General features: G+C 72.5%; 53 protein-coding genes (1 of these 53 only partly in view). 31 read left to right on the top strand and 22 right to left on the bottom strand.

The features are described 5' to 3' along the window. Positions 1-195: 195 nt before the first annotated feature. Positions 196-963 (bottom strand): molybdate ABC transporter substrate-binding protein, encoded by a 768-nt coding sequence (gene modA, locus AB0H71_RS20970; RefSeq protein ID WP_357023236.1) that lies wholly within the window; start codon positions 961-963, stop codon positions 196-198. A 141-nt stretch (positions 964-1,104) separates the two neighbouring features. Here modA and AB0H71_RS20965 point away from each other — a divergent pair, with 141 nt between their 5' ends. Then, positions 1,105-2,301 (top strand): GNAT family N-acetyltransferase, encoded by a 1,197-nt coding sequence (locus AB0H71_RS20965; RefSeq protein ID WP_357023233.1) that lies wholly within the window; start codon positions 1,105-1,107, stop codon positions 2,299-2,301. A 64-nt stretch (positions 2,302-2,365) separates the two neighbouring features. Here the strand turns inward: AB0H71_RS20965 and AB0H71_RS20960 are convergent, their stop codons facing one another. Then, the gene (locus AB0H71_RS20960) at positions 2,366-3,013 is read right to left on the bottom strand and encodes a hypothetical protein (protein ID WP_357023230.1); all 648 of its coding nucleotides are present in this window, start codon (positions 3,011-3,013) and stop codon (positions 2,366-2,368) included. Between the two features lie 18 nt (positions 3,014-3,031). On the opposite strand from AB0H71_RS20960, the gene AB0H71_RS20955 reads away from it, so the two are divergent. Beyond that, positions 3,032-3,262, top strand: a complete 231-nt coding sequence (locus AB0H71_RS20955; RefSeq protein WP_357023227.1) for a hypothetical protein — start codon at positions 3,032-3,034, stop codon at positions 3,260-3,262. Here AB0H71_RS20955 and AB0H71_RS20950 read toward each other — a convergent pair. After that, complete coding sequence (locus AB0H71_RS20950; RefSeq protein ID WP_357023224.1) at positions 3,259-4,941, bottom strand: hypothetical protein; 1,683 nt, start codon at positions 4,939-4,941, stop codon at positions 3,259-3,261. The two genes, AB0H71_RS20955 and AB0H71_RS20950, sit on opposite strands and share 4 nt — an antisense overlap. 175 nt (positions 4,942-5,116) lie before the next feature. On the opposite strand from AB0H71_RS20950, the gene AB0H71_RS20945 reads away from it, so the two are divergent. From AB0H71_RS20945 to AB0H71_RS20935, 3 genes are all read left to right on the top strand, one after another. Continuing rightward, entirely contained in the window at positions 5,117-5,887 is a 771-nt protein-coding gene (locus AB0H71_RS20945) for a CPBP family intramembrane glutamic endopeptidase (RefSeq protein ID WP_357023221.1), read from the top strand. Positions 5,888-5,949: 62 nt separating this feature from the next. Next, positions 5,950-6,801, top strand: a complete 852-nt coding sequence (locus tag AB0H71_RS20940; protein WP_357023218.1) for an alpha/beta hydrolase — start codon at positions 5,950-5,952, stop codon at positions 6,799-6,801. Positions 6,802-6,904: 103 nt separating this feature from the next. After that, on the top strand, positions 6,905-7,828 hold the full coding sequence (locus AB0H71_RS20935; RefSeq protein WP_357023215.1) for an aldo/keto reductase: 924 nt from the start codon (positions 6,905-6,907) through the stop codon (positions 7,826-7,828). Between the two features lie 6 nt (positions 7,829-7,834). On the opposite strand, the gene AB0H71_RS20930 is transcribed toward AB0H71_RS20935, so the two are convergent. Both AB0H71_RS20930 and AB0H71_RS20925 read right to left on the bottom strand, forming a co-directional pair. Beyond that, positions 7,835-8,188, bottom strand: a complete 354-nt coding sequence (locus AB0H71_RS20930) for a metalloregulator ArsR/SmtB family transcription factor (protein WP_357023213.1) — start codon at positions 8,186-8,188, stop codon at positions 7,835-7,837. Positions 8,189-8,193: 5 nt separating this feature from the next. Next, the gene (locus AB0H71_RS20925; RefSeq protein ID WP_357023210.1) at positions 8,194-9,429 is read right to left on the bottom strand and encodes an MFS transporter; all 1,236 of its coding nucleotides are present in this window, start codon (positions 9,427-9,429) and stop codon (positions 8,194-8,196) included. A 63-nt stretch (positions 9,430-9,492) separates the two neighbouring features. Here AB0H71_RS20925 and AB0H71_RS20920 point away from each other — a divergent pair, with 63 nt between their 5' ends. Further along, a complete protein-coding gene (locus tag AB0H71_RS20920; RefSeq protein WP_357023207.1) occupies positions 9,493-10,113 on the top strand; it encodes a class I SAM-dependent methyltransferase in 621 nt (206 codons plus the stop codon). Here AB0H71_RS20920 and AB0H71_RS20915 read toward each other — a convergent pair. The 4 genes from AB0H71_RS20915 to AB0H71_RS20900 are packed head-to-tail and all read right to left on the bottom strand — an operon-like array spanning position 10,100 to position 15,154. Continuing rightward, positions 10,100-11,359 carry a cytochrome P450 gene (locus AB0H71_RS20915; RefSeq protein WP_357023204.1) on the bottom strand — a complete coding sequence of 420 codons (1,260 nt, stop codon included), beginning with the start codon at positions 11,357-11,359 and terminating at the stop codon, positions 10,100-10,102. The genes AB0H71_RS20920 and AB0H71_RS20915 overlap by 14 nt on opposite strands. Before the next feature lie 53 nt (positions 11,360-11,412). Further along, a complete protein-coding gene (locus tag AB0H71_RS20910; protein WP_357023201.1) occupies positions 11,413-12,747 on the bottom strand; it encodes an FAD-dependent monooxygenase in 1,335 nt (444 codons plus the stop codon). Then, the gene (locus AB0H71_RS20905) at positions 12,744-13,958 is read right to left on the bottom strand and encodes a cytochrome P450 (RefSeq protein ID WP_357023198.1); all 1,215 of its coding nucleotides are present in this window, start codon (positions 13,956-13,958) and stop codon (positions 12,744-12,746) included. The genes AB0H71_RS20910 and AB0H71_RS20905 overlap by 4 nt, the downstream gene beginning before the upstream one ends. Then, positions 13,955-15,154: a cytochrome P450 gene (locus AB0H71_RS20900; protein ID WP_357023195.1), complete on the bottom strand. Its 1,200-nt coding sequence runs from the start codon at positions 15,152-15,154 to the stop codon at positions 13,955-13,957. The genes AB0H71_RS20905 and AB0H71_RS20900 overlap by 4 nt, the downstream gene beginning before the upstream one ends. 319 nt (positions 15,155-15,473) lie before the next feature. Here AB0H71_RS20900 and AB0H71_RS20895 point away from each other — a divergent pair, with 319 nt between their 5' ends. The 6 genes from AB0H71_RS20895 to AB0H71_RS20870 are packed head-to-tail and all read left to right on the top strand — an operon-like array spanning position 15,474 to position 20,352. Then, entirely contained in the window at positions 15,474-17,120 is a 1,647-nt protein-coding gene (locus AB0H71_RS20895; RefSeq protein ID WP_357023193.1) for a fatty acyl-AMP ligase, read from the top strand. 23 nt (positions 17,121-17,143) lie between these two features. After that, complete coding sequence (locus AB0H71_RS20890) at positions 17,144-17,932, top strand: ferritin-like domain-containing protein (protein WP_357023190.1); 789 nt, start codon at positions 17,144-17,146, stop codon at positions 17,930-17,932. A gap of 2 nt (positions 17,933-17,934) precedes the next feature. After that, on the top strand, positions 17,935-18,438 hold the full coding sequence (locus AB0H71_RS20885; protein ID WP_357023187.1) for a PaaI family thioesterase: 504 nt from the start codon (positions 17,935-17,937) through the stop codon (positions 18,436-18,438). Beyond that, positions 18,435-18,692: an acyl carrier protein gene (locus AB0H71_RS20880; protein ID WP_357023185.1), complete on the top strand. Its 258-nt coding sequence runs from the start codon at positions 18,435-18,437 to the stop codon at positions 18,690-18,692. Before AB0H71_RS20885 ends, AB0H71_RS20880 begins: the two co-directional genes overlap by 4 nt. Further along, positions 18,689-19,522 (top strand): class I SAM-dependent methyltransferase, encoded by an 834-nt coding sequence (locus AB0H71_RS20875; protein WP_357023182.1) that lies wholly within the window; start codon positions 18,689-18,691, stop codon positions 19,520-19,522. Before AB0H71_RS20880 ends, AB0H71_RS20875 begins: the two co-directional genes overlap by 4 nt. After that, entirely contained in the window at positions 19,519-20,352 is an 834-nt protein-coding gene (locus AB0H71_RS20870) for an acyl-ACP desaturase (RefSeq protein WP_357023179.1), read from the top strand. Before AB0H71_RS20875 ends, AB0H71_RS20870 begins: the two co-directional genes overlap by 4 nt. A gap of 40 nt (positions 20,353-20,392) precedes the next feature. Here the strand turns inward: AB0H71_RS20870 and AB0H71_RS20865 are convergent, their stop codons facing one another. Then, positions 20,393-20,854 (bottom strand): PaaI family thioesterase, encoded by a 462-nt coding sequence (locus tag AB0H71_RS20865; protein ID WP_357023176.1) that lies wholly within the window; start codon positions 20,852-20,854, stop codon positions 20,393-20,395. A 109-nt stretch (positions 20,855-20,963) separates the two neighbouring features. Beyond that, on the bottom strand, positions 20,964-21,491 hold the full coding sequence (locus tag AB0H71_RS20860; protein WP_357023173.1) for a helix-turn-helix domain-containing protein: 528 nt from the start codon (positions 21,489-21,491) through the stop codon (positions 20,964-20,966). Positions 21,492-21,559: 68 nt separating this feature from the next. Here AB0H71_RS20860 and AB0H71_RS20855 point away from each other — a divergent pair, with 68 nt between their 5' ends. The 4 genes from AB0H71_RS20855 (at position 21,560) to AB0H71_RS20840 (ending at position 26,451) form a co-directional block, all read left to right on the top strand. After that, a complete protein-coding gene (locus AB0H71_RS20855) occupies positions 21,560-22,780 on the top strand; it encodes a cytochrome P450 (RefSeq protein WP_357023170.1) in 1,221 nt (406 codons plus the stop codon). Between the two features lie 79 nt (positions 22,781-22,859). Then, positions 22,860-23,228, top strand: coding sequence for a hypothetical protein (locus AB0H71_RS20850; RefSeq protein WP_357023167.1), 369 nt, complete (start codon positions 22,860-22,862; stop codon positions 23,226-23,228). Between the two features lie 44 nt (positions 23,229-23,272). Next, on the top strand, positions 23,273-25,567 hold the full coding sequence (locus tag AB0H71_RS20845) for a molybdopterin-dependent oxidoreductase (RefSeq protein WP_357023164.1): 2,295 nt from the start codon (positions 23,273-23,275) through the stop codon (positions 25,565-25,567). Positions 25,568-25,635: 68 nt separating this feature from the next. Next, positions 25,636-26,451 (top strand): DUF1684 domain-containing protein, encoded by an 816-nt coding sequence (locus tag AB0H71_RS20840; RefSeq protein ID WP_357023162.1) that lies wholly within the window; start codon positions 25,636-25,638, stop codon positions 26,449-26,451. A gap of 3 nt (positions 26,452-26,454) precedes the next feature. On the opposite strand, the gene AB0H71_RS20835 is transcribed toward AB0H71_RS20840, so the two are convergent. Further along, positions 26,455-26,910 (bottom strand): sigma factor-like helix-turn-helix DNA-binding protein, encoded by a 456-nt coding sequence (locus tag AB0H71_RS20835; protein ID WP_357023160.1) that lies wholly within the window; start codon positions 26,908-26,910, stop codon positions 26,455-26,457. A gap of 179 nt (positions 26,911-27,089) precedes the next feature. On the opposite strand from AB0H71_RS20835, the gene AB0H71_RS20830 reads away from it, so the two are divergent. The 3 genes from AB0H71_RS20830 (at position 27,090) to AB0H71_RS20820 (ending at position 29,338) form a co-directional block, all read left to right on the top strand. After that, positions 27,090-28,103: an LLM class flavin-dependent oxidoreductase gene (locus AB0H71_RS20830; RefSeq protein ID WP_357023157.1), complete on the top strand. Its 1,014-nt coding sequence runs from the start codon at positions 27,090-27,092 to the stop codon at positions 28,101-28,103. A 450-nt stretch (positions 28,104-28,553) separates the two neighbouring features. Further along, the gene (locus AB0H71_RS20825) at positions 28,554-28,922 is read left to right on the top strand and encodes a hypothetical protein (protein ID WP_067657947.1); all 369 of its coding nucleotides are present in this window, start codon (positions 28,554-28,556) and stop codon (positions 28,920-28,922) included. Further along, positions 28,919-29,338: a hypothetical protein gene (locus AB0H71_RS20820; protein ID WP_357023153.1), complete on the top strand. Its 420-nt coding sequence runs from the start codon at positions 28,919-28,921 to the stop codon at positions 29,336-29,338. The genes AB0H71_RS20825 and AB0H71_RS20820 overlap by 4 nt, the downstream gene beginning before the upstream one ends. 22 nt (positions 29,339-29,360) lie before the next feature. On the opposite strand, the gene AB0H71_RS20815 is transcribed toward AB0H71_RS20820, so the two are convergent. After that, on the bottom strand, positions 29,361-30,017 hold the full coding sequence (locus AB0H71_RS20815) for a GntR family transcriptional regulator (protein WP_357023149.1): 657 nt from the start codon (positions 30,015-30,017) through the stop codon (positions 29,361-29,363). A gap of 68 nt (positions 30,018-30,085) precedes the next feature. On the opposite strand from AB0H71_RS20815, the gene AB0H71_RS20810 reads away from it, so the two are divergent. The 5 genes from AB0H71_RS20810 (at position 30,086) to AB0H71_RS20790 (ending at position 36,044) form a co-directional block, all read left to right on the top strand. Next, the gene (locus AB0H71_RS20810) at positions 30,086-31,453 is read left to right on the top strand and encodes an LLM class flavin-dependent oxidoreductase (protein ID WP_357023146.1); all 1,368 of its coding nucleotides are present in this window, start codon (positions 30,086-30,088) and stop codon (positions 31,451-31,453) included. Positions 31,454-31,474: 21 nt separating this feature from the next. Continuing rightward, positions 31,475-32,659: a CoA transferase gene (locus AB0H71_RS20805; protein WP_357023322.1), complete on the top strand. Its 1,185-nt coding sequence runs from the start codon at positions 31,475-31,477 to the stop codon at positions 32,657-32,659. 26 nt (positions 32,660-32,685) lie between these two features. Then, complete coding sequence (locus tag AB0H71_RS20800) at positions 32,686-33,606, top strand: CoA ester lyase (RefSeq protein ID WP_357023143.1); 921 nt, start codon at positions 32,686-32,688, stop codon at positions 33,604-33,606. A gap of 128 nt (positions 33,607-33,734) precedes the next feature. Beyond that, positions 33,735-34,769, top strand: a complete 1,035-nt coding sequence (locus AB0H71_RS20795) for an acyl-CoA desaturase (protein ID WP_357023140.1) — start codon at positions 33,735-33,737, stop codon at positions 34,767-34,769. 30 nt (positions 34,770-34,799) lie between these two features. Beyond that, positions 34,800-36,044: a cation:proton antiporter gene (locus tag AB0H71_RS20790; protein ID WP_357023137.1), complete on the top strand. Its 1,245-nt coding sequence runs from the start codon at positions 34,800-34,802 to the stop codon at positions 36,042-36,044. Positions 36,045-36,134: 90 nt separating this feature from the next. Here AB0H71_RS20790 and AB0H71_RS20785 read toward each other — a convergent pair whose 3' ends face one another. Next, positions 36,135-36,605: a hypothetical protein gene (locus tag AB0H71_RS20785; RefSeq protein WP_067657928.1), complete on the bottom strand. Its 471-nt coding sequence runs from the start codon at positions 36,603-36,605 to the stop codon at positions 36,135-36,137. A 185-nt stretch (positions 36,606-36,790) separates the two neighbouring features. Here AB0H71_RS20785 and AB0H71_RS20780 point away from each other — a divergent pair, with 185 nt between their 5' ends. From AB0H71_RS20780 to AB0H71_RS20770, 3 genes are all read left to right on the top strand, one after another. Then, positions 36,791-37,237, top strand: coding sequence for a helix-turn-helix transcriptional regulator (locus AB0H71_RS20780; RefSeq protein WP_357023133.1), 447 nt, complete (start codon positions 36,791-36,793; stop codon positions 37,235-37,237). Between the two features lie 5 nt (positions 37,238-37,242). Further along, positions 37,243-37,653 (top strand): VOC family protein, encoded by a 411-nt coding sequence (locus tag AB0H71_RS20775; protein ID WP_357023130.1) that lies wholly within the window; start codon positions 37,243-37,245, stop codon positions 37,651-37,653. 78 nt (positions 37,654-37,731) lie between these two features. Then, entirely contained in the window at positions 37,732-40,119 is a 2,388-nt protein-coding gene (locus AB0H71_RS20770; protein ID WP_357023128.1) for an excinuclease ABC subunit UvrA, read from the top strand. 49 nt (positions 40,120-40,168) lie between these two features. Here AB0H71_RS20770 and AB0H71_RS20765 read toward each other — a convergent pair whose 3' ends face one another. The 5 genes from AB0H71_RS20765 to AB0H71_RS20745 all read right to left on the bottom strand — a co-directional run bounded on the left by AB0H71_RS20765 (position 40,169) and on the right by AB0H71_RS20745 (position 45,330). Beyond that, positions 40,169-40,726, bottom strand: a complete 558-nt coding sequence (locus AB0H71_RS20765) for a hypothetical protein (RefSeq protein WP_357023125.1) — start codon at positions 40,724-40,726, stop codon at positions 40,169-40,171. Positions 40,727-40,857: 131 nt separating this feature from the next. Then, the gene (locus AB0H71_RS20760) at positions 40,858-42,471 is read right to left on the bottom strand and encodes an FAD-dependent oxidoreductase (protein WP_357023122.1); all 1,614 of its coding nucleotides are present in this window, start codon (positions 42,469-42,471) and stop codon (positions 40,858-40,860) included. Between the two features lie 83 nt (positions 42,472-42,554). Then, on the bottom strand, positions 42,555-43,340 hold the full coding sequence (locus AB0H71_RS20755; RefSeq protein ID WP_357023119.1) for a hypothetical protein: 786 nt from the start codon (positions 43,338-43,340) through the stop codon (positions 42,555-42,557). After that, positions 43,337-44,626 carry a hypothetical protein gene (locus tag AB0H71_RS20750; protein ID WP_357023116.1) on the bottom strand — a complete coding sequence of 430 codons (1,290 nt, stop codon included), beginning with the start codon at positions 44,624-44,626 and terminating at the stop codon, positions 43,337-43,339. Before AB0H71_RS20750 ends, AB0H71_RS20755 begins: the two co-directional genes overlap by 4 nt. Then, positions 44,623-45,330, bottom strand: coding sequence for a zinc-binding dehydrogenase (locus AB0H71_RS20745; RefSeq protein WP_357023114.1), 708 nt, complete (start codon positions 45,328-45,330; stop codon positions 44,623-44,625). Before AB0H71_RS20745 ends, AB0H71_RS20750 begins: the two co-directional genes overlap by 4 nt. 224 nt (positions 45,331-45,554) lie before the next feature. On the opposite strand from AB0H71_RS20745, the gene AB0H71_RS20740 reads away from it, so the two are divergent. Next, positions 45,555-46,010 (top strand): MarR family transcriptional regulator, encoded by a 456-nt coding sequence (locus tag AB0H71_RS20740; RefSeq protein WP_357023318.1) that lies wholly within the window; start codon positions 45,555-45,557, stop codon positions 46,008-46,010. Positions 46,011-46,014: 4 nt separating this feature from the next. Here AB0H71_RS20740 and AB0H71_RS20735 read toward each other — a convergent pair whose 3' ends face one another. Next, positions 46,015-46,728 (bottom strand): SDR family oxidoreductase, encoded by a 714-nt coding sequence (locus tag AB0H71_RS20735; protein ID WP_357023111.1) that lies wholly within the window; start codon positions 46,726-46,728, stop codon positions 46,015-46,017. A gap of 62 nt (positions 46,729-46,790) precedes the next feature. Here AB0H71_RS20735 and AB0H71_RS20730 point away from each other — a divergent pair, with 62 nt between their 5' ends. The 3 genes from AB0H71_RS20730 to AB0H71_RS20720 all read left to right on the top strand — a co-directional run bounded on the left by AB0H71_RS20730 (position 46,791) and on the right by AB0H71_RS20720 (position 48,745). Beyond that, positions 46,791-47,138: a MerR family transcriptional regulator gene (locus AB0H71_RS20730; RefSeq protein ID WP_357023108.1), complete on the top strand. Its 348-nt coding sequence runs from the start codon at positions 46,791-46,793 to the stop codon at positions 47,136-47,138. Between the two features lie 142 nt (positions 47,139-47,280). Next, positions 47,281-48,153, top strand: coding sequence for an alpha/beta hydrolase (locus tag AB0H71_RS20725; protein WP_357023105.1), 873 nt, complete (start codon positions 47,281-47,283; stop codon positions 48,151-48,153). Next, on the top strand, positions 48,140-48,745 hold the full coding sequence (locus AB0H71_RS20720; protein WP_357023102.1) for a TetR/AcrR family transcriptional regulator: 606 nt from the start codon (positions 48,140-48,142) through the stop codon (positions 48,743-48,745). The genes AB0H71_RS20725 and AB0H71_RS20720 overlap by 14 nt, the downstream gene beginning before the upstream one ends. On the opposite strand, the gene AB0H71_RS20715 is transcribed toward AB0H71_RS20720, so the two are convergent. Both AB0H71_RS20715 and AB0H71_RS20710 read right to left on the bottom strand, forming a co-directional pair. Further along, positions 48,742-50,580: an acyl-CoA dehydrogenase gene (locus tag AB0H71_RS20715; RefSeq protein WP_357023099.1), complete on the bottom strand. Its 1,839-nt coding sequence runs from the start codon at positions 50,578-50,580 to the stop codon at positions 48,742-48,744. The two genes, AB0H71_RS20720 and AB0H71_RS20715, sit on opposite strands and share 4 nt — an antisense overlap. 137 nt (positions 50,581-50,717) lie before the next feature. Continuing rightward, on the bottom strand, positions 50,718-51,772 hold the 3' portion of the coding sequence (locus AB0H71_RS20710) for a diguanylate cyclase (protein ID WP_357023096.1). 196 nt of this gene lie beyond the right edge of the window; the window shows 1,055 of its 1,251 coding nt (coding positions 197-1,251); its start codon lies beyond the right edge, outside the window — the gene reads right to left on this strand; the stop codon is at positions 50,718-50,720.

The following is a 51,772-nucleotide window of genomic DNA, read 5'->3' as shown; positions in this document are numbered from 1 at the left end:
CCGGCTGATCCGGAGTCGGACGAATGCAATCGACCGGGCACTCGGAGACGCAGCTCGCGTCATTGCAACAACGCTGCGTGATTACGTAGGCCATGCGCTCGCTCCTCGTGTCCGTGCCGAGACGGGGCACCCCGGCGGGTGACGCCTCTCATTCTGCACGAATGTGGTTCTCGACGCGAGAGCATGACATTCTCGTCAGGGTCTGTCGAATCCGGCGGCGGTGAAGACCGGGCCGGCCTGCTCGGAGGTGACGAACTGGACGAACGCCGCCGCGGCGACGGCGTTCGGGGCCGCGGCGAGCGGCGCGATGGGGTAGTCGTTGACGGCGCTCGCGGCCTCGGGGAACTCGATACCCTGCACCTTGTCGCCCGCCGCCCGCACATCGGTGCGGTAGACGAGCGCGGCGTCGACCTCGCCGAGCGTGACCTTGGTGAGCGCCGCCTTCACGTCGGCCTCGCGGGTATCCGGCTGCGGGGTGATGCCCGCCTGCTGGAAGACGGTGGCCGCGGCGGCCCCGCAGGGCACCTGCTCCGCGCAGAGCGCGATCTTGGGCTCGGCCCTGCCGAAGTCGGCCAGCCCGGCGATCTTGCCGGGATTGCCCGCCGGGACGGCGATCTCGAGCCGGTTGCGGACGAAGGTGACCGGCTCGACGGTCACGTCCCCGCCGTCCCGCACCTGCTGCATGTTCCTGGGCGCCGCGGCGGCGAAGACGTCGGCGGGGGCGCCCTGGCCGATCTGCTGGGCCAGCGCGGAGCTCGCGCCGAAGTTGTAGACCACCCGCACCCCCGGGTGCGCGGCCTCGAACTGCTCGCCGAGCTCGGTGAAGGTCTCGGTGAGCGAGGCGGCGGCGAAGACGGTGACGGTGCCGGAGACGGCGTCCGCCGCCGCGGGCTCGGCGTCGTCGGTGCCGCACCCGGCGACCACGGCAACCGCGGCGACGGCGGCCCCCAGCTTGCGCAACATGTCCGACCTCATCCTGTCCGGCGGCAGAGCCGCAGATACGAAACAAGAGACATCTTATCGGCGCATCCACTGGAACGAGCGGCCAGAAGATCCGCGGCTGCGCTGTGCCGAACCGTCAACGGCGGTCGTAGAGTCGATGCGGTGACGATCGAGATCGAGGTGGCGGCGAGCGAGGCCGAGGTCGAGGCGGCGGCCGAGGTGTTCCGGGTCGCCATGGTCGGCATCCCGCCGCGGCGGGTTCCGGCGAGCGAGGTGAACGAGCCCGGCCGCACCCTGCTGGCCAGGGTGGACGGCGTACCGGTCGGCACGGCGACCGCCTACACCGGCGGGCTGGTGGTGCCGGGCGGCGCGCGGGTGCCGCACGCCGGGGTCACCCGGGTGGGGGTGCTGCCGACGCACGCCAGGCGCGGTATCGTGCGCGCGCTGATGCGGCGGCAGCTCGCCGATATCGCCGAGCGCGGGGAGGTCGTGGCCGGGCTGCGCGCCACCCAGGGCGGCATCTACGAGCGGTTCGGCTACGGCGTCGCCAGCCGCTCGGCCGCGGTGCGGGTCGACACCGCCGCGGCCCGGCTGCGCCCGACCCTGCCCCCGTCCGGGCCGGTGCGCTACGCCGAACCGGCCACCTCCTTCGAGACGCTCGCGAAAATCCATGCGCGGCTCGACCTCTCGCGTCCCGGTGAGATCGACCGTTCCCCGTACTGGTGGCGCACCCGCGAGCTCTTCGACAGCGGCGATTCGCACGTCGTGCTGCACGGCGAGCCCGGCGCCGAGGACGGCTTCGTCCGCTACCGCGCGGTCGACACCGCCGACTGGCCGCGCAGCACCGGCCGCGCGGTGCGCGTCGGCGACCTGGTGGCGGGCTCGCCGGTGGCGCTGCTCGGGCTGCTCCGCCACCTCTTCGCGCTGGATATCGCGCACCGCGTCGAATTCCCCCTGGTGGCCACCGATTTCCCGCTCGCGGAGCTGGTGACCGACGCGCGCGCGGTCACCGTCACCGGCATCGGGGACGAGACCTGGTTACGCCTGGTCGACGTGCCCGCCGCGCTGTCGAGCCGCGGCTACGGCCCCGGCGAACCGGTGCTGCTCGGCATCACCGACCCGATCCTGCCCGGCAACTCCGGCACCTACCGGGTCGGCGCCGGGGAAACCGCCCGCACCGACGCGGAACCCGAGCTCACCGCCGACGTCTCGGCGCTCGCCGCCGCCTACCTCGGCGGCACCCCCTGGCGGCACCTCGTCCTCGCCGGCCGCGCCACGGAGCGCGGCCCCGGCGCCGCGGCGACCGCCGACGCGCTCTTCGGCACGCCCGCACCGCCGTTCAGCGGCACTTTCTTCTAGGCCCGTCCGACGGCTCGACACCGGCCGCCTCGCGGCAGCGCGCGCCCGGCCGCCGCGACAGCCTCTACTCCGGCGGCGTCCGCACCGCGATCTCGCCGCTGAGCGTGTGCCCGTCGAGCAGCTTCAGCCGGTCGCCGCTCCAGAACTTGCCCGGGTCGTACCAGTCCGGGCTGCGCTCGGCGCCGAGCAGCCCCATGGCCTGGTAGGTGGCGGCCACGATCTCCGCGCAGTACGCGTTCTCCACCTCGCTCGCCTTCGGCGGCCGGGAAGACCGGCGCGGCAGCCGGACCCGGCCGCGGAACCAGCGCGCGGTGAGCGTCGCGGTCGAGGGGAAGGGGGTGCCGTTCAGCCGGGCGATGGCGCGCAGCGCGCCGTCCTCGCGCTCCCGATCGGCGGGCGGCTCCAGCTGCCGCAGCCACGCCTGCTGGCCGTAGCGGTTCGCCCACACCAGCACCGCGTCGCGCAGGTTGTGCAGCTGGGCGCCGCGGTGCGCGGTGCCCGACCACATGTCCGGCAGCGAGCGGCCCAGCTCGGCGTGCCAGATCAGCGCCGGTAGGTCGTCGATCGCGACCGCCATGCCGACGTGGTTCACCGGAGCATTGGTCAGCGTCCGGATCATCCGATCGGCCGTGGAATGACCACGGAACAACCAGATGTCACCTGTCCTGGTGATCTCGACAGCCCGATCGAGATCGATGTCCACACCCGCCATACCCGTAGCCTAGGCGGTATGAGGTGGTGGAAGGTGTTGGGTTTGGCGGGCGCAGCGGGCGTTGTGGCCACCGGCGCGGTCGTGGTGCGCGGCGAGCGACGCCGCCGCGCCTACACCCCGGACCAGGTCAGGGAGCAGCTGCACAGCCGGTTCGCGCAGGCGGCGGCGGTGGAGGCGGCGCCGCCGCCCGCCGCGGAGTCGCGGCTGGCGAAGGCGCGGACGGCGATCCGCCGCCGCTTCCGCCGCTAGCGCGTCGCGAATTCGACGAGCCGGGCGGAGACCGGCTCGGGTGACCCGTCCCGGCGCGAATCCGGGTCGGCGGTGACCAAGTCGAGGTGGTTGTAGCCGGCCAGCTCGATCCTGGTGTCGAGCGGGCTGCCCGAGTCCGGCAGCGGAATGCCGCCGCTGCCCTGCAGGGTCAGCATGGGCAGGGTGTTGATGCCCTGCGGGTGCAGGTGATGCGCGGTGATCGAGGGCGCGGTGGTCTGCTGCAGGTCGAAGGCGATGCGGGAGGGGAAGTACCACTCGGTGAAGTCGAGCGGCGGTTCGCAGAGGGTGCGGGCCAGCTGGGCGATGGAGGTGACCTCGCTGCCGGGGTTGGTGTAGGGGGAGGTGCCGGGGGTGACCTCGTCCCAGTCCAGCCAGCGGTAGACGGTGTCGGGGGCGTAGCGGGTCGGCGAGACCTTGGGGGCGTCGCCGAAGCCGCCGAAGCCGAGCGGGCCCCGGGCGATGGCGTCCGGCAGCGGGAAGTCCTTGGGGCCGATCGGGCCGCCGGTGACGAAGCCGGTGCTGGCCTGGAGGAAGCCGAGCGGCTGCGAGTTGTCGTCCAGCAGCGCGCCGAGCACCGCCTCGTTGCTGGCGGTGAGGTCGCGGGCGTCGGGGGAGCCGGTGAGGAAGGCGGCGGCGTTCTGCGAGAGCAGGGTGCGCAGGGTGAGGTCGATATTGGGGTTGTCAGGGAGGCGGCTGACCAGGTCGTTGACGCCATCGGGGGCGAGCCGCGCGGCGAGCCCGGCGAGCGCGAGCAGGTTGGTGGTCTCCGGGTTGATCACGGCGGGCAGCCGGAGTACCGGCAGCGCGGTGTCGAGTTGCAGCGAGAGGTTCTCCACGCCGCCCGCGATGCCGGGCGGGATGGCGGGGATGTCGATGCCGCGCAGCCCGAGCCCGACCCGGATCACGGTGTCCAGCGCGAACCAGCCGCCGCACTGGTTGTAGCCGGCATCGTCGGTGGTGGCCGGGTTGCCGTCGAAATCCCAGCCGGCGAAGTAGCCGGTGACGAAGCCGCCGAGGGAGTGCCCGCCGCACAGCAGCTTGCGCTGCCGCAGCTGCTGGTCGGGGAGCTCCAGGCGGAGCAGGTCGTACTGGTCGCGCAGGGTCTGCTCCAGGCCCTGGTCGCGCAGCCAGTCGGTGGCGGCACCGTCGGCGTAGCCGGCGAAGCGGCGGCCGTCCACCTCGGCGCCGGCGAAGTAGTAGTTCGTGGCGGTGCCGAAGTCGCCCGCGGCGAGCGCCGCCCTGGTGCCGGTGTGGTCCTCCAGGCAGTTGGAGCGCCGGTCCAGTGCCCAGAACTCCAGGTGGATGCCGAAGCGCGCGGCCAGCGCGACGGTATTGCGGGCGACGCTGTCGAAGGCGCCCGCGCCCTCGAAGATCCCGGGCTGGGCGACCAGGATGCGGTCCGCGGCCGCCGGGTCGCTTGGCCCCGACGCGGAGCGCCAGCGCAGGTAGGAGAGCTGGTCGCAGGCGGGCGGGTGCGGGAGCGCGGTGGGCGGCAGCGGGACGTCGCGGGTGACCACCGTGGAGATCACCGAGGTCACCGGCGAACTGGACGGGTACCCGGTTTCGGTGCGCCCCGGCTCCGCCGCCGCCGGTGCCGCGCCCGCGGCCGAAATCCCCACCAGCAGCGCGCACACCGCGCTCGCCACTCGACCCCGCATCGTCGCTGTCCCTTCGGCCGTGATCCGCACATGCAACCCCGGAAGGCGGTGCCATCGGACGGTACCGCCCCGGGATGATCCGGATTCACAAAGGCGCCCGGTCGATCGCTGTGAAGCGGCACAGGGGTTCGTGCGTGAGAATGGCTGGGAGTTAGCCGATGGATCGAGGAGCAGCATGGCCGAGCGTGTGCAGGGACCGCCCCGGGACCGCTTCGGCCCCCGGGTCGAGCGGCCGGACGGCGTCGACTTCCCCTACTACGCGGGCGAACCGATCGGGCTCGGCGCCCGGCAGTGGGTGCTGGCCTGGCTCTCGGTGGCGGTCGGGTTCGCCGCGCTGGTGTTGCTGCCGCAACCGGACAGTATCGCCGCGCTGCTGCCGCGCGCGCTCTTCGTGGTGCTCCCGCTGGCGGTGCTCGCGGTGCTGGCCCGGCCGTACTGGTCGGCGCTCTTCCGGCCGGTGCGCGGGCGCGACGTGCTCACCATGGTGGGCTTCGGGGTGCTGAACGTGGTGGTCAGCTCGGTGCTCGGGCTCCTGGTCGCGGCGGTTTTCGGCGCGAACGCCAACCCGGCCACCGACGGCATCGAGGGCGCGGGGGAGGTGCTGGCGTTCTACCTCGGCACCGGAATCCAGCTGGTCGGCGAGGAGCTGTTCACCGTCATCCCGTTCCTGGCGCTGCTCTACTTCCTCACCCGGCGCGGGGCCGTCTCCAGGAAGACCGCGATCGCGGTGGCCTGGCTGGCGACGGCGGTCTGGTTCGGCGCCGCGCACCTGCCCACCTACGACTGGAATTTCGCGCAGTGCTTCATCGTGATCGGCGGTGCCCGGCTGGTGCTCACGCTGGCCTGGATCCGCACCAAGAACCTGTGGGTCTGCTCGGGCGCGCACATCCTCAACGACTGGGTGCTCTTCACCCCGAGCGTGCTCGCCGCGGCGGCGCTCGGCTGAGCGATGAATCCGCGGGGGCCGCACCGTCGAATACAACGCAGCCCCCGAGCAGAGGAGTCACCGTGCCCGAGACCAGGACCGTCGCCACCGCAGGCGCCACCATCACCTACGACGTGCACCCGGGGTCCGGCTCCGGGCCCGCGCTGTTCGTTCTCGGCTCGCCCATGGAGGCGGCGGCATTCGGCGCGCTCGCCGGGTACTTCGGCGACCGCACCGTGCTCACCTACGACCCGCGCGGCGCCGGCCGCAGCCCGCAGGACGAGCCCGGCGCCGAGGTCGACCCGGCGCAGCACGCCGACGACCTGCAGGCGGTGCTCACCGCGGCGGCGCTCGGGCCGATCGATGTCTTCGCCACCAGCGGCGGCGCGGTGAACGCGCTGGCCTGGATCGGCAGGCATCGGCCGGAGCCGGTGCGGACGCTGGTCGCGCACGAACCGCCGGTCGCGCAGTTCCTGCCGGATCGGGACGAGGTGAACGCGGTGTGCGCCGATATCTACGCCACCTACCAGGCGAAGGGGGAGGGGGCGGCGATGGCGAAGTTCATCGCGCTGGTCTCGCGGCAGGGGCCGCTGCCCGCCGGGTACGCGGCTGCCCCGGGGCCGGACCCCGCCGCCTTCGGGCTGCCGGACACCGATGACGGCGTGCGGACGAATCCGCTGCTCGGGGTGAACATGCGCGGCTGCGGGCGGTACGAGCACGACCTGGACGCGCTGCGCGCCGCGCCCACCAGGATCGTGCTCGCCTCCGGCGCCGATTCCGGGGGCGAGCTGGCCGCGCGCGGGGGCGAGACCTTCGCCGCCGCGGGCGGTTTCGAGCACGTGCTGCTGCCGGGCGGGCACATCGGGTTCCTCGGCGGGGAGCACGGGGAGTCCGAGGCTTTCGCGCGCGCCCTGCGCGACGTCCTCGCGCAGTGAGTCCTTGCCGCGACGCTGCGGTACCTGCTCGCGCGCTGAGCCCGGCACCCTCGTAGCCGCCGCCCCGCGCGCTGAGCGTGCCCGGCTCGTAGAGTCGACCGGCATGGAGACTCGTCGGCTCGGCGGCGACGGCCCCGACCTCTCGGTGGTCGGGCTCGGCTGCAACAACTTCGGCATGAAGCTGGATCTCGCGGCGGGCGCTGCGGTGATCGAGGCCGCGCTGGACGCCGGGGTCACGCACTTCGACACGGCGGAGATGTACGGCGGGGGCGGCTCCGAGGAGATCATCGGCGCCACGCTCGGCGCCCGGCGCGACGCCGTGGTGCTCGCCACCAAGTTCACCCCGCGGCCGCGGGACGAGCCGTACCGGCCCGGCATCCTGCGGGACCGGATCGTCGCGGCCTGCGAGGCGAGCCTGACCCGGCTCCGCACCGACCGCATCGACCTCTACTACCAGCACTACCCCGACCCGGCGGCGCCCGTCGAGGAGGGGCTGGCGGCGCTGGACGACCTGGTGCGGGCCGGCAAGGTGCGGTATTTGGCCTCGTCGAACGTCTCCGGTGCGCAGCTCGTCGCCGCGGCGCGGGCCGCCGAGCGGTCCGGTGGCGCGCGGTTCACCGGCACCCAGGTGGAGTGGAGCCTGCTGGTCCGCGAGGTGGAGCGCGAGGTGGTGCCCGCGGCGCGGGCCGAGCACCTCGGCATCGTGCCGTACTTCCCGCTCGCCTCCGGGCTGCTCACCGGGAAGTACCGGCGCGGCGCCGATTTCCCGCCGGGGTCGCGGTTCGCGCTGGCCGCCCGGTTCGCCGACCGGTACGCGGCCGACGAGAACTTCGAGCGGGTCGAGCGGTGGACCGCGTTCGCCGCCGAACGCGGGCATACGCTGCTCGAGCTGGCCATCGGCTGGTTGCTCGCGCAGCAGCCGGTGAGTTCGGTGATCGCGGGCGCCACCACCCCGGAACAGGTGCGGCAGAATGTCGCCGCCGCGGCATGGCGGTTGAGCGCGGAAGACCTTGCCGCGCTGCCGTAGCGGGTGTCAGTGGTGCGGGGGCTCGCCGGTGACGAGGTGGCCCGCGTGGTTCAGCCCCTCGCTGATGAGCCGGGACAGGTGCCCGCCGTGCAGGCGGTAGATGACCCGCCGCCCCTCGCGCCTGGTGTCGACCAGCCCGGTGAAGCGCAGCTTGGCCAGGTGCTGGCTGACCGCGGTGCGCGAGGCGCCGGACGCCTCGACGAGGGTCGAGACATCGGCCTCGCCCCGGCTGAGCAGCCAGAGCAGGTGCAGGCGGGTGGGTTCGGCGAGCATCTGGTAGACCCCGACCGCCGCGTCCAGCCGGGCCCGGTCCGGCGCGACCGGATGGCTCAGGCTGGCGTCCGGCTGCGGATCGGGCACGGTGCTCACCTCTTCCCGGTGACGGCCGGAGCCCGCGCGGCGGGTCGGCGGGCCGGCCACAGGCGGACGGCCGTGATGGTGGCGAGTGTAGCGACGAGGGTGAGCGCGGCCGCCGCGAACGCGTGTCCGGCGAGTGCGCCCGCCCAGCCCGCCAGGGGGTAGGTGAGCAGGTAGCAGGCGTGGGAGAGGGAGAACTGGGCGGTGAAGACGGGGGCGCGCTCGTCCTCGGCGGTGGTGTCGCGGATGAGCCGGGCCGCCGGGGTGGCGATGAGTGCGGTGCCCGCGCCGAGCAGGGTCCAGGCCGCGGCCAGCGTCGCCCAGTGCACTCCGGTCAGGAGCAGGACCGTGCTGCCCGCCAGTGCGCCGACGACCGTCGCCGCTCCGGCGAGCACGACCGTGCGATCCCGATCCCGGCTCCGGAGCAGCGCGGGCAGGAGCAGCGCCACCAGCATGGAACCGGCGCCGAAGCAGCCAAGCGCGACGGCGACGCCGGTATCGCCGCCGCCGAGCGGACCGCGCACGTAGACGACGGTGTTCACCAGGACGAGCGCGGTCGCCGCCGCGACGACGGCATTCAGTGCGAGCAGCCCGGCCAGCGGCGGCCGCGCCACCATGACCGCGGCACCCGCGCCGATTCGGGTGCGCAGCGGGGTGTTTCGCTCCGGAACGGGCAGCGCGGGTAGCGCGGTGCCCGCCACCAGCACCGCCGAACCGAGGAACCCGAAGACCGTGCCGACGAAGAGCGCGTTGTACCCGAGCACGGTGAGCGCAGCGGCCGCGAGCAGCGGCGAGAGCACCGCCTCCAGGTCGTAGGCGAGCCGGGAGAGCGAGAGCGCGGCGGTGTACTCGCCCGGCCGCGGCAGCACCGCCGGAATGATCGCCTGAAAGGCCGGGGTGAAGGTCGCCGATGCCGCCTGCAACACCGCGATCAGCACATACACCTGCCATACCTGCCCGGCGAACGGCAGCAGCAGCGCCACCCCCGCCCGCAGCGCATCCGCCGACACCAGCAGCACCCGCCGCGGCACCCGCTCGGTGCACGCCGCCACCACCGGCGCCACCCCGACATACGCCACGATCTTGATCACCAGCGCGGTCCCGAGCACCACCCCGGCCGACGGACCGGCCAAGTCGTAGGCGAGCAACCCGAGCGCCACCGTCAGCAACCCGGTGCCGGCCAGCGCCACCACCTGCGCGAGGAAGAGCCGCCGGAACGTCCGGTCACGAAGCGGAGCAAGCACTCATCCACTATATGTGCGCACAAGCGCACATGGTGGCTACCGGCAGCTGCCATGATGGAGCGCATGGCCGAACGCACCCCGACCAGCCACGAGCGCGCGACCGGGCGACCCTGGGACGCCTCCTACCGCGACGGCCCCGCCCCCTGGGACTTCGGCGGCCCGCAACCGGCGGTGGTGCGGCGCGCGGAGCTGTTCACCGGCCCGGTGCTCGACGCCGGCTGCGGCAGCGGGGAGAACGCCCTCTTCCTGGCCGGACGCGGCCTAGCGGTGCTCGGCGTCGACGTGGCGGAGACCGCCCTGGCGCTGGCCAGGGAACGCGCGGCCGAGCGCGGCCGCACCGCCGAGTTCGCGACCGCCGACGCCCTGCACCTGGAGAAGCTGAACCGCACCTTCCCCGAGGTGCTCGACTGCGGCCTCTTCCACACCTTCGACACCGCCGAGAGACACGCCTACGCGACGAGTCTCGCGGCGGTCACCGAGCGGACCCTGTTCCTGCTGTGCTTCGCCGACGAGGGCGACGACCCCGGCCCGCACCCGGTCCCCCGGGCCGACCTGGCCGCCGCCTTCAGCGCGGAGTCGGGCTGGCGGATCACCGCGGTGGAACCGGATCGGCTCATGACCCGGTTCCACGAGCACGGCGCCGCCGCCTGGTTCGCGACGATCGAGCGGGTCAGGCGGGGGTGAAGCGCGCGGGCAGCGATTCCAGCCCGCGGATCACCACGTTCGGCTTGTAGACCGGCGCGTCGTCGCGCAGTTCGATCTCCTTGACCTTGCGCAGCACCACGTCGAGCAGCACCTCCATCTCCAGCAGCGCCAGCGGGGCGCCGAGGCAGTAGTGGATGCCGAGGCTGAAGCCGAGGTGCTTCCTGGCGGGGTTCTTCGGGTCGGAGTAGCGGGCGACGTCGAGCCGGTCGCCGTCCGGGAAGACCGCGTGGTCCCGGTTCGCCGAGTTGATCAGGATGACGACGCCCTCGCCCTGCTCGAACTCCCGGCCCGCCACCGTGATCGGCCGGGTGGCCGCGCGGGTGGTCATCTGCACCGAGGGCTCCATGCGCAGCAGCTCGTCGGGTGCCGTCTGGGTGAGTTCCGGGCGGGCGCGGAGTGCGGCGATCTGGTCCTGGTTCCGCATGAGCTGCAGCATGCCGGTGCCGATGAGGTTGGCGGTGGTCTCGTGCCCGGCCACGAAGGTGGTGATGCAGGTGGCGAGCAGCTCCTGCTCGGTGAGCACGTCGCCGCGGTCCTCCACCTGGGAGAGCGCGCTGAGCAGGTCGTCCTTCGGGTTCGCGCGGCGTTCGTTCAGCAGCTCCCGGAAGTACCCCATGAAGCCGCGCGACCCGGCCGAGCGGGCGGTCAGCGCCTCCGGGGGCAGCGTGTAGTCGTGGTCGAAGCCGCGCGCCAGATCCTGCGACCAGCGGTGCACCTGGTCGTAGGCCTCGTGCGGCACGCCGATCAGCTCGCAGGCGATGATCAGCGGCAGCGGGTAGGCGACCTTCTCGATCAGGTCGAACTCGCCCGCCGCCAGGCAGTCGTCGACCAGCTGCTCGGTGAGCTCCTCGATGCGCGGGCGCAGCCTGGTCACCATGCGCGGGGTGAAACCCTTGGTGACCAGGTTGCGCAGCCGGGTGTGGTCCGGCGGCTCCATCCACAGGAACGAGGTGGGCAGCTCCTCGGGGGCATCCTCCGGCTTGACCGTGGGGTGCATCATCCCGGCCTCCTCGGCGTGGCTCCACGCGGTGGTGGAGAGCACCGCGGCGCAGTCCTCGTAGCGGGTGAGCACGTAGTGGCCGAGCGGGGTCTGATGCATCGGCCCGGCCTCGCGCAGTACGCGCGCGGCGGCGTAGGGGTCGGGGCGCCCTTCCGGGCCGAACAGGTGGGCGATGGCGTTCTCGATCGCGGAATCCTGCTCCGCGACCACCGTTGTCGAGTCCATGGGTCCCTCCGGTGTCGTTCGGTTGTGGTGACCGGCCGCGGCGCTGCGGCCGGTCACCCGGTCGGCTCGCTCGCGCCGTTCGCGCTGCGGGGCAGCAGGATCCGGCGGGCGAGGGCGGGCCGCAGCAGCGCCGCGGGCGGGTCGACGAGGTTGCCGACGCGCAGGAAGGCGCGGGCCACCACCGGGTCGGCGTGCGCGGCGCGGTGGGCCCGCGCCACATAGGCATTGGTGAGCCGGGTGCGTGCCGTGCGCTGTCCGCGCACGCCCGGGTTCGCGAGGTCGGAGCCGGCGGAGAGGCGCCAGGCGACGTCGACAACCGCGCTCGCCGCCGCGTAGAACCGGGCGGGGAGGGCGGGATCGGGCGACCGGCGTGCGGCGGTGGCCAGGCAGCCCCGCAGCACCAGCGCCTGCTGCGCGGCCACCGCCATGCCCTGCGCGTACAGCGGGTTGAAGCTGCACAGGGCGTCGCCGATGACCAGGAAACCGGCCGGGACGGTGCGCAGCCGCTCGTAGCGGCGGCGCAGCGGGGAGCGGAAGCGGTGCGGGGTGATCTCGCCGAGCGGCTCGGCGCCGGCGACGAGGGCGTGGATGTCCGGCGCCGCGAGGGTGGCGGCGAAGGCGGTGAAGCCGGGGAGGTCGGTGGGCGGGTGGTCGCCGAGCATGCCCGCCAGGGTGACGTGCCAGCGGTCGCCCTCGACCCGGATGGCGCCGCCACCGCGGCCGTCCGGGCCGGTCGAGACGATCACCGAGGAGTGGTTGTCCAGCTGGCCCTCGGTGCGTGGGAAGAGGGCGGAGGCGTAGCCGAGGTCGACCTCGAGCCGCTCCTCGGCGGGGGTGGGGGCGCCGAGGTCGGCGAGGTACTGCGGGGCGCGGGAGCCGCGGCCGGTGGCGTCGATCACCAGGTCGGCGGCGAGTTCGGTACCGCCGGAGACCGATTCCGCGTCGCCACTCACCCGGACCCCGCGCACCGCGTGCGCGTCACCGATGAGGCCACGCACGGAACCGGTGTGCAACCGCACTTCCGGCAAGGCCAGCACTCGTTCGCGGAGAACGGCTTCCAGCAGCGGCCGGGTCGCCATGACCGACGTCAGCCCGGTGGAGGTCGGCGCCAACCGGGCCCCGCCCAGGTACCAGCGGGTGCCGACCAGCGCCTCCGCGGTGGTCGCCCCGCGCGCCGCCACCTCGGCGGTGAAGCCGGGGAAGAGCTCCTCCAGCACCGTGCGGCCGCGGTCGAGCAGCCCGTGCAGGTGCCGCGCCTGCGGTACCCCGCGCCGCCAACCGTCGTCCAGCGAATCCCGCTCGACGACAACCACTTCCGAGTAGTTCTCGGTCAGAACCCTGGCCGCGAGCAGCCCGGCGATCCCGGCCCCGAGCACGACCGCCCTCACAGCGTCACCGGCAGCGAGACGATCCCGCGGTGGATCAGGCTGGGCCGGTACTCCACGGCATCCGCGGCGAGCTCCAGCTCCGGCGCCCGGTCGAGCAGGGCGCCGAAAGCCGCCTCCGCCTCGATCCGGGCCAGCGGCGCGCCCACGCAGTAGTGGATGCCGAGGCTGAAGCCGAGGTGCCTGCGCGCCGGGCGATTGCCCGCGTAGCGGGTGATGTCGAAGCTGTCCGCCGCCGGGTACACCCGGTCGTCCCGGCTCGCGGAGGCGGTGAGCACGACGACCCCGTCTCCGCGCCGGAACTCGCGCCCGCCGACCACGGTGTCGTGCAGCGCGACCCGGATGGTGAACTGCGTCGGCGCGTCGTAGCGCAGCATCTCGTCCAGCGCGGGCCCCATGAGTTCCCGGTTCTCCCGCAGCAGCCGCAGCTGGTCCGGGTTGCGGAGCAGCGCGAGCATCCCGTTGCCGATCAGGTTGATCGAGGTCTCCATTCCGGCGACCAGGGTGAGCAGCGCGATGCCGATCACCTCCGGCCCGGCCAGCGCGCCGTCGCCGACCGCGGTGATGAGCGTGCCGAGCAGGTCGTCACCGGGGTCGCCCGCGCGCTGCTGGACGATCCGCGCGAAGTACCCCATGCACTCCAGCGCCGCCGCCCCGCGCGCCGCCACCTCGGCCTCGCCCAGCATGGAGTCCGGGTCGGTGCCCCGGGCGATGGCCAGCTGCCAGGCCCGGAAGAGCGCGCCGTCGGCCGGGTCGGCGCCGAGCAGCCGCACCGGGACCATGGCGACCGCCAGCGGCACCGCCAGGTCGTTCAGGATGTCGAGCCCGCCGCGGCGCAGCGCGGCCTCCACCAGCTCGCCGACGACCCGCCCTGCCACCGGCGCCAGCTCGGCCATGACCCGCGGGGTGAAACCCTTCGCCACCAGCTTGTGGTAGCGGCTGTGCTCCGGCGGATCCATCCGGACGAAGGAGCCGGGGATGGCGGCGGTGGTGTCCCGGAACGGGCTGATGCCCGCGGAGTAGCCGTGCCCCCAGTCGCTCCCGGTGAGGATGGCGGCGCACTCCTCGTACCGGGTCACCAGGGTGACCGGGACCTCGCCGAAGGCGTAGGGGAGCAGCGCGGCGGCGTCCCTGGCCCGGCGGTAGGCCGGGTACGGGTCGGTGCGCGCGCCCGGTTCGAAGGCGTCGAAGGTTTTCTCGTCCGCGGCGGTCACAGCCCCTCCAGATTCACGAGCAGCCGCGACATTCCGCGCACGACCACATTCGGCTTGTACGGGGGTTCCTCGAGCAGCGTCACCGTGCGCACCCGCTCGGCGAGCGCGCGCAGCACCAGCTCCATCTCCAGCCGGGCCAGCGGTGCGCCGAGGCAGTAGTGCAGCCCGAGCCCGAAGGACAGGTGCCGCTCGACCCTCCGGCCGCGGGTGTAGCGGGCGATGTCGAAGGCGTCCGCCTCGGGGAAGGCGTCCGGATCCCGGTTGGCGGAGCCGAGCAGCACGATCACCGCCGCGCCGGGGGCGAAGGTGCGCTCGCCGACGGTGACCTCGGCGTGCGCGGTGCGGGTGGTGAGGTGGACCGGGGCGTCGTACCGCAGCACCTCGTCCACCGCCGCCTCGGCGAGGCCGGGGGAGGCGCGCAGCCGCTCGAACTGCTCCGGGTTCCTGATCAGCGCCAGCACGCCGTTGCCGATGAGGTTGACGGTGGTCTCGTGCCCGGCGACCACCAGGATGAGCAGGGTGCCGAGCAGCTCGGTGCGGGTGAGCCGCGCCCCGGCGTCGTCGGCCCGCACCAGCGCGGTGATCAGGTCGTCCGCCGGGACGCGCCTGCGCTGATCGGTGAGGTCGCCGAAGAACTCCAGGAAGGCGTTGACCGCGGCGCTGCGGGCGGCCAGCTCGGCGGGGGTGAGCAGTACGTCCGGGTCGAGGCCGCGGGCGATATCGGCGGAGATCCGGCGCACGTGCTCGTGTGCCTCGGCGGGCACCCCGAGCAGCTCGCAGACCAGGGTGAGCGGCAGCGGGTAGGCGAGCGCGTCCAGCAGGTCGAGCTCGCCGCGGTCGAGCGCGGCGGTGACCAGCTCGCGCACCAGCCGCTCGGCCCGCTCGCGCAGGCCGTGCACGGTGCGCGCGGTGAACGCCTTGCTCACCAGCCCGCGCAGCCGGGTGTGCTCCGGCGGCTCCATCCACAGGAAGGAGCCGGGCAGCTCGACATCGCTGTCGCCGTGCAGCAGCTGCGGCTCCTCGGCGTGGCTCCACCGCGGGTCCTGCAGGATCGCCTGCGCCTCGCGGTGCCTGGTCACCAGCTGTGTCTCGTGCGGGCCCGGCACGAACGGGCCCGCGGCGCGCAGCACCGCATAGCTGTCGTACGGGTTGTGCCGCGTGTGCGGGGCGATACTGTCGATGACCGCCAGCTGCACCGGTGAGAGTTCCTGCACAACGGATTGTTCCGGACTCACCGGGTGCTCCCGAATGCGGAGAAATGAGGGGTTGCCCGGGGCGGACCGTGCAGGGTGGACTGCTGGGAATTCACCGGCTGCTCCTGACGCGGAGAATGCTGTCGGGATTCATCGTCGCGGCGCGGGAATACCGGCCGCGCCGGTGATCGCCCGCTTCTATCGCGCCATAGCCGAACTGCGTTATCGCGCAGCGTGATCGGGCGATCGGCCTTGTTTATCGAAGACCGGCGTTCACGATTAATTCGCGGTGCCGTCACACGGCGCTGGTGTCGTTTCCGGCATGCATTCCGCGGAGAGCGCCGAAACCCTGCCCGATCGGCTGGCCGGAATCGCGGCCGCCTTTCCCGCGGTGACCGCCACATTCTGGTCGGTATCGGAGACCGTCCCCTACACCGAGCTGCACCGCCGGTCGCGCGTGCTGGCCGCGGCGCTGGTCCGGCACGGTGTGGGCCGCGGCGAGCCGGTCGGCGTCCTCTGCCCGAATGCCCCGGAATTCCTGGTCGGGCTCTTCGGCGCCGCCGCCGCGGGCGGTGCCGCCACCCCGCTGCCGCTGCCCGCGGGCGCGAAACAGACCGCCGCCTTTCCGCGGAAACTCGCCGCCATCACCGAGGCCGCCGGAATGCGCACGGTCCTGGTCTCGCACCGCTTCGCGGCGCTGGTGCCCGCGCTGGCCGGTGATTCCACCGTTAATTTCCTGGATATCGACGAATTGATGGCCGACGATTTCAGCGCGGATACGCTGCTGCCCGCCATCGGCCCCGGCGATCTCGCCGTCGTGCAGTTCACCTCGGGCAGCACCGCGACCCCGAAGGGGGTGCGGCTCACGCACCGGAATGTGCTGAGCGGGCTGGCCGCCATTCGCACCGGCATCGCGCTCGACCTGGACGACCGCGGCGGGTTCTGGCTGCCGCTCTTCCACGATATGGGGCTGTTCGGCACGCTCTCGGCGATCCTGCGCGGGATTCCGGCGCACGTGTGGTCGCCGCTGGCCTTCGTCAAGGACCCGGCGCGCTGGCTGGCCGAGTTCGCCGCGTCCGGCACCACCATCACCGCCATGCCGAACTTCGGCTACGAGGCGCTGCTCGCCGCCGTCCCGCCGGCCGAGGTGACCCGCTACGACCTGAGCCGCTGGCGGATCGCCTTCAACGGCTCCGAGCCGATCTCCTACGAGGTGGTCGACGCCTTCCGGAAGCGCTTCGCGCCCGCGGGTTTCGACGAGACCGCCATGTTCGGGGTGTACGGCATGGCGGAGGCCACGCTGGCCGTCGCCTTCCCGCCGCTGGGCCGCGCCCCGCTCTTCGAATGGGTGGACCGCACCTGGCTCGCGGACGACGCGGTGGCGCTGCCGGTGGCGCCGGAGCTGCCGAGCGCGCGGGCGGTGGCCGGGGTCGGCGCGCCGGTGCAGGGGATGCGGCTGCGCGTGGTCGACCTGGACGGCACCGAGCTCCCGGACGGCGGGGTCGGCGAGATCCTGATCCAGGGCCCCTCGGTCACCGGCGGCTACCTCACCGCCGACCCGGCGAGCGTGGCCGGGCTCTTCGCCGATGGCTGGCTGCGCACCGGCGACCTCGGCTACCTGCGCGCGGGCGAGCTCTTCGTCACCGGCCGCTGCAAGGACATGATCACCGTGCGCGGCGTCAACTACTACGCCCAGGACGTCGAGGCCGCGGTGCGCGGCCTGCCCGGGCTGTACCGGGGGCGCTGCACGGCGGCGGCCGAGCCGGACGCCGACGTCATCACGCTCATCGCGGAGACCGAGCTGACCGGCGCCGCCGCCGACGAGCTCGCCGAGCGGGTCAGGGCGGCGACCGGCGAGGAGCTCGGGCTCACCGCCGTCGAGGTGCACCTGGTCGCGCCGCGCAGCATCCCGCGGACCAGCAGCGGCAAGCTGCAGCGCCAGGCCGCCCGCCGCCTCGTCGGACAGTAACCACCAAGGGAATCGGAGTACCCGTGCACAGCTACGACGTCTTCCGCCACTACGAGCGCCTGCACTGGCGCCTCGCCGACCTGGAGCTCGGCGCCGTCGAGCTCGACCTGGTCCGGCCCGAGTACGTGACCCTGGCCAAGAGCGCCACCATGGGCGAGTCCAATGTCATCGCGGCCGTGCACGGCTTCATGAACGAGTTCGTCGACGACTACGACTTCTCCACCTTCGCCGTGGTCTGGGGTTACCAGGAGGTGCAGCACCACTACGCCTTCCGGGCCTGGCTGGACGCGGTGGGCGAGGCGGTGGAGACCGAGGCGGTCGACGCCATGCGCGAGCCCTACGCGGCGGGCACCACGCCATCGGCGACGCTGGCCACCAACATCATCTCCGAGCTCACGGTGAACCACATCTACCGCGCGGTCGCCGCCTGGGTGCGCGAGCCGGTGCTGAAGGGGCTGCTGCTCAGCGCCAGCCGGGACGAGGCCGGGCACGCCCGCGAGTTCATCCACTACACCACCGAGCGGTTGCGGAAGAAGCCCGAGGAGCTGCCCTCGGTGCTGGAGACGCTCTACGTCTACAGCTCGGAGGCGAAGATCAAGCACCCGGTGAGCACCTTCAAGGCGGGGATCAGCGAGCTCGGCGACCACGAGACCATCGACACCGGCTTCGACCTGTTCCTGGAGCAGGTGGCGGCCGAGGGCGAGCTGGACGTGCTGCACGACAAGATCCGCCGCACCTTCGGGAACATGACCGGGCTGGACCTCTCCAGCAACGCGCGGGTGCGCCGCGCGCTCGCCGACGTGATCGCCTGATCATGACCGGAACCGTGCGGGTGCCGTGGTCGGTGATCCCGGACTACCACTGCTTCGGCTGCTCCCCGCACAACGCCGGCGGGCTGCGGCTGCGCTTCACCCCGGACCCGGAGGGGCTGCGCACCGACTTCCGGCTCGGCCGCGCCTTCGAGTCGTACCCGGGGGTGGTGCACGGCGGGATGATCGGGGTGATCGCGGACGAGCTCATGGGCAACCTCATCGTGCTCGCCAGGCAGCACCCGGCCTTCACCGTCAGCCAGCGCACCCGCTTCCTCACCCCGCTGCTCATCGACCGCGACTACCACTGCGTCGCCACGCTCGCCGAGCCCGCGCCGGGCCCGATCCGGGCCTCGGCCGAGGTGCGCGCTGCCGACGGCACGGTCTGCGCCACCTCGACCGCCAGCTACCAGCCCTTCGAGCTGGCCGCCGTGCGGCACCAGCTCACCCTCGGCGACGACGAGGTCGCCCTGCTCGCCACCGCCCTCGCGAACGGAGTCCAGCCATGACCAGCACCGCCGACATCCTGCGTACCGTCACCGAGATCGCCACCGCCGAGACCGGCATCCCGAGCGCCGAGCTGCGCCCCGACGCCGATCTGCGCGGCATGGAGGGCGTGGACTCGGTGCGGGTGCTGCGCATGGTCGCCAAGATCGAGCGCGCCTTCGACATCGAGATGGAGGACGAGGAGGTCTTCGGCCTCTCCAGCCTGAACGACGTGGTGTCCGTGGTGGACCGCGCGCTGCGGGAGGAAGCGGCGTGACCGTCACGGCCGATACCAATCAGCACTACGACCTCGACCCGGATATCTTCGGGCAGTTCCTCGACCCGCTGCGCAAGTACAGCTCGGCGCTGTACGAGTCGGAGGGCGACACCCTGGAGCAGGCGCAGCGCACCAAGCTGCGGTTCGTGGCGGACCGGCTCGGGCTCACCGGCGGGGAGCGGCTGCTCGACGTCGGCTGCGGGTGGGGGTCGCTGATCCTGTTCATGGCGCAGGAGTTCGGCTGCGAGACAACGGGTATCAGCCCGGCGCCGCGCCAGCACGGGTACATCGCCGAGCAGGCCGCCGCGCGCGGCGTCGCCGACCGGGTGCACACGAGAGTCGGCCACTTCGAGCAGCTCGACCTGCCCGCCAGGAGCTTCGACGCGGTCACCCTGCTCGGCTCGATCGTGCACATGCCGGATCTGGACGCCGTCTTCCGCCGGGCGAAGACCGTGCTGAAACGTGGCGGCTCGCTCTACGTCTCGGAGAGCTGCTTCCGGAACGAGGCCGCGCGCAACGCCTTCGACACGAAGGCGGGCACCGAGTTCGTGCGGGAGGACATCTTCGGCTGGGGCGACCTGCGCCCGCTCTCCGACCTCGTCACCGCCGCCGAGAACGCGGGCTTCTCGATCACCGCCGTGGACGACCTCACCGCGCACTACCACCGCACCATCGAGGACTGGATCAGCAATGTCGACGCCGCCGCCGAGCGCATCGACGCGCACCGCCCCGGCCTCGCCGCCCAGCTGCGGCACTACCTGGAGATCGCCAATGCCGGGTGGGGCTACACCACCAAGCATTACGCCCTGACCTGCCGGAACTCCCGATGACGGCGCTCATTCCGGTGACCGAGGTGGCGGCCGCGGTGGACGGCTTCCTGGCCGCCTCGCCCGCCGCCCGCGCCTGGGACGTGGAGACCGCCTTCGACTGGGACCGCGCCGACGCCGACCGGCTCACCGACGGGCAGCGCTCCGCGGTCCGCTTCGTCACCCTCATCGAGGACCACCTGCCCGGCTACTTCGACGTCTACCACCGGCACTTCCCGGTGGACGGCACCGTCGACCGCGCTACCTTCACGCACAACCGCGAGCTCTACCACTTCACCGTGCGCTGGGCGCTGGAGGAGGACACGCACGCCAGGGCGCTGGCCCGCTACCAGGACGCCGCCGGCATCGCCGAGCGCGACGCCCTGCGCGACGAACTCGCGATCGAGGGGCAGAAGCCCTTCGAGCTGCCCTACGACCACCCGGTGCAGTTCTTCGCCTACGCCCTGGTGCAGGAGAAGGCGACCCAGATGTACTACCAACACCTGCGCGACGTGGTCGACGAGCCGGTGCTGGCCGCGGTGCTCGGCAGGCTGGCCAGGGACGAGGCGCGGCACTTCAGTTTCATGGCCGACGTGGTGGGCCGGTACCTGCGGGTGCACGGCGACGACGTGGTCGACCCGCTGCGCGACGTCATCGCCAATTTCCGCATGCCCCTTGCCGATACCATGCGCGGTTACTGGCGCTGGGCGCTGAAGATCGCCGACGTGGCCTCCTACGACCACACCGAGGCGTACGAGCACCTGATCAAGGTGATCGACCGCGCGGTGGACGCCAAGTCGGATCGCCTCGGCGAGCTGGTGCGCTTCATCGACGAGTGCCGCACCGTAGCCTGAAACCCGGACCGCCCCCGCCCACGGCGGGGACGGTTCCGTCTCAGGGCGCGAGCACCAGGATGGTGGTGCTGCCGTGCGCGATCAGCTTGCCCGCGGCGTCGGTGATCCGGCCCTCCGCGGTGGCGGTGCGGCGGCCGACGTGCACCGCGTTCGCCTCGCAGGTCAGCCGGGAGCCGTCCAGCGTCACCGAGCGGATGAAGTTCAGCTTGAGCTCCAGCGTGGTGTAGGCGACGCCGTCGCCGAGCCTGGTGAAGACCGCGCTGCCCATGGCGGTGTCCATGAGCGTGGCGAGCACGCCGCCGTGCACCGTGAACATGGCATTGAGGGTGGCCGGGTTGGGGTCCAGGTAGTAGCGGGTGTGCCCGTCGCCCGCCGCCTCCAGCCGGATGCCGAGCGACGCGCCGACGCCGAGATTCTCGGTCAGCCCCCGCTCGAAGATCGTGGTCAACTCGGTCACGCGCTTCCCGACGGTCGCGCCGGCGTGGGTATCGGTGCTGGTCATGGCCTCTTCCTTCGTCGCGGACGATGCCATCCCATTCGACCAGCGGCGGGTGAACCGCGGGCACCGCGGAGCCGCTGCATTCCCGGTTTCGATGGGGCGATAGGCGGTTTCAGGGCCCGGCGATCCCCGCCGCCTGCCGCAGCTGGGCCAGGAACTCCGCCCGGTCGTCCCCGCCGACCAGGTAGTGCGCGACCGCCAGCCGCACCAGCGTGCCCGCGACGATCCGCGGATCGCCCTGCGTGACGAGCGGTTCGATGAGCCGCCGCATGATCGGGATGACCCGCTCCAGCTGGACCAGCACGTAGTCCGGCTCGATGTCCACCAGGCGGCTCAGCGAGTACGAGCCCTGGTGCTCGACCATGTAGCGCAGCACCGCGTCGAGCCGGGCGGACCCTTCCAGCCCGTCGGTGACGAGCCGCAGCGCCGCCTCGATATTGCCGGTCTCGTAGGCGCCGAAGGCGGCGAGCAGCTCGGCCTTGGAGCCGAAGAAGCGGTAGAGCGTCGGGCGCGAGACCTTGGCCTGCGCGGCGACGTCGGAGAGGCTGAGCTTGCCGTGGCCCTTGCGGGAGAGCACCTCGAAGGTTGCCCGGAGGATGCGGGTACGGGTGCCGTGGTCGGCGGGGGAAATCGAGGGCACTTTACAACCTTTACGGATTCTGTAAGAAGTGTAATCCTGGCGACGGCTGGACAGACAAGAGGTATGCCATGAATCACTCGCTCGTCGCCGACGACGCCATCGATTTCGATCCCTTCTCCGCCGCGTTCCACGACGACCCGCAGGCCGTCTACCGCCGGCTGCGCGACGACGCGCCGGTCTACCACAGCGCCCGCTACGGCTTCTGGGCGCTCTCCCGCTACGCCGACGTGGTGCCCGGCATGAAGGACTTCGACACCTACTCCTCGGGCCGCGGGGTCACGTTGGAGCAGGTGCTCGCCCCGGAGCCGCCGGAGCAGCGCATTCCCATGATCATCATGATGGATCCGCCGGAGCACACCCGGATGCGCAAGCTGGTGAGCGCGGTCTTCACGCCGCGCGCCATCGCCGGGCTGGAGCCCATGATCCGGGAGACCGTGCGCGCCTTCGCCGAGGGGTTGCGCGGCGGCACGGCCGACGTGGTCGCCGACTACTCGAACCTCTTCCCGATCGAGGTCATCACCACCATGCTCGGGGTGCCGAAGGCGGATCGGCAGCAGCTGCGGCAGTGGCTGGCGATTCCGCTGGAGCGCGAGCCGGGGCAGCTGGGGATGAGCGAGGCGGGGCGGGCGGCGTCGCAGGCGAGCACCGGGTACTACGCCGCGCTGATCGCCGAGCGCAGGGCGCGGCCGCGGGACGACATGATCAGCCGGTTGATCGAGGTCGAGGTGGATCGGGAGGAGGGCGCCGCCACCCGGCTCACCGACCGCGAGATCCTCGGCTTCGTCTCGCTGCTCGCCGGTGCGGGCGCGGAGACCGTCGCCAAGCTGCTCGGCAGCGCGGCGGTGCTCTTCGACGCGCACCCCGAGCAGTGGCGGGCGCTGCGCGCGGACCGCTCGCTGCTGGCCGGCGCCTTCGAGGAGGTGCTGCGGTACGAGGGGCCGGTGCAGTACGACGTGCGGTACACGCTGCGCGATGTCGAGCTGCACGGCCGCACGATCCCGGCGGGGAGCCCGGTGCTCATGCTGCTCGCCGCGGCCACCCGCGATCCCCGCTCGATCCCGGAGGCCGAGCGGTTCGACATCACCAGGGCGTTCAGCGGCAACAACCTCGGCTTCGGCTACGGCATCCACCGCTGCCTCGGCGCCGCGCTGGCCCGGCTGGAGGGGCGGATCGGGCTGGAGGCCATGGTCGAGGCCATGCCGGAGTTCCGCGTCGACCGGGCCGGGCTGCGGCGGTCGCGGGAGACCAGCGTCGCGGGGTGGACGCGGGTGCCGGTGCGGATCGGGTAGCGGCGTTTCGGGCGGGGGTGCCCGCGGGCACCCTGGGGGAGAGCGCGACGGAAGGACAGCGATGAGGGCACTGTGCACAGTGGGTTTGGTAGCGGCGGCGGTACTGGCGGTGGCGGCCGCGCCCGCGGGGGCCGAGATCACCGGCATCACCGTGGAACCGGGGGTCTCCGGCGGCAGCTCGACGCCGTACGGCACCGGCTGCGCCTACACCGTCACCGCGAACGCGGCGCCCGGCGAGTACGTGAGCTTCTACGACAGCCAGCAGGGCTCGTTCGACCCGCCGTGGGCCATCCCGGTGGGCCCGAGCGGGCTCGCCACCGCCATCTGGACCCCGCACGAGCGCGGCGCGCACACCCTGCACGCGGTGCAGATCGGCGGCGAGAAATCGGTGCGGGTCCAGGTCGGCACCGGCATCGACCTGGGGATCGCCTGCTCGGTCCTGCCCTGAGCGCCGGTAACCTCGGGGTTTCGCCGTCACCCGAGGGGGAGCACATGCCGGAGCCGCGGCTCACCGCGACGCACTGGGGCAACTACCTGGTCGGCGCCGCGCCGGACGGCGGGATCGCGGTGCGGCCCGCCGGTACCGACCCCGAGCCGTCGCCGATCGGGCGCTCGCTGGCCGGGGCGCGGGATCCGGGGGTGCGCATCGCGCGCCCCGCGGTCCGGCGCGGCTACCTGCGCGACCGGGACCGCTCCGGCCGCGGCCGCGAGCCCTTCGTCGAGGTCGGCTGGGACGAGGCGCTCGATCTCGCGGCCGCCGCGCTGCGCGACACCATTGCCGCGCACGGCAACAGCGCCATCTACGGCGGCTCGTACGGCTGGGCCAGCGCGGGCCGCTTCCACCACGCGCAGGGGCAGCTGCACCGCTTCCTGCGGCTGGCCGGCGGCTACACCGACTCGGTCGACACCTACTCCTTCGCCGCGGCCGAGGTGATCGTGCCGCACGTCATCGGGCTGAACGCCTACTACGCGGGCAAGCAGGCGCCGACCACCGTCGAGGTGGCCGCGCACTGCCGCACCCTGGTGCTCTTCGGCGGCGCGGCGAGCCGCAACACTCAGGTGAACCCGGGCGGGATCGGCGCGCACGACGACCGCGGCCACCTCGCCGAGCTGCGCGCGGCCGGGGTGCGGATCGTGCACGTCGGGCCGATCCGGGACGACGTGGACGCCGCGGTCGGCGCCCGCTGGCTGCCCTGCCGCCCCAATGCCGACGTCCCGGTGTTGCTCGCGCTGGTCCACGCGGTGCTCGCCGACGGCCTGCAGGACGACGCCTTCCTGGCCCGCTACACCACCGGCCTCGACGAGTTCGCGCGCTACGTCCGCGGCGCCGACGGGGTGCCCAAGACGCCGGAGTGGGCGGCCGAGCTGTCGGGTGTGCCCGCGGCCGAGATCCGTGCGCTGGCACGGGAACTCGCCGCCGGGCGCAGCCTGATCGGGCTCTCCTACGCGGTGCAGCGCGCCCGGCACGGCGAGCAGGTCTACTGGGCCGCATGGGCGCTCGCCGCCGCGCTCGGGTACATCGGGCTGCCCGGCGGCGGCGTGCAGATGGGGTCCGGCGTCGGCAAGGGGACCACGCTGCAGCGCCGGGTGCCGCCCTTCCGGATCGGCACCGTTCCGCAGGGACCGAACCCGGTGCCGGAGACCGTCCCGGTCTCCCGCATCACCGAGCTGCTGGAGCGCCCGGGGGAGACCTACCGCTACAACGGCGCCGACCGCGTCTACCCGAAGATCGAGCTGATCTACTGGGCCGGCGGCAACCCCTTCCACCACCACCAGGACCTGAACCGGCTGCGCCGCGCCTGGACCCGCCCCGGCACCGTGATCGTGAACGAGCACAGCTGGACCGCCACCGCCAGGCACGCCGACATCGTCTTCCCGGTCACCACCACCCTGGAGCGCGAGGACTTCGCGGGCAGCTCCAGCGACCACTGGCTCACCCCCATGCACCGGGTCTTCGAGCCGTACGGCGCGGCCCGCGACGACCACGCCGTGCTCGCCGCGCTGGCCGAGCGGCTCGGCTTCGGCCCCGCCTTCACCGAGCGCCGCGGCACCGCCGAGTGGATCGAACACGTCTGGGAGACAACCCGATCCGACGCCGCCGCGGCCGGTATCGAGCTCCCCGCCTACCGCGACTTCCGCACCGGCCCGCCGCTCGACCTGCGCCCCCAGCTCCCCGAGCGCGACCACGACCTCGAGCTCTTCCGCGCCGACCCCGAGCGGTACCCGCTGCGCACCCCGTCCGGCCGGATCGAGATCTACTCCCGCGCCATCGCCGAGGCGGGTGATCTGCTCGGCCACCCCGCCTGGTACCCGGAGCGCGAATGGCTCGGCGCCCCCGCCGCCGAACGCTTCCCGCTGCACCTGCTCTCGAACCAGCCCGCCACCCGCCTGCACAGCCAGCTCGACAACGGCCCCGCCAGCCGCGACGCCAAGATCGCCGGCCGCGAACCGCTGCGGCTGCACCCCGCCGACGCCGCCGCGCGCGGCCTCCGCGACGGCGACCTCGCCCGCGTCTTCAACGACCGCGGCGCCTTCCTCGCCGGCGTCACCACCTCCGACGCCCTGCTCCCCGGCGTCGCCCAGATCGCCACCGGCGCCTGGTTCGACCCCGACGACGCGCTCGGCCTGGAGCGGCACGGCAATCCGAACGTCGTCACCCCCGATATCGGCACCAGCCCGCTGGCCCAGGGGCCGTCGCCGAACAGCTGCCTGGTCCAGGTCGAGAAGTTCGCCGGGGAGCCGCCCCCGGTCCGCGCCTTCGAGCCGCCGGAGTTCGGTTCCCGCTGAGCCCAACCCTCGGCCGCGCTCCCGGCGCGCTGCCACCATGAACCTTCCTACGAACGCGAGGAGCGGGCATGACGACGTCGGCGGCGGAGACCGGGACGGCATTCGCGGCGGCCTGGGAGGAGTGGCACCGCGGGCAGGAGGCGCGGCTGGCCGATCCGCACGGGTTCCTGGCGATCACCGCGCTGCACTGGCTCGGGCCGGAGCCGGAGCGGTTCGACGACGCGCCCGGCGCCTGGTCGGCCGGGCCGGAGGGGGTCACGGTGGCGCTCGGCCCCGGCGAAGGACTGGTGGTCGACGGCGAAACCATCACCGGGACGCACCGGTTCGCGCCGATCCCGGAGCGCGGCGGGGTGAACGCGGTCTGGGGCGACGCGGTGATCGAGGTGGCCAAGCGCGGCGGCTTCGACATCGTGCGGCCCCGGCACCCGGGCAATGCCCTGCGCACCGCCTTCCGCGGCACCCCGGCCTACCCGCCGAACGAGAAGTGGGTGGTCACCGGGGAGTACCGCGCCTTCGCCGCACCGGAGCCGACCACGGTCGGCGCCTCGGTGGAGGGGCTGGAGCACGTCTACGACGCCCCCGGTGAGATCACCTTCGAGCTGGGCGGCGCCGAGCAGCGGCTCACCGCCTTCCCCGGCAAGGCGCCCGGCACGCTGACCGTGCTCTTCACCGACGCCACCTCCGGCGTCACCACCTACGCCGCGAACCGGGTGCTGCAGCTGCCCGCGCCCGCCGCCGACGGCAGCGTCGTGCTCGACTTCAACCGGGCCGCCAACCTGCCCTGCGCCTACACCGACCTGGCCACCTGCCCGCTGCCGCCCGCGCGCAACCGGCTCGCGGTCGCGGTGGAGGCGGGTGAGCAGATCCCCTTCGAGCGGCGCTGAAACTCACGCTGCGAGCGTGGTCCGGAGCGTGTCCAGCGCCCGGTGCTGGGTGACCCGGACCACGCCGATGGTGGTGTGCAGCGCGCTGGCGGTCTCGTCGGCGGAGAGCCCGAGCACCAGCCGCAGCACCAGCACCTCGCGCTGCGACTCCGGGAGTTCCCCTAGGGGTTCCGGGCTGCCCGTGCCCCGGCGGCACAGGACATCGGCGACGGTGCGCGAGGTCATCCGGTAGGCGAAGGCCAGGAACGAGCCGCCGGACTCGCGGAAGCGGGGGAGCGCGGTGAGCAGGTCGGTGCAGATGCCGGTGGCGACGGCGTCCGCCGGGCCGGTGCCGAGCCGGGCCCGGCAGTACCTGGTCACGAAGGGTCGCACCTGGTCGAGCAGCGCGCCGAGCGCGTCCCCGTCGCCCCCCGCGGCCGCGTCCACCGCCCGGTGCAGCGCCGAAGTGCCGCCGTCCATCGCCCCGAACCTCCCGTTTCGAATGCCTTGTCCGCCCTGCATCGTAGGCGCCGCGGCCCGCGCGGTCGTCACTCGCTGGGCGGACATCCGCGGACGGCGGCTCAGCCTGGCGGGGAAGGGTTGCGTTCCGGCCGAACGCAACCGTGGCGCGCGCCGCCTCCGGCGGGTTGCCTGGCAGGGTGGCACCTCGTATCGCGACCCTCGCCTTCCTCACCCCGGGCAACTTCGCCGACGACGACCCCCGCACCGGGCTGGAGGACACGCTCCAGCTCTTCGAGTACGGCGAGCGGCTCGGCTTCGACGGCGGCTGGATCCGGCAGCGGCACCTGGAGCACGGGGTCGGCTCGGCGGCGGTCTTCCTGGCCGCGGCGGCGCAGCGGACGAAGCGAATCGAGCTGGGCTCGGCGGTGATTCCCATCGGCTACGAGAGCCCGTTCCGGCTGGCCGAGGATCTGGCGCTGGCCGACGTGCTCTCCCGCGGCCGGTTGCAGCCGGGGTTCAGCGCGGGCACCCCGCCGCACGCCGAGCTCATCGGCGACCTGGTCTTCGACGGCGACTGGCGCTCCTACGACCTCTCCTACACCCGCATCGAGCGGCTCGTCGAGAACCTGCGCGGCGGCTACCTGGGCGGCCCGGACACCGTCATCCACTCGCCCGGCAACACCCAGCGGCCGCGGCTGCAACCGCACGCTCCCGGACTCGTCGACCGGCTCTGGTACGGCGGCTCCAGCGCCCGCTCGGTGCGCTGGGCCGGCGAGTACGGGCTGAACCTGCTCACCGGCAATATCGTGCTCGGCGAGCGGAGCGACGACTTCGCCACCAGCCAGCTGGCGCTGATCAGCGCCTACCGGGAGCGGAGCGACCCGGCGCGGCCGGGCCGGGTGGCGGTGGGCCGGGTGATCGTGCCCACCGACGGCGCCGATCGCGCCACCCGCGAGCGGTATCGGCGCTACGCCGAGTCCAGGCACGAGCGCACCCTCGGCCCGCAGGGCGAGCGCCGGGTGCTCTTCGCCCCCGACCTGGTCGGCCCGGCCGCGGAGATCGTGCAGCGGCTGGAGGCCGATCCGGTGCTGGCCGAGACCGCCGAGCTGCGGCTGGAGCTGCCCTACGAATTCCACCGCGCCGAGTACGAGCAGATCCTGCACGACGCGGTCGAGCTGGTCGCCCCCGCGCTGGGCTGGAAAAGCTCCTGAGCACCCGATCAGTTAATTTCCTGCGGAAATGCAGGAATAATATGCCCTATGGCCGATTTTTGTGATCGGCATCACGTTTATCGCCGGTATTCACCGACTTCGCAAATCAAGAAAACCGGCTGACCTGCGCGGATGAAGGCCCTGGTAGGCGGGTTCGCAGGGTTGCGGGGCGGCCCGGAAATAGTGGGCTCCGACTCAATTAAAAGGATCTATTTCAGACTCTAAGTCAAGTTTTTGAAGTATCGACCAACCTGATGGTCGTTGCTAAGCTGTCGCTGCTCACGAGAACCGACCGGTTTTCCGAGTTTCGGCCACAAAACATGACGCCCACCTGGAGGCGCGTTCACAGCCATGATCAATGACGAGCGCGCCCTCCGGGCGGTACCGAGATTGTCCCACCGAAGGCGCCCGGAGATGACGCCGGCGCAGGGATTCAGGAGTGCACCAGATATGAAGCTCGACGACGCCCTCCGGGACGGCATGAGCGTGGACGGCGCCATCGGCATCGCCCTCGTCGACATGCGCAGCGGAATGCTGCTTGGCAAGCAGGGCGGCAACCAACTGTTCGACCTGGAGATGGCGGGCGCGCTGAACACCGAGGTGCTGCGGGCCAAGCTGCGCGCGGTCGAGGCGCTGCAGCTCGGGGACAGCGTGCAGGACATCCTGGTCACCCTCGGCGCGCAGTACCACCTGATCATGCCGCTGATCCGGAACGACGGGGAGGAGCTCTTCCTCTACCTGGCGCTGGACAAGGCCCGCGGCAACCTGGCCCTCGCCCGCCACCAGCTGCGCCGGATCGAGCAGGCGATCCGGCTGTGAGCCGTGCGTTCGACCGGCACGAGATCGCGCTCGGCGATCCCCGTGCCGTCGGCGTGCTGCTGCAGCGCGCCTGCGAGGAGATCGCCGACGTCGAGCACGCCGTGATGACCAGCCGGGACGGGCTCGTGGTCGCGGCCGACGACGTGTCGGGGCAGATGACGCACGGTGATTCGATCGCCATGCGCAGCTCCGCCATGGCCGCCGCCGCGATCGGCATCGGTGACCACTTCACCAACCTGGTGACCCAGGGCAGGCTGCAGTCCGCGGTCTTCGAGGCCGACCGCGGCTGCGTCGGGGTCTTCCCGCTCAGCTCGACGCTGCTGCTGGTGGTCACCAGCGCGCCCGCGGTGAACCTCGGCCGCTTCAACGCCGCCGCCAAGCGCGTGCTCGGCATCCTGCAGGCCCCCGCCGCCTGACGCCGGGGCGGGGCGCGGCGGGTCAGCCCGCGGCGCCGCCGTTCTCCAGCCACGCCGCCAGCGAGATCCCCGCCTCCAGCACGTGCCGCTCGGCGATCCGCCTGGCGGCGTCGGGATCTCGCGCCGCCAGCGCGTCGAGCAGCTCGTCGTGCTCGTGCAGCGAGTGCTTCTCGTGATCCGGGAAGAGCCGCAGGAAATTGGTGGGCACCACCCGCGCCGCCTGCTTGATCTGGGTGAGCAGCCGGGGGGAGTGCGCGGCCCGGTGGATGGCCTGGTGGAACTTCCAGTTCGCCTCGCCGATGGCGTCGTCGCCTGCCCGCGCCGCCACCGCCGCCGCCAGTTCGCGCAGCTGTGCGAGCTCGGCGTCGGTGCTGCGCTCGGCGGCCCAGGCCGCGGCCTGCCCGGTGAGCACGCCGAGCAGGGTGAAGCTGTCGCGCACGTCGTCGGCGCCGATGCCGATCACGGTGATGCCGCTGCGCGGCGCGACCCGCACCAGCCCCTCGAAGGAGAGCTCCAGCAGCGCCTCGCGCACGGGGGTGCGGGAGGTGGCGAACTCCTCGGTGATGGCGTCCAGGTCGATGCGCGACCCCGGCGCCAGCACCCCGGTGAGTATGCGGTCGCGCAGCTCCCGCGCCGCCCGTTCCCGCACGGTGCCCGCGATGTCGACCGATCCAGCCATGCGCCGGAGTCTAGCAATGAATGCATGTAAGGGTTGGCATCTGATATATCAGATGTTAAATTCCCTGCATGACAGCGAGACGAGACGACCGGATGACGCTGGTCGCATTCATGCAGGCGGGCAGTACCTCGGTCTACTCGGGGTCCTGGCGGCACCCGGCCACCGAGCACGGGTACCTGGACGCGTCCTACTACGCGAAGGTCGGCAGGCAGCTCGAGGAGGGCTGCTTCGACCTCATGTTCTTCGACGACCGGCTCGCCATGCCCGGCATCTACGGCGGCTCGGTCGCCGAGGCGGTGCGCTACGGCGCCCGCCCGGTGAAGCTGGACCTGAGCGTGGTGCTCGGCGTGCTGGCCCAGGCCACCTCGCGGATCGGGCTCGGCGCCACCTACTCCACCACCTACTACCCGCCCTTCCACGTGGCCCGCACCTTCGCCACGCTGGACCACCTCTCCGGCGGCCGGGCCGCCTGGAACGTGGTGACCTCGGTGAACGACAGCGAGGCGCAGAATTTCGGCGTCGAGGCGCACCTCGGCCACGACGAGCGCTACGACCGCGCCGACGAGTTCCTCGAGGTGGTCGCCGGGCTCTGGGACACCTGGGAGGAGGGCGCGCTGCTGCACGACCGCACCGGCGATTTCGCCGACCCGTCGAAGGTGCACGAGCTGAACCACAGCGGCCGCTTCTTCTCCGCCCGCGGTCCGCTCACCGTGCCGCGCACCCCGCAGGGGCGCCCGGTGGTGATCCAGGCCGGCTCCTCCGGGCGCGGCCGCGAATTCGCCTCGCGCTGGGCCGAGCTCATCTTCACCGGCGATCCCGGGCTGGAGGTGGCCAAGTCGCACTACGCCGACCAGAAGGCACGGATCGACGCGGCCGGGCGGGACCCGCGCTCGGTGAAGATCTGCCCCATGGCCTACGCGGTGGTCGGCGAGACCGAGTCGCACGCCCGCGAGCGCGAGGAGATGCTGCTGCACGAGCTCGTGCACCCGATGGCCTCGCTGACGCTGCTCTCCGAGCTCATGAACTACGACTTCTCCCGGCACGGCATCGACGACCCGGTCACCGACGAGCTCATCGCCTCGGTCTCCGGCATCCGCGGCCTGGTGCAGAACCTGCGCGAGCACCTCGGCCGCACCGTCACCCTGCGCGACCTGGCCGGGCACCGCGCCACGCTGCTGCAGGGGCCGCGCTTCGTCGGCACCGGCGCGCAGGTGGCCGAGCAGATGGCGGAGTGGTTCCACGGCGACGCCTGCGACGGCTTCGTGCTCGCCGCCACGCACATGCCGGGCGCCTTCGAGGACGTCACCCGCATGGTGGTGCCGCACCTGCAGCGCGCCGGGCTCTTCCGGACGAAGTACGAGGGCAGCACGCTGCGCGAGCACCTCGGGCTGCCGGTGCCGAGCGCGTCCCGCTCGACCGCCGGAACGAGCGCGTAGATGACCGCGGCGGACCGTCCCATGCTGGACGGCATCCGGGTGCTCGACATGGCCACGCTGGCCGCGGCGCCGCTGGCCGCCACCTACCTGGGCGAGTTCGGCGCCGAGGTGATCAAGGTGGAGCAGCCCAGCGGCGGCGACCCGATCCGGTCGTGGGGGCACCAGCGCGACGGCGTCGGGCTCATGTGGAAGTCGGTGTCGCGCAACAAGAAGTCGGTCACCCTCGACCTGCGGCAACCCGAGGGGCAGGCGCTGCTGCGGCAGCTGGCCGGGCACGCCGACGTCGTGGTCGCGAATACCAGGGTGCGCACGCTGGAGCGCTGGGGGCTCGACTACGCGAGCCTGCGCGCGGTGAACCCGAAGCTCATCATGCTGCACATCACCGGCTTCGGGCTCACCGGCCCGAAGAGCGAGCGCCCCGGCTTCGGCACGCTCGGCGAGGCCATGAGCGGCTTCGCGCACCTCACCGGCGAGGCCGCCGGGCCGCCGACGCTGCCGCCGTTCATGCTGGCCGATGGCGTCGCCTCGCTGAACGCCGCCTACGCGGTGGCCATGGCGCTCTACCACCGCGACGTGCACGGCGGGCCCGGCCAGCTCATCGACATCAACCTGGTCGACCCGCTGGCCCGGCTGCTCGAGCAGACCCTGCTCGCCTACGACCAGCTCGGGGTGGTCGGCGAGCGGGCCGGGAACCGCTGGGACATCTCGGCCCCGCGCAATACCTACCGCACCTCGGACGGGCGCTGGCTCGCCATGTCCGGCAGCTCGCCCGCGCTGGCGCTGCGGGTCTTCCGGGCCATCGGCCGCGCCGATCTGGTGGCCGACGCCGATTTCTCCGACCCGCAGCGCCGGCTCGCCAGGGCCGCCGAGGTGGACGCCGCGGTGGCCGAATGGGTCTCGGCGCACACGCTCGCCGAGGCCATGGCGGTCTTCGACGAGTTCGAGGTGGCCGCCGCCCCGGTCTACGACATCGCCGACCTGGTGACCGACGACCAGATGAAGCACCGCGAGGTCTTCGTCCCGGTCGAGGACGCCGAGCTGGGCACCGTCACGGTGCAGGCCCCGGTCGCGCGGTTCTCCGGAACCCGCGGCGAGGTCGCCCACCTCGGGCCCCGGCTCGGCGAGCACAATGCCGCCGTCTACGGCGAGCTGCTCGGGCTCGGCGCCACCGAGCTGGCCGAGCTGCGCTCCCGCGGCGTGCTCTGAACTCCCCACGGAAGGAAACGTTCCCGATGACGAAGCTGCTCCGCCGCTCGGAGCTGGCGCTGCCCGCCTGCAACGACCACATGTTCGCCAAGGCCGTCACGCTCGGCGCCGACCTGGTCTTCCTCGACCTGGAGGATGCCACCCCGGTGAGCCTCAAGGAGGGGTCGCGGGAGAAGGCGATCACCGCGCTCAACGAGCTGGACTGGGGCCGCACCGCGCGCGCCATCCGGATCAACGGGCTGGATACCGAGTGGTGCCACGACGACATCATCGAGGTCGTCACCAGGGCCGGGCGCAACCTGGACACCATCGTGGTGCCCAAGGCCAAAACCGCCAGGGACGTCTGGTGGGTGGACGTGCTGCTCACCCAGCTGGAGCTGAAACTCGGGCTGGAGAAGCAGATCCGGCTCGAGGTGCTGATCGAGGAGGTCGAGGGGCTGGCCAATGCCGAGGCCATCGCCACCGCCAGCCCGCGGGTGGACGCCATCATCTTCGGCGTCGGCGACTTCTCGCTCTCCCAGGGCGCCCGGGTGGACACCAACTTCGAGCCGCTCGGCGACTACCCCGGCGACTTCTGGCACTACGCCAGGGCCAAGGTCATCGTGGCGGCGCGGATCGCCGGGATCGACGCCATCGACGCCCCCTTCCCGGACTACGGCAATACCGAGGGGTACGAGCGCGACGCCCGCCGCGCCTCGCTGCTCGGCTACACCGGCAAGTGGGCCATCCACCCGGTGCAGATCCCGATCGCCAATACCGTCTACTCGCCGACGCCGGAGGAGATCGCGCTGGCCGAGCGGAACATGAAGGCGTACCGGGAGGCCGAGGCGGCCGGACGCGGCGCGGTCGGCGTCGGCGGGGTGCTGGTGGACGCGGCGCACGTCAAGATGGCCGAACAGGTGCTGGCCCGGGTGGCGCTCATCGAGGGCGCGGAGCCGCAGCGGTGAGGTGACCCGCCGCGCGCTATTGTTCATGCACCGGTCGCCGGTTCGTGGCCGCGTGAGCCCCCGCCGGGCAGATCGCTGTCGTTCCCTGGCGCAGAACGGCCGAGGGACGACGGCGAGAGCGGGACGTGATGCGACCGGTGGCGGAGAAGCGGGCCGAGACGGCGCGCGGCAGTGAGTTCGCGGTGCTGCTGCGCCGGGTGCGCGAGGCCGGGCTGCTGGAACCGGCCGTGCCGCAGTACATCAGGCGCACGGCGGTGACCGTCGGGTTGCTGCTCGGCTGCTACGCGCTGCTGATCGGGCTCGGCGACAGCTGGTGGACGCTGGGGATCGCCGTCGTGCTCGCGGCGCTCTTCGCGCAGTTCGCCTTCCTCGGCCACGACGCCGGGCACAAGCAGATCTTCGCGAGCCGCCGGGCCAATCACGTCTACGGCGCGCTCGTCGGCAACCTGCTCATCGGGGTGAGCATCGGCTGGTGGACCAGCAACCACAACAGGCACCACGCGCACCCGAACACCGAGGACGCCGACCCGGACATCATGGGCATCCTCGCGCACTCCGGCGCGCGCGCCCGGATGGCGCGCGGCTACCGCCGGTTCGTGGTGCGGCACCAGGGCGTGCTCTTCTTCCCGATGCTCACGCTGGAGGGGCTGAGCCTGCGGATCTCCAGCTGGCGCGGGGTGCTGCGCTGGCCCATCCCGAACCGGGGCTGGGAAGCGGCGCTGCTCGCTAGCCACGCGCTCGGCTACCTGCTGCTGGTGTTCCTGGTGCTCTCCCCGGTGAAGGCCCTGGTCTTCATCACGCTGCACCAGGCGCTCTTCGGGCTCTACATGGGCACCACCTTCGCGCCGAACCACAAGGGCATGGCGGTGCTCGCCGCCGGTGACACCACCGGCCACCTGCGCAAGCAGGTGCTCACCTCGCGCAATGTGCTCGGCGGGCGGCTGCTCGACACCGCCTTCGGCGGGCTCAACTACCAGGTCGAGCACCACCTCTTCCCGTCCATGCCGCGGCCGCACCTGCGCCGGGCGCAGCCGCTGGTCGCCGCGTACTGCGCCGAGATCGGGCTGCCCTACCGGGCCACCGGATTCCTCGCCTCCTACCGGGAGGCGCTCGGGCACCTGCACACCGTCGGCAGGGAGGCCGGGCGCGCCGAGCGCGGCTGACCGGCCGGGGCCGGGGCAGAATCACACCCCATGGTCCTGGTGCTGGTGGTCTTCACCGGCGTCGTGGTGCTGTGGTCGCTGAGCGCCACGCTGCTGCGGCGCCGGCTGATCCACGCCCCGCTCGCCATGGTCGCCGCGGGCGCGGTGTTCGGGACCTTCTCCTCGACCGATGTCGCGCCCTTCCTGAACAGCGAGGTGGCGCTGCACGCCGCCGAGGTCATCCTCGCGGTGCTGCTCTTCGTGGACGCCACCGAGGTGCGCGGCGGGATCTTCGGCGGCGAGCCGAGGGCGGCGGCGCGGCTGCTCTTCCTGGCGCTGCCGCTGAGCATCGGGCTCGCGGTGCTCGCCGGGTGGTTGCTCATCCCGGAGCTCTCGCCGGCGGTGCTGGTGCTGATCGCCTGCATCGTGGTGCCGATCGATTTCGCGCCCGCCGCCGAGATCGTGCGGGAGCGCGGCATCCCGGCCCGGGTGCGGCACCTGGTCGCGGTGGAGAGCGGGTACAACGACGGCATCGTCGCCCCGGTCTTCGCCTTCGCGCTGACGCTCGCGACCGGGGCAGGGGCCGAAACGAATCCCCTGGTGGCGCTGCAAGACGCGATTCCGGCGTTCGGCACGGCGGTCGCCGTCGGGCTGGTCGTCGGCGCGGTGACCGCGTGGGCCGGGACGCGGGCGCGGGTGCGCGGGAGCACCGATCCGCAGGCGTTCCGGATCGGGCTGGTCGCGCTGCCGCTGCTCGCCTACGGCGCCGCGGTGGCCTGGCACGCCAATGGCTTCGTCGCGGCCTTCGCCTGCGGGCTCGCCTACAAGGCGGTGCGCTCCCGCGACGCCGTGCGGATGTCGCGGGCGCTCCCGGCCGAGCGCGAGCTGGCGCTGATCGACGACGTGAGCCTGGTGGCCGGGCTGATCCTCTGGTTCGCCTTCGGCGCGAGCTTCCTGATCGTCTTCGGCGCCGCGCCGCTGCTGGACTGGGGGCTGGTGCTCTTCGCCGTGCTCGCCCTGACCGTGCTCCGGCTCGGCCCGGTGCTGCTCGCCCTGCTCGGCTCCCCGCTTCCGCACCGCGAGCGGCTGCTCGTCGGCGCGCTCGGACCGCGCGGCACCGCCACCATCGTCTTCGGGTTGCTCGCCTACAACGCCCTCGACGAAGACCTCGGGGAGTACGCCCTCACCGTCACCGGGGTGACCGTGCTGATCAGCGTCGTAATCCACGGCATAGGCGCCCCCTTACTGACCCGCGCTCGCAGACGCACGGATCCCGGTTCGCGGCCCGGCTCGTGATTCCGCACCCGCAGCGCATGCGCCGCAGGCGCCAGTCGCGGGTGCGGAATCACGAGCCCCCGAAGGGGCGCGAAGGCCCGGCGATGTTGTTTACGCCGTGCCTTCGACGTCTGGAGCGGACCGGAGCCTGGAGGTGAGTACCGGGACGGCGTTGTCGCCGTAGCGGTGCCGGGTCGAGGCATCCCCACCCTGGGAGGGGGCGAACTGGGTGACGGCGAGCTGCTCCAGCACGCAGATGAGCAGCAGGTGCCTGGTGCGCTCGACGTGGTGGTACTCGGTTCCCCCCTGCTCACGGTTCTGCGGCAGGGCGGGCGGCACGAACTCGGTGAGGGTCCAGAAGAGCTCGGGGCCCATCATGGTCGAGTCCCCGCTGGAGCGGTCGAACCACCGGCTGGAGTACTCGATGAGCACCCGCGCCAGTTGCCCGGCGTGCGGGAGCGCCTCGGTGAAGTCGGCCAGCGCCTGCCGGCTGTCGGTGCTGCCCTGGATCACGACGGCGATGCGGCCGGCGACCTCGCGCAGCAGGGGGAGGTCCTGATCGGGCCACGTGGAAAGAGTCATTCGTTATCGTCCTAGCTTGGAAACAGCGACCTCGACGGTAACGATTCGGTTGCGTCAGCACCAGTCGTGATGTGATCCGTTGGTGCATATCCGGGCGGTCTGCGGCGCCTTCTGTGACAGCCCACAACGCCTGCCCCCACTTCCCGGTGCTGGGCAAGCGCCCGCTGACGTGGCACGATGCACCCGTGGGCACCCGAGGAGCGGACCAGCGGCTACGCGATCTCGCGCTGCTGCGCCGGGTGCGCGATCGCATCGACCGCGAGTACGAGCTGCCGCTGGATGTCGAGGCGCTCGCCCGCGGCGTGCACATGTCGGCCGGGCACCTGAGCCGGGCCTTCCGGCAGGCGTACGGGGAGTCGCCGTACTCGTACCTGATGACCAGGCGGATCGAGCGCGCCATGGCGCTGCTGCGCCGCGGCGACCTGAGCGTCACCGAGGTCTGCTTCGCCGTGGGCTGCTCCTCGCTCGGCACCTTCAGCACCCGGTTCACCGAGCTGGTCGGGGTGCCGCCGAGCGTCTATCGCAAGGAGGCGGCGAACGCGACCGAGGGGATTCCGTCCTGCGTGGCCAAGCGGGTCACCCGACCGATCAGGAATCGAGAAGCGCCGGTCACCGCGGCCCCTCTAGCGTGAACCGCATGACCATCACCATCCACTCGAGTTTCCTGCCGCACACCGATCCGGAGGCCTCGCTCGCCTTCTACCGGGACACGCTCGGCTTCGAGGTGCGCAACGACGTCGGCTACAACGGCATGCGCTGGATCACGGTCGGCCCGGCCGAGCACCCCGGCATCAATATCGTGCTCTACCCGCCCGCGGCCGACCCCGGTGTCACCGAGGACGAGAAGCGCACCATCGCCGAGATGATGGCGAAGGGCACCTACGCCAGCGTGCTGCTCGCCACCGAGGACCTGGACGGCGCCTTCGCCACCGTCTCGGCCGCGGACGTGGAGATCGTGCAGGAGCCGACCGAGCAGCCCTACGGCGTCCGGGACTGCGCCGTCCGCGACCCCGCGGGCAATATGGTCCGCATCCAGCAGCTGCGCTGACCTGCGAGTATGTCCGGTGTCGTACCCGGCGACTATGGTCCGCACCCAGCAGCTGCGCCGACCCCCGAGGGAGAATCGATGAGCACGGCCACCCCAGCGCCCACGACCGCGCACGCCGCCGACACCCACGATCTGATCCGGGTCAGGGGCGCGCGCGAGAACAACCTGAAGGACGTCAGCGTCGAGATCCCGAAGCGCAGGCTGACGGTCTTCACCGGGGTCTCCGGCTCCGGCAAGAGCTCGCTGGTCTTCGGCACCATCGCCGCCGAGTCGCAGCGCATGATCAACGAGACCTATAGCGCCTTCGTGCAGGGCTTCATGCCGAACCTGGCCCGCCCGGACGTGGACGTGCTGGAGGGGCTCACCACCGCCATCATCGTGGACCAGGAGCGGATGGGCGCCAATGCGCGCTCCACCGTCGGCACCGCGACCGACGCCAACGCCATGCTGCGGATCCTCTTCAGCCGGCTGGGGCAGCCGTATATCGGCACCTCGCAGGCGTTCTCCTTCAACGTCGCCTCGATCAGCGGCGCCGGCGCGGTGACGGTGACCAAGGCCGGCGGCCAGGAGGTGCGCGAGCGCCGCGAGTTCAGCGTCACCGGCGGCATGTGCCCGCGCTGCGAGGGCATGGGCAATGTCTCCGACTTCGACCTGACCCAGCTCTACGACGACAGCAAGTCGCTGGCCGAGGGGGCGCTCACCATCCCCGGCTACAGCATGGAGGGCTGGTACGGCCGGATCTTCATGGGCTCCGGCTTCCTGGACCCGGAGAAGCCGATCCGCGAGTACACCAAGCGCGAGCTGAACGACCTGCTCTACAAGGAGCCGGTGCGGATCAAGGTGGACGGCATCAACGTCACCTACGAGGGGTTGATCCCGAAGATCCAGAAGTCCTTCCTGTCCAAGGACCGCGAGGCCATGCAGCCGCACATCCGCGCCTTCGTGGACCGGGCGATCACCTTCAGCGCCTGTCCGGACTGCGGCGGCACCCGGCTCAGCGAAGCGGCGCGGTCGTCGAAGATCGGCGGCGTCAGCATCGCCGACGCCTGCGCCATGCAGATCAGCGACCTGGCCGCGTGGGTGCGCGGGCTGGACGACCGCTCGGTGGCGCCGCTGCTGGAGACGCTGCGCCAGACCCTGGACGGCTTCGTGGAGATCGGGCTCGGCTACCTCTCGCTGGACCGCTCCTCCGGCACGCTCTCCGGCGGCGAGGCGCAGCGCACCAAGATGATCCGGCACCTCGGCTCCGCGCTCACCGATGTCACCTACGTCTTCGACGAGCCGACCATCGGGCTGCACCCGCACGACATCCAGCGGATGAACGAACTGCTGCTCCGGCTGCGGGACAAGGGAAACACCGTGCTCGTGGTCGAGCACAAGCCGGAGACCATCGTGATCGCCGACCACGTCGTCGACCTCGGCCCCGGCGCGGGCACCGAGGGCGGCACCGTCTGCTTCGAGGGCGATATCGCCGGGCTGCGCGCGTCCGGCACCCGCACCGGCAAGCACCTCGGGTACCGGGCCGTGCTCAAGGAGTCGGTGCGGAAGTCCACCGGGGCGCTGGAGATCCGCGGCGCGACGCAGAACAACCTGCGCGGCGTCGACGTGGATGTGCCGACCGGGGTGCTCACCGTGGTCACCGGTGTCGCCGGGTCCGGCAAGAGCTCGCTCATCCACGGCAACCTGGCCCGCCGCGAGGGCGTCGTCGTGGTCGACCAGACCGCCATCAAGGGCTCCCGCCGCTCCAACCCCGCCACCTACACCGGGCTGCTCGACCCCATTCGCAAGGCGTTCTCCAAGGCCAATGGCGTGAAACCCGCGCTCTTCAGCGCCAACTCCGAGGGCGCCTGCCCCACCTGCAACGGGGCCGGGGTGATCTACACCGACCTCGCCATGATGGCCGGCGTGGCCACCCCCTGCGAGACCTGCGAGGGCAAGCGTTTCCAGGCCGAGGTGCTGGAGTACAAGCTCGGCGGGCGCGATATCAGCGAGGTGCTCGGCATGTCCGTCGCCGAGGCCGAGCGGTTCTTCGCCGAGGGCGATGCCCGCACCCCCGCCGCGCACAGGATCCTGCACCGCCTCGCCGACGTCGGGCTCGGCTACCTGAAGCTGGGCCAGCCGCTCACCACGCTCTCCGGCGGCGAGCGGCAGCGGCTCAAGCTGGCCACGCACATGTCCGAGAAGGGCGGCGTCTACGTCCTGGACGAGCCGACCACCGGGCTGCACCTCGCCGACGTCGACCAGCTGCTCGGGCTGCTGGACCGGCTGGTCGACGCCGGGAAGACGGTCATCGTGATCGAGCATCACCAGGCCGTCATGGCGCACGCCGACTGGATCATCGATCTCGGGCCCGGCGCCGGGCACGACGGTGGGCTGGTGGTGTTCGAGGGGACGCCCGCGGAGCTGGTCGCGCAGCCGGAGAAGACGCTGACCGGCACACACCTCGCGGAGTACGTGGGCGCGTAGCTCGAGGCGGGCGCGGATTCGTTAAACCCGGGCGTCACCACCCGGAGCGTCAGAACTTGCCGGTGTGGTGCTCGATACGGTGCCCGAGTCGCGCGCCGAACTCGGCGACGAAGTTCTCCGTGAGCGGCGGCCACCCCCAGAAGTCGAAGGCGAGCGCGCCGAGCGCGAAGCCCCACGGCCACCCCCACTCGGTGACCCCGGCGGCCGCGCCGCACCCGGTACAGGTGACACTGCCCGAGCCGGTCCGCTTCCACGCCTCGATGCCGTCGTGGAACGGCTGCCAGACCTCGGGGTCGGCCTCCCACCGCTGCGGGTAATCGATGATGGTGGTCCGCGCGTGACACCGCGGGCAGTGCGCGAACTCCGGTTCGATCTCGCCCTGGCCGCCGTGGTGATCGCCGCGCCCGAGAACCACCGCGACCGGACCGGGAGTCCAATCCGCGCCCCACTCCTCGGTCACCTGCCGCCACTCGGGCCCCGCCACATAGCCTTTGTCGACACCGAGGCTGTACATCGCCTCGCCGGACATCTCCCGCGTGAGCAACCGCCGCGCGATCATCCAGTCCACCATCCGCGCGCCGAGCGCGGCGGCCTGCTCCGCCGCCACCTCGACGTCGACGATTCGTTCGAAGAAATCACCTATGTCCTCTACCCGGCCTCCTCGGCACCATCGCCGGAAGTTTCCGCGAATTCGCCCGCGCGCGCAACGCGAGGGTACTCAGCGGCAACACACCGGGCTCAGCGCCCGCGGGCGGTGGCCAGCAGCTCCTCGACGCTCGCGATCTTCACCCGCGGCCGCCCGGCGGCGGCGCCGCGGGTGCGCTCGGCCTGGTCCAGGACCTGCCACCCGGCCCGGTCGACGACGTCGGGGTTGCGCTGCCGGATGAACTCGGCGAAGGCGTCGCGGTCGGGGGCGGGAGTGGCGAGGCTGCCCGCGACGAAGTCGTCGAGCAGGGCGCGGACCGTCTCGGCGGCGTCGGCGCGGTTGGAGCCGATGACGCCGCGCGGGCCGCGCTTGATCCAGCCGCTCACGTAGACGCCGGGGGCGACCCGGCCGCCGTCGTTGGGGACGATCCCCGCCGCCTCGTCGAAGGGCAGCCCGGGGACGGGTTTGCCGCGGTAGCCGATGGCGCGCAGGACGAGCGAGGTGCCGAGGGTTTCCCGCTCGCCGGTGATCGCGGTGCGGCCGTCGCGCTGCTCGGTGCGGGCGACGGTGAGCGTCTCGACCCGCTCCGCGCCGCCGAGTTCGACGGGGGCGGAGCGGAAGGCGAAGCGGATGCGGCGATTGCCCTCGGTGCGCGGCTGCTCGGCGTACTCGCGGGCCAGCCGCAGCTTCCACTCCGGGGCGTGGCCGTCGGCGGTGAGATCGGCGAGGTCGGCGGGGTCGATCACCACGTCGACGCCGGGGAGGTGACGCAGCGCCAGGAACTCGGCGGCGGTGTAGGCGGCTTCCAGCGGGCCGCGCCGGGCGAGCACGGTCACCTCGCGAATCGTGCTGTGCCGCAGCGCCTCCAGGGCGTGATCGGCGATATCGGTGCGGGCCAGGTACTCCGGGTCGGCGGTGAGCACCCGGGCGATGTCGAGCGCCACATTGCCGTTGCCGACCACGACGGCGCGCTCGCCGGAGAGGTCGAAGGTGTGCCCGGCATGGTCGGGGTGGCCGTTGTACCAGGCCACGAAGTCGGTCCCGGCGTGGCTGCCCGGCAGCTCCTCGCCGGGGATGCCGAGCCTGCGGTCCGCGCTCGCGCCCACCGCGTAGAGCACGGCGTGGCAGTTGGCGAGCAGGTCGTCGTGGGTGAGGTGGGTGCCGATCTCGGTATTGAGGTGCATGCGCAGCGCGTCGCGTTTGAAGGCGGCGGTGAACATGTCGGCCACGCCGCGGGTTTCGCTGTGGTCGGGGGCGACGCCGTAGCGCACCAGCCCCCACGGCGTCGGCAGCCGGTCGAACATCTCGACCTCCACCCGCCCGGTGCCGAGCAGGTGCTCGGCGGCGTAGCAGGCGGCCGGGCCGGTGCCGACGATCGCCACCCGCAGCGGCTCCCGGTCCCGCGGCAGCCGCTGCGGCGGGGCGGGCGCGCTGATGTCGGACTCCAGCGGGTGCCGCTGGAAGTACCCGGCATTGATCTCCGGGTACCTGGCCAGCGCGGGCGGCAGCTCCTCCTCGGCGTAGACCGCGCCCACCGGGCAGGCCTCGAAGCAGGCGCCGCAGTCGATGCAGGTGTCCGGGTCGATGTAGAGCATCTCGGCGGTCGCGAACTCGGGGTCCTCCGGTCGCGGCCGGATGCAGTCGACCGGGCACTCGCTGACGCAGCTGGCGTCGTTGCAGCAGCGCTGGGTGATGACGTAGGCCATCTGACGGCCCCCTCTCCGGCGTCCTGGACAGCTTATTGGACAGCTGTCTGGACGATACTACGGGAGAGTTCGGTGCGGTGTTGCTACCGGGCCAGGCGGTCGTCCCTGACGAGGTAGGTGATGGCGAGGTCGCGCAGCGCGATGCCGGGCGGGCTCGCGTCGATGGCGCGGGCCGCGTTCAGCAGCTCGACCAGGGCGAGGTGCTCGGCGGGGGGTACCCCGTCGACCGGGTGGAAGTCGACGGTGGCGGTGCCCGTTCCGGCCGCGCTGGTGGTGACCAGGCGGTAGCGCAGCGGCACGCTGCCCGTCGCGCTGCGGATGGAGCGGTAGCGGATGCGGTCGCCGAGGTCGGCGGTCACCACCGCGCCGGGCCCGTCGGTGGTCACCTCGATCGACACGGCGGGGTCCTCGGTGCCGCGCCAGCCGAAGGCGCCGTCCGCGAGCGTGTGCAGCCCGTCCACGTAGTTCCCGGCGACCGCCTCGGCGGCCGCCCGCGCGCGCTCGGGATCGGTGTCGAGATCGGGCAGGACGATCTCCTCGATGAGCTCGATCCGGGTGATCTCCCTGGTCGCGGCGGCGAGCGAGCGGGTGAGGCGGGCCGCCACCGCGGACTGGTGGCCGCCGGTGGCGTGCAGGGTGGCCTTGCCCGCGGCCGCCGCCGCCGCGAGTTCGGCGAGGGGCAGGTCGTGCCGGGGGAGCGCGGTGACGACATTGCGGCCGGCGCGCAGCAGGGCGGGGAGCTCGGCGGGGTCGGGGGAGAGGTGCAGCAGCACCGGGGAGTGCTCGGTGACGACGAGGTCCGGGTGCGCGGCGACCCGGTCGGCCAGCGGCCCGGTGCCGAGCACCGCGACCGGGATCGGGGAGGTCATGCCGGCTCCAGTCGGTAGCGGGGGGTCAGGTCGGGGGTGGCGACGCCGGGCGGCGCGGCGCAGAGCGCGGGGATGACGTCGAGCATGGCCTTGACCGAGATGTCGGTGACCGCCGACCAGTCGCCGCTGTAGGTCTCGTCGTCCAGCTCGTTGCGCAGCTCGATGCGGGCCGGAGTGCCGTCCAGGGTGATCACGTGGCCGCCGGCCAGGCTGCGCGGATGGTCCGGGCCGAGGTGCGCGTTGCCCGGCCCGACGTGCCAGCACTCGGCATTGGTCATGAAGAGCCGGTCGCCGATGTACCCGCGGTAGCTCATGTGGATGGCGCCGACCGACCCCGGCTCGATCACGCTGCCGCCCGCCTCGATCCGCACCCGGGCCGGCACCGGGTAGACGTGCCGCTCCACCCGGACCTCGTCCGCGCTCGCCCCGAAGAGCACGTGCGCGACATTCGAGAGCACCGCGTCGAAGTAGAAGTGCTGCATGAGCGCGATGGCGTGGTCGGAATCGACCGCGCTGAGCGGCATGCCGAAGCCGAGGCTGGCGAGCCCGCCCCACATGCCGTCCGGGGCCGAGGAGAGGTCGCCGACCTCGAGGAACTTCACCTCGCGCACCTCGTCCAGCAGCCCGGCCAGCCGCAGCAGCAGCTGCTCGACCATGAGCCCCGGGTGCAGCCCGGTGCCGTGCAGCGAGACCCCGCCCTTCAGGCAGGCCGCCTGGAGCCGGGCGCCGGAGGCCCGGCGCGGGATGGCCCGGTCCGCGATCGGCCCGGCCAGCTTCTCCAGCACCGGCCGGGCCGGGCGCACCGGGCTCGAATCGGCAACGCGCATGAGCGTTTTCAAGGCCGCGAGGGCGTTCGGCAGCTGCGGCCCGAAGGCGGCGCCGGTGACCTTCATCCGGGACACCGTGCCGAGAACGTCCAGCGCGGAGCGGGATTCGGTGAGCCAGGTCGGCATGGCCGGGTTGTGGTAGGCGGCCGCCGAGACCACGTTCTTCCCGGATTCCAGCAGCTCCAGCACGTCGGCATCGGCGCCCTGCACCAGCGCGGGCGTGGTGGGGGTGTGCACCACGCAATCCGCGTCCAGCGCGAGGATCTCGGCCTTCGAGGTGGTCGCGGTGACCCCCACCGGCGGCAGCCCTGCCAGCTCGCCGATATCCCTGCCGTGTTTGTGCGGGCTGAACACCTTCACCCCGACGACCTCGAAATCGGGCGACTCCAGCGCGGTGCGCAGCGCCCGCCCGCCCATGTCGCCGGGGCCCCAGATGATGAGCCGATACGGACCTGTCACAACCGCCTCCTCGCCGTTCGCTCGGTATGTCTAGCACGGCGGCGATGAGAAAGGTTGGCTTTTACTCTCTTATCTTCTCGCAGTGTCGCGTCAGGGCTCCGGGACGACCTTCCCCGGCAGCTCGCCGCGCTCGAATCGGGCGTGCACGGCGGGCAATTCGGCGAGCGGGAGCCGCTCGGCGACCTCGATGTGCAGCCTCCCGGCATCGCCAGCACGTAGACCTGGGCGACCCGCACGCCGCGGCCGGGGTTCTCCGGTCCGGGGGTGGTGGTGCTGACGAAGGTGCCGCCGTCGTCGAGGAGTTCGACCAGCCGGGCCACCTCGGCCCGGTCGTTGCGGACCAGGGTCAGGACCAGGTCGAACTGCTCGTTCAGCGCGGTGACCGGGGTCGCGGTGTGGTCGACGACGCGGTGCGCGCCGTAGCGCTGGACCCGCTCCCGGCTGCGCGGGCTCGCGGTCGCGGTGACCCGCGCGCCCACCGCGGCCGCCAGCTGCACCGCGAAGCCGCCGACCGAGCCGCCCGCGCCATTGATCAGCACCCGCTGCCCCGCCTCGAGGCCGCCGTGCCCGAAGAGCGCCTGGTGCGCGGTGAGCCCGGTGGCCGGGAGCGCGGCGGCCACCGCGAGCTCCACGCTGCGCGGGGCGGGTGCCAGCGCCTCGGCCGGGATCGTGACGTACTCGACGGCCGGGCCCGGAATGCCCATGGCAGCAGCGCGATCACCGCATGCCCGGACACGCCGGGGCCGAGCTCCTCGATCACCCGCCACACATCGAGGTTCGGGGTGTGCGGCAGCGTCCGCGGGAGCGGATCCCGCATGAACCCCGCGCGGATGGCCGCGTCCACCGGGTTGAACGAGGTGCCCGCCACCCGCACCACGACCTGCCCCGGCCCGGCCGCCGGGCGCTCGACCTCCTCGATCGCCAGCACATCGCTGCCGCCGTACTCGTGGAACCGCACTGCCGTCATCACTGGCCTCCATCGCTCCAGCTGCGGGCCGAGGGCGACCTGAGCTCGGTGCAGTTCGGGCTGCTCGCCCGGCTCTCCGGCGCGGGCAGCCTGACCATGACCCAGCTCGCCGACGGCGTCGTCTACAGCCGCAGCGGCCTCACCTACCAGGCCGGGCTGCTGGAGAAGGCCGGGCTGGTGACCCGCGCCCCCAGCCCCGACGACGAGCGCGCCACCCTGGTCACCATTACCGAGCGCGGCGCCGCGCTGGTCGGCCGGGTGCTCCCCGGCCAGGTCGAGGTGGTGCGGCGCCTGCTCTTCGCCCCGCTGAGCGGCGACGATGTGCAGCGGCTCGGGGAGCTCATGACCAAGGTCCGCGCGCACATGCGCGCCCAGCCGCCGCGTTCCGCGGCCCCCCGCAAGCGCCGCACCACCTGACCGCTCAGGAGGTCCGCAGGCGGGCCAGCTCCGGGTAGAACTCGGCCGGGTCGGTGGCGAGCGCGGACTTGATGTAGCGGCTCCAGTCGTCGGCGAGGATCTCGGCGCGGCCGGCGGCGACGCCATCGATGGCGATCCGGGCGAGCTCGGCCGGGGCGAGCTTCGGGCCGGTGAAGTCGGCCGCCATATCGGTGTCGGCGAGGCCGAGGTGCAGTGCGGAGACCTGGGTGCCCTGTTCCCGGAGCTCGAGCCGCACGGCATTGGTCATGGCCCACTCGGCTGCCTTGGCGACGTGGTACCCGCCCGCGCCGCCGGCGGTGAACCAGGACATGGCGGAGAGCACGGTGAGGATCGCGCCGCCGCCGTTGGCGGCCAGGATCGGGGCGAAGGCGCGGGTGACGGCGAGCGTGCCGAAGAGGTGCGTCTCCAGCTCGGCGCGGAGCAGCTCGTCACCGCCGGTGAGCAGGTCGGTGCCGGTCTGGATGCCGGCATTGTTGATCAGCAGCGTGACGTCCGGCGCCTGCGCGGCGACGGCGGCGACCTGCGCGGGGTCGGTGATGTCGAGCGCGAGGACTTCGGCGCCGGGCAGCTCGACGGCGTCCGGGCGGCGGGCGGTGGCGTAGACCTTGGCGCCCTGCTCGAGCAGGTGCTGCGCGAAGGCGCGGCCGAGGCCGCGGTTGGCGCCGGTGACGAGGGCGACGGTCGAGGAAAGGTGCATGCCGCTACGCTAGAACCTGACGTCGACGTGAGGGTCAAGGCCGGATTCCGAGGAGGTGCGCGGTGCTGCGGATCGGTGAACTGGCGGAGCGCTCCGGCGTGAGCGTGCGGGCGCTGCGCTACTACGAGGAGCAGGGGCTGCTCGACGCCGAGCGCACCCCCGCCGGGCAGCGTCGCTACCCGGAGGCGGCGGTGGAGAAGGTGCGCTTCTTCCAGCTGCTCTACGCCGCCGGGCTGACCAGCCGCAATATCGCCGCGCTGCTGCCGTGCATCGATACCGGGCACACCGACGCCGCGCAGCGGCTCATGCTGCACACCCAGCGGGACCGCATCCGGGAGCGGATCGACGAGCTGGGCGCCGCGCTCGGCAAGCTCGACGAGATCATCGCGGTCACCGCCACACACCCCTGATCCGGGCCGGGCCGGGGCGGAGGCCACCTCGAGCGACGATCTCCGCCCGCTTCTCCTCCCGATGCTTGCGGAACCGTAGACATACATTCGGGATGTATGTAAATTACGTGCAGACCGACACGGCGATGAAGGGGACGGGATAATGACGAGTACGCACAGCGCGGCACTGGGCGCGAAACACGAGATCGAGCTGCCCGGCGCGCGCATCCGCTACCACGAGACGGGGGAGGGCCCGCCGGTCGTCTTCGTGCACGGCCTCCTGGTCAACGCGAACCTGTGGCGCGCCGTCGTGCCGCCGATCGCGGCCGCCGGATACCGCTGCATCGCCCCGGACTGGCCGCTCGGCGCCCACGACATCCCGGTGCCGGAGGCCGATCTCTCCCCGCCCGGCGTCGCCGACCTCATCGCGGCCTTCCTGGAAAAGCTCGACCTCACCGACGTCACCCTGGTCGCCAACGACACCGGCGGTGCCATCACCCAGGTGCTGCTCGCCCGCGACCCGGCCCGCATCGGCCGGGTCGTGCTGGCCTCGGTCGACTGCTACGACCGCTTCCTGCCGCCGCCCTTCGATGCGCTCGGCGTGCTGGCCCGGGTGCCGGGCGTGGTGCGCGCCGCCACCGAGCTGCTGAAGATCAGGGCCCTGCAGCCGCTGCCGATCGCGCTCGGGTGGGTGGCGAAGCACCCGATACCGCGGGAGGTGGCGGACGGCTACCTCGGGCCGAGCAGGCGCTCCGCCGCCATCCGGCACGATGTCCGTCGCTTCCTCGGCTCCGCGCGCAAGCGGCACACCCTGGCCGCGGCGCGCAGCTTCCCGCGGCTCACGCTGCCGGTGCTGGTGGTCTGGGCCAGGGAGGAGAAGCTCTTCCCGGTGCCGCTGGCCGAGCGGCTGGTGGCGGAGCTGCCGAACGCCACGCTCCGGCTGGTCGACGACTCGTACACCTTCATCCCGGAGGATCAGCCGGATTTGCTGAGCGCGCTCATCCTGGAGTTCACTCGGGAGCATGCCGCGCCGTAGTCAGCTGGACCGCACCCGCGATACCAGGGCGCGGCTGGAGGAGGCCGGGCGCGCGCTCTTCGCCGAGCACGGCTTCGGCGCCGTCGCGGCCGAGCAGATCGTCGCCGCGGCCGGGGTCACCCGCGGCGCCCTGCAGTACCACTACGGCGACAAGCGCGGCCTCTTCGTCGCGGTGCTCGAACAGCTCGAGCGGGACAATACCGACGAGCTGGTGGCCGCCATCGCCGGCGCCCCGCCCTCGGACGACCCGATGGCGGGGCTGCGCGCCGGGCTCGACGCCTTCCTGCGCATCTGCCGCAGGCCGGAGATGGTGCGGATCGCGCTCTCCGACGCGCCCGCGGTGCTCGGCTGGGACGCCTGGCGCGAGCTGGAGGCGAAGTACGGCCTCGGCCTCATCGTGCTGCAGCTGGAGGCCGCCCGCGCCGCCGGGCTGCTCGCGCAGGACGCGCCGGTGCGCATGCTGGCCCAGCTGGTGCTGAGCGCGGTCACCGAGGCGGGCATGATCGTCGCGCACGCCGACGACCCGGCCACCGCGCACGACCAGGCGCTGGACGCCCTGGTCCTGCTCATGGCCGGGCTGCTGCGCGGCTAGAAGGCCGCCTCGTCCAGTGTCATGATCTCGGTGTCCAGCTCGGCGAGGATGCCGCGGATCGCCGCGAGCTCGGGCAGCACGTTGCGCGCGAAGAACTGCGCGACCGCCACCTTGCCCTCGTAGAAGGCGCGCTCCCCGCCCTCTGCGCCCGCGTCCAGCGCGGCGATCGCGATACCCGCCTGGTGCAGCAGCTGCCAGCCGATGAGCAGATCGCCCACCGCCAGCAGGAACCGCACCGAGCCGAGCCCCACCTTGTACAGCTCCGCCGCATCCTCCTGCGCGCCCATGAGGTACCCGGTGAGCGTGGCGGCCGCCGCCTGCACGTCGGCCAGCGCGGTGCCGAGCAGCGCGCGCTCCCGCTTGAGCCTGCCATTGCCCGCCGCGCTGTCCAGGGTGCCCTGGATCTGCGCCACCACGTGCCCGAGCGCGACCCCGCGGTCCCGGACGATCTTGCGGAAGAAGAAATCCTGCGCCTGGATGGCGGTGGTGCCCTCGTAGAGGCTGTCGATCTTGGCGTCCCGGATGTACTGCTCGATCGGGTAGTCCTGCAGGTACCCCGAGCCGCCGAAGGTCTGCAGCGCATCGGTCAGGTACCGGTAGGCGCGCTCGGAGCCGACGCCCTTGACGATCGGCAGCAGCAGGTCGTTCACCCGCGCGGCCAGCTCCGGATCCGCGCCGGAGACCTGCTCGGCCAGCACCGGGTCCTGGTGCGCGGCGGTGTAGAGGTAGACCGCGCGCAGCCCCTCGGCGTACGCCTTCTGCATCATGAGCGCCCGCCGGACGTCCGGGTGGTGCACGATGGTCACCCGCGGCGCCGACTTGTCCGCCATGGTGGTGAGATCGGCGCCCTGCACCCGCTGCTTGGCGTATTCCAGCGCGTGCAGGTAGCCGGTGGAGAGCGTGGCGATGGCCTTCGTGCCCACCATCATCCGGGCGTGCTCGATGACGTCGAACATCTGCGCGATGCCGTTGTGCACCTCGCCGACCAGCCAGCCCGTGGCCGGGACGCCGTGCCCGCCGAAGGTCACCTCGCAGGTGGAGGAGGCCTTGAGCCCCATCTTGTGCTCCAGCCCGGTCACGAAGACGCCGTTGCGCTCCCTGTTCTCACCGGTCACCGGGTCGAAGTGGAACTGCGGGACGAAGAAGAGCGAGAGCCCCTTGGTGCCGGGGCCCGCGCCCTCCGGGCGGGCCAGCACCAGGTGCAGCATGTTCGGGAAGAGCACCCCGGAATCGCCGTTGCTGATGAAGCGCTTGACGCCCTCGATGTGCCAGGAGCCGTCCGCCTGCTCGATCGCCCTGGTCCGGCCCGCGCCGACATCGGAGCCCGCGTCGGGTTCGGTGAGCACCATGGTGCCGCCCCAGTTCGCGGTGGTGGCGAGCCGCGCCCAGCCGCGCTGCTCCTCGGTGCCGTTGGCGTGCAGCACCGAGGCCATCTGCGCGCCCGCCATGCCGTAGAAGAAGGCGGCGGGCTGCGCGCCCAGGATGAGCTCGGCCGCGGCCCAGAACACCGCGCGCGGCACGCCGGGCCCGCCCAGCTCGGCGGGGAGCCCGAGCTGGTGCCAGCCGCCGTCGGTCATGGCGCGGAAGGAGCGGACGAACGCCTCCGGCAGCGTGACGGTGTGCGTCTCCGGGTCGAAGACCGGGGGATTGCGGTCCGCCTCGGCGAAGGAGGCGCCGAGCGGGCCCTCGGCGAGCCGCCGCACCTGCTCCAGGATCTCGGTGACGGTCTCGGCGTCCAGCGCGCCGAAGGCGCCGGTCGCCAGCGCCCGCTCCAGCCCGAGCACCTCGAAGAGGACGAACCGGAGATCGCGAACATTGCTTCTGTAGTGCGGCACGAGACCCCCATCGACACATCCGGACGCGCGGAAAGAGGCGAATACCGTACTGCGGCAGCTATATTCGCCGGCAGATGCCTTCGCCCCGCCCATGATCGCACAAACCGGGTGGAAACAGGGTGCCACCCCGGCGGGGATCACTCACTCTGCATGACCCATTGGCCTTTGCTGTCGCGCTTGGCGGCGTGCAGGCTGGTGTCCGCGGCGTGCAGCAGCGACTCGGCGTCGGCGTGCGCCAGCGGGGTGACGACGACGCCGATGCTGGCGGAGATGTCGAGCGGCACGCCGTCCACCGGGATGGGCTCGGAAAGCGCGGTGAGCAGGCGATTCGCCACCGCCGCGACCTGTACCTCGTCGGCGGGCGGCGGGATCAGCGCGAGGAACTCGTCGCCGCCGAGCCGGCAGACGAAGCTGCCGTCGCGCTGCAGCGTCTCGGCGATCCGGTCGGCCACGGCGACCAGCACCCGGTCGCCGGCGCTGTGGCCGTAGTGGTCGTTGACCTGTTTGAAGTGGTCCAGATCGGCAAAGCAGAGCCCCACCCGATCGTCGGCGCCCGCGGTGGTGATCAGGTGCTCGATGTGCTCGAGCAGGTAGCGCCGGTTCGGCAGCCCGGTGAGCGAGTCGTGCCTGGCCTGGTGGTGCAGCTCCTGCTGGAGCAGGTGCCGCTCGGTGACGTCGGCGCCGACCGCGAGCAGGTAGTCCGGCCTGCCGCCGCTGCCGCGCACGAAGGTGATGGCGAAGGCCATCCAGCCCACGCTGCCGTCGGCGCGCACCAGCCGCTGGTCCAGCGTGACGGTGCCCTCGCCGGTCGGCACCAGCTGCTCGTAGAGCAGGGTGCGGATGCGGTCCCGGTCGTCCGGGTGCGCGAAATCGTAGACCGAGATGCCGCGCAGGTCGCCGGGCTTGGTGCCGATCATGTCGGCGAGCGCGCGGTTCGCCTCCAGCAGGACGCCGTCGGTGTCGCCGATGGCGATGGCGACGGCGGCATTGTCGAAGAGCACCCGGAAGCGGGTGTCCTGGTCGTCGTGCTCCTCGCCGGCGGCGGCCGAGCGGCCGCGCTGGACCTGGTGGCCCTGGCCGAGCGCGGCGAGCAGCCCGGCGAGCCGGCGGTGCGCGTCCGGGTGCGGGCTGGCGTCGGCCAGCCCGTGGAGCACCTGGGCCGAGACCACCGGGACCTCGGGGTGGGTGAGCC

Source organism: Nocardia sp. NPDC050697 (genome assembly GCF_040654395.1).
Classification (GTDB): domain Bacteria; phylum Actinomycetota; class Actinomycetes; order Mycobacteriales; family Mycobacteriaceae; genus Nocardia.
Note: the sequence above shows the minus strand (reverse complement) of the source record. Positions and strands in the feature narration are given on the sequence as shown.

Coding starts and splice junctions, on each gene's coding strand:
- AB0H71_RS20735 (WP_357023111.1), bottom strand. CDS start 46,728: ATGCACCTTTCCTCGACCGTCGCCCTCGTCACCGGCGCCAACCGCGGC.
- modA (WP_357023236.1), bottom strand. CDS start 963: ATGTTGCGCAAGCTGGGGGCCGCCGTCGCCGCGGTTGCCGTGGTCGCC.
- AB0H71_RS20870 (WP_357023179.1), top strand. CDS start 19,519: ATGACGGCGCTCATTCCGGTGACCGAGGTGGCGGCCGCGGTGGACGGC.
- AB0H71_RS20885 (WP_357023187.1), top strand. CDS start 17,935: ATGACCGGAACCGTGCGGGTGCCGTGGTCGGTGATCCCGGACTACCAC.
- AB0H71_RS20800 (WP_357023143.1), top strand. CDS start 32,686: ATGACGAAGCTGCTCCGCCGCTCGGAGCTGGCGCTGCCCGCCTGCAAC.
- AB0H71_RS20790 (WP_357023137.1), top strand. CDS start 34,800: ATGGTCCTGGTGCTGGTGGTCTTCACCGGCGTCGTGGTGCTGTGGTCG.
- AB0H71_RS20845 (WP_357023164.1), top strand. CDS start 23,273: ATGCCGGAGCCGCGGCTCACCGCGACGCACTGGGGCAACTACCTGGTC.
- AB0H71_RS20805 (WP_357023322.1), top strand. CDS start 31,475: ATGCTGGACGGCATCCGGGTGCTCGACATGGCCACGCTGGCCGCGGCG.
- AB0H71_RS20865 (WP_357023176.1), bottom strand. CDS start 20,854: ATGACCAGCACCGATACCCACGCCGGCGCGACCGTCGGGAAGCGCGTG.
- AB0H71_RS20935 (WP_357023215.1), top strand. CDS start 6,905: ATGGAGACTCGTCGGCTCGGCGGCGACGGCCCCGACCTCTCGGTGGTC.
- AB0H71_RS20755 (WP_357023119.1), bottom strand. CDS start 43,340: ATGACCTCCCCGATCCCGGTCGCGGTGCTCGGCACCGGGCCGCTGGCC.
- AB0H71_RS20835 (WP_357023160.1), bottom strand. CDS start 26,910: ATGGACGGCGGCACTTCGGCGCTGCACCGGGCGGTGGACGCGGCCGCG.
- AB0H71_RS20775 (WP_357023130.1), top strand. CDS start 37,243: ATGACCATCACCATCCACTCGAGTTTCCTGCCGCACACCGATCCGGAG.
- AB0H71_RS20855 (WP_357023170.1), top strand. CDS start 21,560: ATGAATCACTCGCTCGTCGCCGACGACGCCATCGATTTCGATCCCTTC.
- AB0H71_RS20745 (WP_357023114.1), bottom strand. CDS start 45,330: ATGGGCATTCCGGGCCCGGCCGTCGAGTACGTCACGATCCCGGCCGAG.
- AB0H71_RS20960 (WP_357023230.1), bottom strand. CDS start 3,013: ATGGCGGGTGTGGACATCGATCTCGATCGGGCTGTCGAGATCACCAGG.
- AB0H71_RS20815 (WP_357023149.1), bottom strand. CDS start 30,017: ATGGCTGGATCGGTCGACATCGCGGGCACCGTGCGGGAACGGGCGGCG.
- AB0H71_RS20810 (WP_357023146.1), top strand. CDS start 30,086: ATGACAGCGAGACGAGACGACCGGATGACGCTGGTCGCATTCATGCAG.
- AB0H71_RS20760 (WP_357023122.1), bottom strand. CDS start 42,471: ATGGCCTACGTCATCACCCAGCGCTGCTGCAACGACGCCAGCTGCGTC.
- AB0H71_RS20955 (WP_357023227.1), top strand. CDS start 3,032: ATGAGGTGGTGGAAGGTGTTGGGTTTGGCGGGCGCAGCGGGCGTTGTG.
- AB0H71_RS20785 (WP_067657928.1), bottom strand. CDS start 36,605: ATGACTCTTTCCACGTGGCCCGATCAGGACCTCCCCCTGCTGCGCGAG.
- AB0H71_RS20895 (WP_357023193.1), top strand. CDS start 15,474: ATGCATTCCGCGGAGAGCGCCGAAACCCTGCCCGATCGGCTGGCCGGA.
- AB0H71_RS20795 (WP_357023140.1), top strand. CDS start 33,735: ATGCGACCGGTGGCGGAGAAGCGGGCCGAGACGGCGCGCGGCAGTGAG.
- AB0H71_RS20825 (WP_067657947.1), top strand. CDS start 28,554: ATGAAGCTCGACGACGCCCTCCGGGACGGCATGAGCGTGGACGGCGCC.
- AB0H71_RS20915 (WP_357023204.1), bottom strand. CDS start 11,359: ATGGACTCGACAACGGTGGTCGCGGAGCAGGATTCCGCGATCGAGAAC.
- AB0H71_RS20880 (WP_357023185.1), top strand. CDS start 18,435: ATGACCAGCACCGCCGACATCCTGCGTACCGTCACCGAGATCGCCACC.
- AB0H71_RS20945 (WP_357023221.1), top strand. CDS start 5,117: ATGGCCGAGCGTGTGCAGGGACCGCCCCGGGACCGCTTCGGCCCCCGG.
- AB0H71_RS20770 (WP_357023128.1), top strand. CDS start 37,732: ATGAGCACGGCCACCCCAGCGCCCACGACCGCGCACGCCGCCGACACC.
- AB0H71_RS20725 (WP_357023105.1), top strand. CDS start 47,281: ATGACGAGTACGCACAGCGCGGCACTGGGCGCGAAACACGAGATCGAG.
- AB0H71_RS20950 (WP_357023224.1), bottom strand. CDS start 4,941: ATGCGGGGTCGAGTGGCGAGCGCGGTGTGCGCGCTGCTGGTGGGGATT.
- AB0H71_RS20720 (WP_357023102.1), top strand. CDS start 48,140: ATGCCGCGCCGTAGTCAGCTGGACCGCACCCGCGATACCAGGGCGCGG.
- AB0H71_RS20840 (WP_357023162.1), top strand. CDS start 25,636: ATGACGACGTCGGCGGCGGAGACCGGGACGGCATTCGCGGCGGCCTGG.
- AB0H71_RS20920 (WP_357023207.1), top strand. CDS start 9,493: ATGGCCGAACGCACCCCGACCAGCCACGAGCGCGCGACCGGGCGACCC.